This window comes from Rhodopseudomonas palustris (assembly GCF_003226555.1).
Lineage (GTDB): Bacteria > Pseudomonadota > Alphaproteobacteria > Rhizobiales > Xanthobacteraceae > Rhodopseudomonas > Rhodopseudomonas palustris_I.
On record NZ_QKQS01000006.1, the window covers coordinates 525100 to 582770 of the forward strand.

At 65.4% G+C, this 57671-nt stretch carries 45 protein-coding genes (2 of these 45 only partly in view); 20 read left to right on the top strand and 25 right to left on the bottom strand.

Annotated elements, in window-relative coordinates:
* The 4 genes from DNX69_RS04335 to DNX69_RS04350 all read right to left on the bottom strand — a co-directional run.
* A protein-coding gene (locus DNX69_RS04335) for an ABC transporter ATP-binding protein (RefSeq protein WP_110784753.1) crosses the window boundary here: on the bottom strand, positions 1-310 show its beginning. Its footprint begins 395 nt before the window's first position; only the first 310 of its 705 coding nucleotides appear in the window; the start codon lies at positions 308-310; the stop codon falls past the left edge of the window.
* Positions 303-1022, bottom strand: a complete 720-nt coding sequence (locus DNX69_RS04340; protein WP_110784754.1) for an ABC transporter ATP-binding protein — start codon at positions 1020-1022, stop codon at positions 303-305. Before DNX69_RS04340 ends, DNX69_RS04335 begins: the two co-directional genes overlap by 8 nt.
* A gap of 7 nt (positions 1023-1029) precedes the next feature.
* Positions 1030-2274 (bottom strand): ABC transporter substrate-binding protein, encoded by a 1245-nt coding sequence (locus DNX69_RS04345; protein WP_110784755.1) that lies wholly within the window; start codon positions 2272-2274, stop codon positions 1030-1032.
* A 213-nt stretch (positions 2275-2487) separates the two neighbouring features.
* Complete coding sequence (locus DNX69_RS04350) at positions 2488-3348, bottom strand: MaoC/PaaZ C-terminal domain-containing protein (protein WP_110784756.1); 861 nt, start codon at positions 3346-3348, stop codon at positions 2488-2490.
* 114 nt (positions 3349-3462) lie between these two features.
* On the opposite strand from DNX69_RS04350, the gene DNX69_RS04355 reads away from it, so the two are divergent.
* A complete protein-coding gene (locus DNX69_RS04355; protein WP_110784757.1) occupies positions 3463-4401 on the top strand; it encodes an IclR family transcriptional regulator in 939 nt (312 codons plus the stop codon).
* Positions 4402-4562: 161 nt separating this feature from the next.
* Here the strand turns inward: DNX69_RS04355 and DNX69_RS04365 are convergent, their stop codons facing one another.
* Positions 4563-6122, bottom strand: coding sequence for a class I adenylate-forming enzyme family protein (locus DNX69_RS04365; protein ID WP_110784852.1), 1560 nt, complete (start codon positions 6120-6122; stop codon positions 4563-4565).
* 115 nt (positions 6123-6237) lie between these two features.
* On the opposite strand from DNX69_RS04365, the gene DNX69_RS04370 reads away from it, so the two are divergent.
* Together DNX69_RS04370 and DNX69_RS04375 are read left to right on the top strand one after the other, a co-directional pair.
* A complete protein-coding gene (locus DNX69_RS04370) occupies positions 6238-7029 on the top strand; it encodes an enoyl-CoA hydratase/isomerase family protein (protein WP_110784759.1) in 792 nt (263 codons plus the stop codon).
* 328 nt (positions 7030-7357) lie between these two features.
* Complete coding sequence (locus DNX69_RS04375) at positions 7358-9718, top strand: Wzz/FepE/Etk N-terminal domain-containing protein (RefSeq protein ID WP_207803109.1); 2361 nt, start codon at positions 7358-7360, stop codon at positions 9716-9718.
* A gap of 124 nt (positions 9719-9842) precedes the next feature.
* On the opposite strand, the gene DNX69_RS04380 is transcribed toward DNX69_RS04375, so the two are convergent.
* The 9 genes from DNX69_RS04380 to DNX69_RS04420 all read right to left on the bottom strand — a co-directional run bounded on the left by DNX69_RS04380 (position 9843) and on the right by DNX69_RS04420 (position 20440).
* Positions 9843-10226: a helix-turn-helix domain-containing protein gene (locus DNX69_RS04380; protein WP_234826840.1), complete on the bottom strand. Its 384-nt coding sequence runs from the start codon at positions 10224-10226 to the stop codon at positions 9843-9845.
* Positions 10227-10452: 226 nt separating this feature from the next.
* Complete coding sequence (locus tag DNX69_RS04385) at positions 10453-11928, bottom strand: undecaprenyl-phosphate glucose phosphotransferase (RefSeq protein ID WP_165825174.1); 1476 nt, start codon at positions 11926-11928, stop codon at positions 10453-10455.
* Positions 11929-12075: 147 nt separating this feature from the next.
* Positions 12076-13089 (bottom strand): peptidylprolyl isomerase, encoded by a 1014-nt coding sequence (locus DNX69_RS04390; protein WP_110784761.1) that lies wholly within the window; start codon positions 13087-13089, stop codon positions 12076-12078.
* On the bottom strand, positions 13086-13679 hold the full coding sequence (locus DNX69_RS04395) for a hypothetical protein (RefSeq protein WP_110784762.1): 594 nt from the start codon (positions 13677-13679) through the stop codon (positions 13086-13088). The genes DNX69_RS04390 and DNX69_RS04395 overlap by 4 nt, the downstream gene beginning before the upstream one ends.
* A 2-nt stretch (positions 13680-13681) precedes the next feature.
* A complete protein-coding gene (locus tag DNX69_RS04400) occupies positions 13682-15535 on the bottom strand; it encodes a putative porin (protein ID WP_110784763.1) in 1854 nt (617 codons plus the stop codon).
* Positions 15536-15612: 77 nt separating this feature from the next.
* Positions 15613-16341 (bottom strand): TonB C-terminal domain-containing protein, encoded by a 729-nt coding sequence (locus DNX69_RS04405; protein ID WP_110784764.1) that lies wholly within the window; start codon positions 16339-16341, stop codon positions 15613-15615.
* A 19-nt stretch (positions 16342-16360) separates the two neighbouring features.
* Entirely contained in the window at positions 16361-16765 is a 405-nt protein-coding gene (locus DNX69_RS04410) for an ExbD/TolR family protein (protein WP_110784765.1), read from the bottom strand.
* 4 nt (positions 16766-16769) lie between these two features.
* Complete coding sequence (locus DNX69_RS04415) at positions 16770-18800, bottom strand: DUF2341 domain-containing protein (protein ID WP_110784766.1); 2031 nt, start codon at positions 18798-18800, stop codon at positions 16770-16772.
* On the bottom strand, positions 18800-20440 hold the full coding sequence (locus DNX69_RS04420; protein ID WP_110784767.1) for a ShlB/FhaC/HecB family hemolysin secretion/activation protein: 1641 nt from the start codon (positions 20438-20440) through the stop codon (positions 18800-18802). Before DNX69_RS04420 ends, DNX69_RS04415 begins: the two co-directional genes overlap by 1 nt.
* Positions 20441-20843: 403 nt before the next feature.
* Between DNX69_RS04420 and DNX69_RS04425 the strand changes: the two genes are divergently transcribed.
* Entirely contained in the window at positions 20844-21497 is a 654-nt protein-coding gene (locus DNX69_RS04425; protein WP_110784768.1) for an RNA polymerase sigma factor, read from the top strand.
* Positions 21448-21741 (top strand): FecR/PupR family sigma factor regulator, encoded by a 294-nt coding sequence (locus DNX69_RS26880; RefSeq protein ID WP_110784769.1) that lies wholly within the window; start codon positions 21448-21450, stop codon positions 21739-21741. The genes DNX69_RS04425 and DNX69_RS26880 overlap by 50 nt, the downstream gene beginning before the upstream one ends.
* 163 nt (positions 21742-21904) lie before the next feature.
* Here DNX69_RS26880 and DNX69_RS04435 read toward each other — a convergent pair whose 3' ends face one another.
* The 3 genes from DNX69_RS04435 to DNX69_RS26535 form a co-directional block, all read right to left on the bottom strand.
* Positions 21905-22675: a Hint domain-containing protein gene (locus tag DNX69_RS04435; RefSeq protein WP_110784770.1), complete on the bottom strand. Its 771-nt coding sequence runs from the start codon at positions 22673-22675 to the stop codon at positions 21905-21907.
* A 228-nt stretch (positions 22676-22903) separates the two neighbouring features.
* Positions 22904-23719 (bottom strand): lytic transglycosylase domain-containing protein, encoded by an 816-nt coding sequence (locus DNX69_RS04440; protein ID WP_234826841.1) that lies wholly within the window; start codon positions 23717-23719, stop codon positions 22904-22906.
* Between the two features lie 65 nt (positions 23720-23784).
* On the bottom strand, positions 23785-24198 hold the full coding sequence (locus tag DNX69_RS26535) for a hypothetical protein (protein ID WP_234826842.1): 414 nt from the start codon (positions 24196-24198) through the stop codon (positions 23785-23787).
* Positions 24199-24470: 272 nt separating this feature from the next.
* Between DNX69_RS26535 and DNX69_RS04450 the strand changes: the two genes are divergently transcribed.
* On the top strand, positions 24471-24755 hold the full coding sequence (locus DNX69_RS04450) for a hypothetical protein (RefSeq protein ID WP_110784771.1): 285 nt from the start codon (positions 24471-24473) through the stop codon (positions 24753-24755).
* A gap of 27 nt (positions 24756-24782) precedes the next feature.
* Here DNX69_RS04450 and DNX69_RS04455 read toward each other — a convergent pair whose 3' ends face one another.
* A complete protein-coding gene (locus DNX69_RS04455; protein WP_349626949.1) occupies positions 24783-25970 on the bottom strand; it encodes a polysaccharide biosynthesis/export family protein in 1188 nt (395 codons plus the stop codon).
* Between the two features lie 639 nt (positions 25971-26609).
* Here DNX69_RS04455 and DNX69_RS04465 point away from each other — a divergent pair.
* Both DNX69_RS04465 and DNX69_RS04470 read left to right on the top strand, forming a co-directional pair.
* Positions 26610-26915, top strand: a complete 306-nt coding sequence (locus tag DNX69_RS04465) for a hypothetical protein (RefSeq protein ID WP_110784773.1) — start codon at positions 26610-26612, stop codon at positions 26913-26915.
* A gap of 252 nt (positions 26916-27167) precedes the next feature.
* Positions 27168-28349 carry an O-antigen ligase family protein gene (locus DNX69_RS04470; protein ID WP_133255964.1) on the top strand — a complete coding sequence of 394 codons (1182 nt, stop codon included), beginning with the start codon at positions 27168-27170 and terminating at the stop codon, positions 28347-28349.
* An 86-nt stretch (positions 28350-28435) separates the two neighbouring features.
* On the opposite strand, the gene DNX69_RS26230 is transcribed toward DNX69_RS04470, so the two are convergent.
* On the bottom strand, positions 28436-28687 hold the full coding sequence (locus tag DNX69_RS26230; protein ID WP_165825177.1) for a hypothetical protein: 252 nt from the start codon (positions 28685-28687) through the stop codon (positions 28436-28438).
* Here DNX69_RS26230 and DNX69_RS04475 point away from each other — a divergent pair.
* From DNX69_RS04475 to DNX69_RS04485, 3 genes are read left to right on the top strand one after another with little or no spacing between them, the layout of a single operon-like run.
* On the top strand, positions 28679-29599 hold the full coding sequence (locus DNX69_RS04475; protein WP_165825178.1) for a glycosyltransferase: 921 nt from the start codon (positions 28679-28681) through the stop codon (positions 29597-29599). The two genes, DNX69_RS26230 and DNX69_RS04475, sit on opposite strands and share 9 nt — an antisense overlap.
* A 5-nt stretch (positions 29600-29604) precedes the next feature.
* A complete protein-coding gene (locus DNX69_RS04480; RefSeq protein WP_110784776.1) occupies positions 29605-30522 on the top strand; it encodes a glycosyltransferase family 2 protein in 918 nt (305 codons plus the stop codon).
* A gap of 24 nt (positions 30523-30546) precedes the next feature.
* A complete protein-coding gene (locus tag DNX69_RS04485; RefSeq protein ID WP_133255965.1) occupies positions 30547-31404 on the top strand; it encodes a class I SAM-dependent methyltransferase in 858 nt (285 codons plus the stop codon).
* Between the two features lie 99 nt (positions 31405-31503).
* Here the strand turns inward: DNX69_RS04485 and DNX69_RS04490 are convergent, their stop codons facing one another.
* From DNX69_RS04490 to DNX69_RS04500, 3 genes are all read right to left on the bottom strand, one after another.
* On the bottom strand, positions 31504-32448 hold the full coding sequence (locus DNX69_RS04490) for a hypothetical protein (protein WP_110784778.1): 945 nt from the start codon (positions 32446-32448) through the stop codon (positions 31504-31506).
* A gap of 242 nt (positions 32449-32690) precedes the next feature.
* Entirely contained in the window at positions 32691-34259 is a 1569-nt protein-coding gene (locus DNX69_RS04495) for a substrate-binding domain-containing protein (protein WP_110784779.1), read from the bottom strand.
* Between the two features lie 343 nt (positions 34260-34602).
* Positions 34603-35535: a peptidylprolyl isomerase gene (locus tag DNX69_RS04500; RefSeq protein ID WP_133255966.1), complete on the bottom strand. Its 933-nt coding sequence runs from the start codon at positions 35533-35535 to the stop codon at positions 34603-34605.
* Positions 35536-35811: 276 nt separating this feature from the next.
* Here DNX69_RS04500 and DNX69_RS04505 point away from each other — a divergent pair, with 276 nt between their 5' ends.
* The 5 genes from DNX69_RS04505 to DNX69_RS04520 all read left to right on the top strand — a co-directional run bounded on the left by DNX69_RS04505 (position 35812) and on the right by DNX69_RS04520 (position 41691).
* Positions 35812-38016 (top strand): glycosyl hydrolase family 28-related protein, encoded by a 2205-nt coding sequence (locus DNX69_RS04505; protein ID WP_165825179.1) that lies wholly within the window; start codon positions 35812-35814, stop codon positions 38014-38016.
* A gap of 173 nt (positions 38017-38189) precedes the next feature.
* Entirely contained in the window at positions 38190-39245 is a 1056-nt protein-coding gene (locus tag DNX69_RS04510; RefSeq protein ID WP_133255967.1) for an SGNH/GDSL hydrolase family protein, read from the top strand.
* Entirely contained in the window at positions 39242-39676 is a 435-nt protein-coding gene (locus tag DNX69_RS04515; protein ID WP_110784783.1) for an SxtJ family membrane protein, read from the top strand. The genes DNX69_RS04510 and DNX69_RS04515 overlap by 4 nt, the downstream gene beginning before the upstream one ends.
* Before the next feature lie 7 nt (positions 39677-39683).
* Positions 39684-39836 (top strand): DUF5989 family protein, encoded by a 153-nt coding sequence (locus tag DNX69_RS26235; RefSeq protein ID WP_165825180.1) that lies wholly within the window; start codon positions 39684-39686, stop codon positions 39834-39836.
* Between the two features lie 13 nt (positions 39837-39849).
* Complete coding sequence (locus DNX69_RS04520; RefSeq protein WP_110784784.1) at positions 39850-41691, top strand: carbamoyltransferase family protein; 1842 nt, start codon at positions 39850-39852, stop codon at positions 41689-41691.
* A 219-nt stretch (positions 41692-41910) separates the two neighbouring features.
* On the opposite strand, the gene DNX69_RS04525 is transcribed toward DNX69_RS04520, so the two are convergent.
* Together DNX69_RS04525 and DNX69_RS04530 are read right to left on the bottom strand one after the other, a co-directional pair.
* Positions 41911-42666 carry a class I SAM-dependent methyltransferase gene (locus tag DNX69_RS04525; RefSeq protein WP_165825181.1) on the bottom strand — a complete coding sequence of 252 codons (756 nt, stop codon included), beginning with the start codon at positions 42664-42666 and terminating at the stop codon, positions 41911-41913.
* Positions 42667-42685: 19 nt separating this feature from the next.
* The gene (locus DNX69_RS04530) at positions 42686-44050 is read right to left on the bottom strand and encodes a hypothetical protein (RefSeq protein WP_133255968.1); all 1365 of its coding nucleotides are present in this window, start codon (positions 44048-44050) and stop codon (positions 42686-42688) included.
* Positions 44051-44348: 298 nt separating this feature from the next.
* Between DNX69_RS04530 and DNX69_RS04535 the strand changes: the two genes are divergently transcribed.
* From DNX69_RS04535 to DNX69_RS04550, 4 genes are all read left to right on the top strand, one after another.
* Positions 44349-45335, top strand: coding sequence for an NAD-dependent epimerase/dehydratase family protein (locus tag DNX69_RS04535; RefSeq protein WP_110784787.1), 987 nt, complete (start codon positions 44349-44351; stop codon positions 45333-45335).
* 44 nt (positions 45336-45379) lie between these two features.
* Positions 45380-46636: a glycosyltransferase family 4 protein gene (locus DNX69_RS04540; protein WP_110784788.1), complete on the top strand. Its 1257-nt coding sequence runs from the start codon at positions 45380-45382 to the stop codon at positions 46634-46636.
* 46 nt (positions 46637-46682) lie between these two features.
* Positions 46683-48002, top strand: coding sequence for an acyltransferase family protein (locus tag DNX69_RS04545; RefSeq protein WP_165825182.1), 1320 nt, complete (start codon positions 46683-46685; stop codon positions 48000-48002).
* 159 nt (positions 48003-48161) lie between these two features.
* Complete coding sequence (locus tag DNX69_RS04550; protein ID WP_110784790.1) at positions 48162-48863, top strand: FkbM family methyltransferase; 702 nt, start codon at positions 48162-48164, stop codon at positions 48861-48863.
* 176 nt (positions 48864-49039) lie between these two features.
* Here DNX69_RS04550 and DNX69_RS04555 read toward each other — a convergent pair whose 3' ends face one another.
* Positions 49040-57671: the 3' portion of a filamentous haemagglutinin family protein gene (locus DNX69_RS04555; RefSeq protein WP_133255969.1), read on the bottom strand. Its footprint extends 4802 nt past the window's final position; only the last 8632 of its 13434 coding nucleotides appear in the window; its start codon lies beyond the right edge, outside the window; it ends in the stop codon at positions 49040-49042.

Genomic DNA, 57671 nt, shown 5'->3' on the forward strand with positions numbered 1-57671 from the left:
CGCAGAAACCGCCGAGCAGCAGGTTCTCGCGGATGCTCATCTCCGGGAACACCAGCCGCCCTTCCGGCACCTGGATGATGCCGAGCTCGACGCGTTCGCGCGCGGTGGCGCGGGTGACGTCCTGGCCGTCGAACACGATGCGGCCGGACATCGGCTGCACGATCCCCGACAGGCAGTTGATCAGCGTGGTCTTGCCGGCATTGTTGGCGCCGAGCAGGCCGACGATCTCGCCGGCCGCGAGCCGCACCGAGACGTCGCGCAGCATCGGCGTGCCGCCATAGCCGGCGACCAGCCCTTCGACCTCAAGCATCGAGGTGCTCTCCGAAATACGCGTCGATGACTCTTTGGTCCTTGATGATCTCGTCCGGCGTGCCTTCGCCGATCTTCTCGCCGAAATTGATCACCACCATCCGGGTCGCCATCCGCATGATCACCGGCATGACGTGCTCGACCATCACGATGGTGACGCCGGATTGGTTGAGTTCGCGGATGATCTGCATCGGCGCTTCGGTCTCGGCCATGGTGAGGCCGGCCATCACCTCGTCGAGCAGGATGCACTGCGGATCGGTCGCGACGCATTTGGCGACTTCGAGCAGCTTCTTGTCCTGCAGCGACAGCGTCGCCGGCGTCTCGTCGAGCTTGCCGCCGAGCCCGACTCGGGTCAGCACGGCGGCCGCATAGTCGATCGCCTCGCGGATCGGCCGGCGCGTCAGTGCCGCGGTGGTGACGACCTCGAGCGTCGTCATGTCGGCGAAGGTCTGAACGAGCTGGAAGCTGCGCACCAGGCCGCGCCGCGTCAGCCGGTCCGGCGAAATGCCGGTGATGCGCTGGCCGTCGAACCGCACCTCGCCGCTCGACGGCGGCGCGAAGCCGGAAATCACGCTGAACAGCGTCGTCTTGCCGGCGCCGTTCGGCCCGATGATGCCCAGGATTTCGCCCTTCTCGACGCTGAACGACACGTCGTTCAGCGCGAGCAGGCCGCCGAAGCGCTTGCTGATATTGTCGACTTCGAGAAGGGCCACGGCCGGATCAGCTCTTGGGACGCGGAGCTGCCTGGGCGAACTCCTTCGGGAACACGACTTCCTGGCTCTGATCCGGCATCCACTGGATCATCATCGCCGAACCGTCGGTGAGCAGCCGATCGTCTGCGAACTGCAATCCCTTCGGCTTGGCGATGTAGAGATGCGGGTCGCCGAACGGAATCTTGAAGCTCTTGAAGGCTTCGAGCAGTGCGTCGGGTTCGAGCGACTTGGCGTTCTCCAGCACCTGCTGCAGCACGCGCGCGCCCTGGGCATACTGGATCGCGCCCTGACCAATGCGATCGAGCTTGGCGACATCGCGCAGCTCGGCGATGATCTTCTGCATCGACTCCATCTTGGCGCCGGGGCTGAAGCCGGTCATGCCGAATAGATTGCGCGTCAGCACCGCCTTGCCGATCTCGGGCCCGAGATCTTTCCACAGCGACAGGTCCGAATAGCCGCCGGTGCCGCCGACGAACAGGCTGCCCTGGTAGTTGAGGTTGTAGCGAGCCTGATGCATCAAAATGCCGTCGCGCGGCGTCACCAGCCCGGTGACGACGTCCGGCTTCAGCGAGCGGATGCGGATCATCGCCGAGGTCTGGTCCTGCGCCTTGGTGTCGAGCGGCGCTTCGCCGATCACCTCGATGCCGCTCGCCTTCAGCTTCTCGACCAGGAACTTGTTGACCTGCTGGCCGGCCTCGTAGTTTGAGTAGCACATCACCGCGGTCTTGATCGCGAACTTGTCGTTGTCGCGCAGCGACACGATGAAGTCGTGCATCGACTGGGCGTAGCCGCGATCATACGGATAGCCGAGCGAATACATGTAGGTCGACTTGGCGCCACCGGCCCAGATCGACAGCGTCGGAACCTTCAGTTCGTCGAGCACCGGCGTCAGCGCCAGCATCTGCGCGCTGAGGATGGTGCCGGTGAGCAGCGGCACCTTTTCTTCGGTGATCAGGCGGCGCGCCTCGGTCGCGGTCCGCGCCGGTTGGCTGGCGTCGTCGGCCTGCAGCAGCTGGATCTTGGCGCCGTCCTTGCTCTTGATGCCGCCGCTCTTGTTGATCTGATCGATGATGTAGTCGAACGCCGGCTTGCCTTCCTGCGCGTAGGCGGACAGGCCGCCGCTCATCGAGTTGATCACACCGATCTTGATCGGCGCCGGCTCGGCACTGGCATTGCGGACCCAAGGCGCTGCGACGGTTCCGAGCACCAGGCCGGTCGCACCGATTCCAAATGAACGTCGGGAAATGGACACGGGCGTTCCTCTTTGTTGTTCGTTTACTGCGGCGAAGTCGGCGGACTTATACGCAACGCCCGCCGAAAGTCATCCCTAAACTCCGGCGAACTACACATTCGGCAGAACTACTAGCCAGCGTTGTAGCGGCGCCGTTCTCGCGCGTTGGCGTGCGCGCGACGCCCGAAGACGAGCTCCGGCATTTTTCCTGAATACGGAATAATCCCGGCTGCATCACCGGATGGTTGCGAGGCCATTGTTGATGACGACGATATCGCGCTCGGCCACCTTGGCGCGAAACGACACTTGCGCCTCCGTCTCGCTCCAGACTTCGGTGATGATGGTCTCACCGGGATAGACCGGCGACGAAAACCGCGCCTGCATCTTGGTCAGACGCGTCGGATCGCCGTCGCAGCACAGCTCGACCAGCGCGCGACACACCACGCCGAAGCTGCACAGCCCATGCAAAATCGGCTTCTCGAAGCCGGCCTTGCGCGCCACCTCGGGGTCGGCGTGCAGCGGGTTGTAGTCGCCGGAAAGGCGATACAGCAGCGCGGCGCGCGGCGAGGTCGCAATCCGCAGCGATCGATCGGGCGCGCGTTCCGGCAGTGCGTGCGGCCCCGGCAGCGGTCCGGACGGACCACCGAATCCGCCATCGCCGCGCAGCATCGTGGTCGAGGTCAGGCGGCACAGCAGTTCACCAGTCGCCTTGTCGACGACATCGCGTTCCGACAGCAGCACAGCGCCTTTGCCGGCGCCCTTGTCGAACAGGCCGGTGACGCGCGAGCGGCCCACCACCGTCGCTTTCGGCGGCAGCGGCTTGAAGATCTCGAAGCCCTGTTCGCCGTGCAGCACCTTGCGCCAGTCGACGCCGGTGTCTTCACTGCCGAGCCAGAATCCCGGATAGCCCAGAACCACCGACATCGACGGCAGCACCTGCAGATCCTGCTCGTAGACGTAGCGAAGCTGGTTCGCATCGAGCGGCGCGTCGCCATAGCCGACGCCCAGCGCGTACAGCATGGTGTCGCGCTCGGTGTAGCTCTGCTCGATCTCGGGAATGGGCCAGTTGCGCAAGCGCGCGGGGTCGATGGGCATCCTTCCACTTCCTCTTGTTTTTGTGCAGCTTGCCACCCCGGCGACGGTCGCACAATATGCGAAATCGATTTTCGCACCGGCTACCCGCGGCCGCGCCGCACGGAACACACCATCATGGCGGCAAAGACAACCACGCACCGGACCACAACCGCCAAGCCACGCACCCCCGCGAAAGCCGCGAAACAGTCCGCGTCGGCCGGTGCTGAAGATCGCGCACAGCGCCGGGTGGAACGCCAATCGCTGCAGCGTGCCGCACGCAGGCCGCGCGCGGATGCCGCCGACCGCGGCGATGCCGGGGGCCGGCTGTTCGTTTTGGCGCTGGCGCGGGGCCTCGAAGTGCTCGGCGCTTTTCGCGCCGGCGACCGTGCGCTCGGCAATCAGGAACTCGCGGAGCGCACCGGCCTACCGAAGCCGACGATCTCGCGGATGACGCACACGCTGATCCAGCTCGGCTATCTCACCTACGAGGCGCGCTCGGCGACCTATCAGCTCGGCGCCCGGGCACTGGCGCTGAGCTACGCGGCGCTCGCCAATCTCGACGTCCGCAAGGCCGCATTGCCGATCATGACCAAGCTCGCCGAAGACAGCCAGCTGCACGTCGGCCTCGGCACCCGCGAACGGCTGATGATGCTGAACATCGAGAGCTGCGAGAGCGACGCGCTGATCGGCCTGCGGCTGCCGCCGGGGTCGCGCGTGCCGCTCGCCACGACGTCGCTCGGCAAGGCCTATCTGGCGACGATCGGCGAGGACGAACGCAGCGCTCTGCTCGCCGAATTGCGCGACCATCACGGCAACGACTGGCCCAAGATCGAAAAATCGATCACCAAATCGATGCGCGAGATGGCGCGGGGCGGATTCTGTCTTTCGACGGGCGAGTGGCGCAAGGACATCAACGCCGTCGGCGCCGCGATCGTGCCGCCGAATGGCGGCCCGGTGTATGCGCTGAGCTTCGGCGGCCCGGCCTATCTGGTGTCGCAGCAGCAACTCATCGAGCAGCACGGCCCGGCGCTCGCCCACGCAGCGAGGGCGATCAGCGCGGCGCTGGGTGGGTGATGTTGCGCTCAGTCATCCTCAGCAGGAGCTGGGGGCAAAGCCTTTCCTCGTCATTGCGAGCGAAGCGAAGCAATCCAGCTTCGTGCAGTGGCCTCTGGATTGCTTCGTCGCTGCGCTCCTCGCAATGACGGCTAAGGTGGTGCTGTGCCTTAGAAAGAACCTCAGTTCACCCGCCGGTCCTTGTCGTTCCAATACGGCGCGCGGAGCACGGACTTGTTGATCTTGTTGACGCTTGACAGCGGCAGCGGATCGTCGCGGAATTCGATGCTGCGTGGCGACTTGTAGTCGGCGATCAGCGAGCGGCAGAACGCGATCAATTCATCCTCGGTGACAGCAGCGTCAGGGCGACGCACCACCACCGCATGCACCGCCTCTCCCCATTTGGCATGGGGGATGCCGATCACTGCGCATTGCAGCACTTCGGGGTGCGCCGCAATCGCGTTCTCGACCTCGATCGAGTACACGTTTTCACCGCCGGTGATGATCATGTCCTTGATCCGATCGGAGATGTAGAGATAGCCATCGGCATCGAACCGGCCGGAATCGCCGGTGTGCATCCAGCCGCCGCGGAGCGCCTGCGCAGTCAGCTCCGGCTGCTTCCAATAGCCCGCCATCACCATCGGCCCGCGCACCACCACCTCGCCGACCTCACCGGGCTTCATGTCGCGATCGTCCGCATCGACGATCCGAACTTCGGCAGACACGATCGGCCGCCCCGCCGAGCGCAGCCGATGCCGCGGCGCGGAGGGCAGATGATCGGCGGGCGACAGGATCGTGGCGACCGGCGAGAGTTCTGTCATGCCGTAGGACTGGCCAAACTTGATCCCCGGAAGCCGCATCAGGCACTCCTGCAACACCGGCTCCGGCATCGGCGAAGCGCCGTAAGTGATCAGCTTCAGGCTGGACAGATCGTAGCTGTCGAGATCCGGCAACTGCAGGATCATGCCGAGCATCGTCGGCACGAAGGTCGCGACCGTCACCTTGTGCTGACTGATCGCGGCCAGCACGTCCTTGGGCGAGAACCGCGGGATCACCACATGGCGTCCGCCCATGATAGAGGTGGTGTAGACCCGCGCGCCAGCGCCGAGATGGAACAGCGGTCCGGCGTGCAGCGCCACCGTGGTCTCGTCGAAGCCGAAAGACAGCGACGTCACCACCGCGTTGACCCAAAGGTTGCGATGGTTGAGCATCACGCCCTTGGCGCGGCCGGTGGTGCCGCCCGTGTAGAACAGACAGGCGAGATCGTCGCCACCGCGACCGGCGTCGGCGCAAGGCTTCTCCTCCGCAAGCGTGGCTTCGTAGTCATACAGCTTTGACTGCCCTGCCGAGCCGGGCGCCGCCGCGATTACGGCGCTGATGCAGCGGCACGCTTCGGATAGCTGCAGGGCACTATCGAGAAAATTTCGGTCGCAAACCAGCACGGACGGCTCGGCGTCGGCCACCTGTTCGATCATCTCCGGCAGCGAGAACCGGGAATTCACCGGCACCACGACGCCGCCGGCCCACAGCACCGCGAAATAGCACTCGATATATTCGTTGCCGTTGGCCGCGAGGATCGCGACCCGTTCGCCGGCCTCGATGCCGAAGCGGCAGAACGCGCCTGCCAGCCGCGCGATCCGGTTCAACAACTCGCTATGACTGAAGCTGCGCTCGGGCGTGACGAGAGCAATCTCGTCGCCGCGGAACGATGCTGCCTTACGCAGGCCCGCCGTCAACTGCATGTCGCGCTCCACCCGTTCGTCTCTTCCTTGATACATTTTTAGCATTGCGAAAATCGTTTTCGCAAATTTCGAGGATTGGGCTATCTTCCCCGAAAACAACGCAAGGGGTGGAAATATGCCAGGAAACAGCGCAGTCGGCGGCGACGCCGTGGTGTTCGAACGACATGATGACGTGATGGTCGTTCGTCTCAACAGCCCGTCGACGCGCAATGCGCTGCAGCCGGCGGTGAAGCAGCATCTCGAACTCCGCATCCCGGAATTACTTACCGACCCGGCCGTCCGTTGTCTGGTCATCACCGGCAGCGATGGATCATTCTGCGCCGGCGGGGACATTAACAACATGGGCGAGCGCGCGGCGCCACAGGTCCGGCGGCGGATGCAGGTCACGCACGCCTGGGCCAAGATGCTACTCACCGCGGAGAAGCCAGTGATCGCGGCCGTCAATGGCTCGGCTGCCGGTGCCGGCTTCTCGCTGGCCCTGCTCTGCGACATCGTGCTGATGTCGGATCAGGCTTACTTCCGCGCAGCGTTTCCGGGACTCGGCGCGGCGCCGGATCTCGGCCTCGCACTGACGCTGCCACGCGCGATTGGCGCGATGCGCGCCAAGGACATCCTGCTCACCAACCGCCGCCTCGAAGCGGATGAAGCACTGGCGCTCGGCATCGCCAAACGGGTGGTGCCGACGGACATGCTGATGGAGGAGGCGCTGAAGCTCGCCGCCGAACTCGCCGCCGGCCCGACCATGTCGTTCGGCCTCACTAAGATGCTGGTCAACGGCGCGTTCGAGCCGATCGAACAGTTCTTCGCCCTCGAAGCATTCGCCCAAGGCGTCGCGTTCGGCAGCACCGAATTCGCCGAAGGCGTCGCCGCGTTCCAGCAGAAGCGCAGGCCGGACTTCAGGCGCTGAGGAGGACTCCGGGCCCGAAGCCTCGGACCGGCCAGCCGCGCCCTGATCGACCGCGGATCAGCGCGACGCCCTGTCCCGGCGCCTTCGAACACGGCTTCGGCCACATCGCTGCACCGAAGCGAGACCGGATGATATGGCGACGTTTTGCCATGTGCTGGATATCATCTGTTACAATTGTGTATTATTTCTTGGCTAGACACGAACGTGACCGATCGGCCGCACGCTGGCGACGTGAGGGTTTTGCGCGATCGACAGCTGCGCGATCGTCACGCCGCAGTCGTCGGCCTTGGGGCGGGTTGCGTACCGAATGCTCGGCCAGGATGCATCGATGGATATGCTGTCGCACCGATCATTCGATCCGGCTGATCACGAGATGTCTCGGGACGAGAGCCCCGCCGCACAGATGGCGGCTCTGATCGAGCACCTCGGCGGATTCCTCCGCCGCCAGATTGTGATTTTCATCGCGATTCCAGCGACGGCCCTCGCTGTCGGGATCGCCTATCTGGCCGCGACGCCACCGGAATACACCGCGACCGCGACGCTGCTGATCGACAGCAGCAAGCTGCGGATCTTCCAGAACCAGTTGCAGTCCTCGGTCGACATGCCGCTCGACACCATCCAGGTGGGCTCGCAAGTCGAGATTCTCGCGTCCGAACGGATCGCACGCGCCGTAGTGCGGCAGCTGCGGCTGGCCGAAGATCCGAACTTCGTCTCTTCGGGCGGCACGCTCGGCCGGATCAGGAACCTGGTGTCCTGGTCCGACAACGGCGCGGTCGACCAGGAGCGGCGAGCCGTCAACGAGTTGCTCGGTCGCCGCAGCATCGCCCGCGTCGAGCGGACCTATGCCCTGAACATTTCCTACACCGCGCGGAATCCCGAACTCGCCGCGCGGATCGCCAACGCCATCGCCGAGACCTATATCGACGACCAGCTCTACGCCAAGTTCGAGACGACCCGGCGCGCCAGCACTTGGCTGCAGGACCGCATCAACGAGCTGAGAGCGAAGGTCACCGCCGCCGACAAGGCTGTTCTCGAATACAAAGAGAGGAACAAGATCGTCGATTTCGGCGGCGGCCACGCCACGACGGCGGCGGGCGGTCAGAACCGGCTGATCGGGGAGCAGCAGCTGTTCGACCTCAACAGCCAGCTCTCCACCGCGCGCGGGGCCACAACGGAGGCGAAAGCGCGGCTCGACCGGATCGAACAGATCCGCAAGCTGGACATCGGGGAGGCAGCAGTATCCGATCTGCTCAAGAACGACGTTGTGACCCGGCTGCGCAATCAGTATCTCGACCTGTCGGGACGAGCCGCCAACCTGTCGGCGCGCTACGGGGCGGACCACAGCGCCGCGGTCAATCTGCGAGAGCAGATGCAGGAGCTCAGCCGAAACATCACCGCCGAGCTCGGGCGGATCGCGGCGAGCTATCAGAGCGACTATGAGATCGCGAGGACTCGAGAGCAAAATCTCGAGGCCGAGTTGGCCAATCTGGTGTCGGAAGGCCAGAGTACCAACAGGGACCGGATCGGTCTCGCCGAACTGGAAAGCTCGGCCAAGACCTATCACACGATCTATGAAAGCTTTCTCGGCCGCTATGCGGAAGTGATCCAGCAGGAGTCGTTTCCGATCACCGAAGCAAGGGTGATCAATTCTGCTTCGCCGCCGCTGCAAAAGAGCAAGCCGATCACCTCGCTGGTGCTGGCGATCTCCACAGCCTTCGGGATCATTCTCAGCTTCGGTGTGGCGGCGCTGCGTGAGGCGATCGACGGCACGTTCCGTACCCAGAAGCAGATCCAACAGGCGCTGCGAACGAAATGCCTGGCCGTCGTCCCGTCAATCGGCAATCGACTGGGGCGTGGCCCCGCCGCACGGCGAGACGGCCGCTGGGGCCGGAGGCGAGAGTCCGGCGACGAGCCACCTGCCGCGACCGAGGATTCCACCACCCCGCCGTGGGCGATCGCCGAGCCGCTGATGCGGCGGTCCGTCGACGAGCCGCTGTCGATCTTCACCGAAGCGTTCCGCGCCATCAAGGTGACCGCGGAGCTGCGCCCCGCGGTGCGCGACAACAAGGTGATCGGCGTCACTTCGACGCTGCCGAACGAGGGCAAGTCGACGATCGCCTGCAATCTCGCGATGCTGATGGCCGACGCCGGCAAGCGCGTGATCCTGCTGGACCTCGATCTGCGAAGTCCAACGCTCGCCAGCGTCCTGGTGCCGCGCCCCACCGCCGGATGGTTCGACGTGCTCGACGGCCGCGCGGCTCTCGACCGGGCGATCGGCTGCGAGCCTGACACCGGATTGGACTTGCTCCCGCTCCTGGGCACGGACCATCCCATGCACAGCGACGAAATCCTGTCGTCGCCGGCGTTCTCTGGCCTGATCGAGGACCTACGGCGACGCTACGACTATATCATCGTCGATCTGCCGCCGATCGCGCCGGTGGTCGATGTACGCGCCACGCTGCCCCTGATCGACTGGCTGGTGTTCGTGGTAGAATGGGGTAAGACCCCGATCCGGACGGTGCAGCATCACCTGAGGGCGCGCCCCGAACTTTACGATCGACTGCTCGGGGTCGTGCTGAACAAGGTGGATCTTCGTGCGCTGGAGCGGTTCGAACAGCCGGGGCTCTACCGCGGCGGTTATTATGCGTCGAACTGGCCGCAGTCCGCGCAGCAACGATCGGCTGCGTGACCGGGACCGCCATTCGGCCTGCTCGGAAGACGCCGCTTGCGCCGCTGTCCCCTGCGCCGATAAGCCGAATACCAAAAACATGCGACGGCCGATTGGACGCCGCGGCCGTGGCCTCCCAGGAGGACTACTTGGTTTTTTCGGAGCGCCGCTGCCGCGCCGCATGGCGGTCTCGCAGCTCTTCTTCCAGGCTGATCTTCTCGAGTAGAAGGTCGGTCACCAGCTTGCGCAGCCGGGAATTTTCGAGCTCGAGATGCTTGAGCGCATCATCGGACTCGAATCCGGCCTGCAGCGTATCGTCCTCTTGGGTGTCGCCTGTCGCACTCGAGCCTGCGGGTGAGATCGGCATCTTTTTCCAGCGGTGATAGGTCATAATGCTGACGCCGAGCGCCTTGGAGATCTCTCGCTGCGTCTTGCCTTTGGCTGCCAGTTCGTTGGCTTGGGCGAGCTTGGTCGCAATTTCCTCAGAGGGATGCCTCCTACCGACCATGTCGCTGTCTCCGAACCACATCTTGCACGACGAACCTGTGCAAGCGAATCTAGTAAGCGTGATTCCCCAAAGTTTTCAATAGGCCTCCCAACAAATTTGGTTGGCTGCAAACCCGGGCTGCCGTTCGGCGCGATCGCCGACGACAATCGATGTCGACTGGATCGACGAAGGAGCTCCGCTGGGCGGCAAGATCGCGGCGGGAAAGTATGACAGAGCGAAGACAGTATCCTAGTCTCATCGCGGCAGGTCAGTACGCATTTCGCCGCCTGAGCAACTCGAAACAGGTCTTGAGCATGATATGGATATCGAGCGCCAGACTCCAATTGTCGATATACCAAAGATCGAACGCGACCCGTCGTTCCATCAATTCGAGACGCGGAGTTCCGCCGCGCGCGCCTTGAACCTGCGCCCAGCCGGTGATGCCGGGCTTGACGTGATGCCGGAAGGCGTAGCTGTGGATCAGCTTGCTGTATTCGTGATCGTGCACCAGCGCGTGCGGACGGGGGCCGACGACCGACATGTGCCCTTGCAGCACATTCACCAGTTGCGGAAGTTCGTCGATGCTGGTCTCGCGCAGGATCCGCCCCACACGGGTCACGCGCGGGTCGCGCTTGGTGGCCTGGACCACCGCCGCCCCGTCTTCCTGGACCCGCATCGAACGGAGTTTGTAGATCATGAACGGCCTGCCGTTGAACCCGTGTCGACGCTGCCGGAAAATGGCCGGACCTCGGGATTCGAGTTTGATGGCGACCGCGGCCACCACCAGCAGCGGCGACAGCAGTACCAGCGCAGTCAGAGCGACCGTGACGTCCAGCAGCCGCTTGGCGCCGCGCTCCAGCGCAGTCAGCGGCGGCCGCTGCAGTTCGACCATGTACACGTGCGGGACCGACGCTCCCTGTCGATCCAGGATCGACGATACTGCGCAATCCGGCAGCAGACGGACAGGGAGGGGGAATATCCGGAGGCGATCGAGCAGCATCTCGAATTCGGCGTTGTTCGACCACGGCATCGCCAGCACGATTTCCTCGGCCGTCGAGGCTCGGATACGTTGGACTGCGACGCTGAGCCGTTGCGACGGCAGCTCGGCGCTCCGCTCGGCCGCCTCCGGGTGAGACACAATAACGCGATCGACTTCGTCCAGGCCGAAGTCGCGCAGCAACACGACTCGCGAGTAGCGCGTCAGCTCGGCCTGTGTCCCGATCACGACTGCGCGCCGGCCGGCGATCGCACCCGCCGCAAGCGCGGCACGCAGCCGCTGCTTGGCGAACCGTCGCCACCACAGCAATCCGCAGGCACCAAGTGCAAACATGCAGACGATCGCACCGCGCGACACCTCGCTGCCGGATTTGAGCATGAACAGGATCACCGCCAGCGCCAGCATCGCAAAGCACCAGCTCGCCACAACGCGGCCATGGCTGGGACGCGGCTCGATGACGCCATTGACCCGATGCAGACCGGCCCGATGCGCGGCGAGCACGTACAGTAAACTCGCCACCAGCCCCAGGCCGAAGTAGATGCTGACCTGAACGATACCTCCCAGAGCCTGTTGATAGAGAACTCCGCCGAGCGTCCCGGCAGCCACGATGATCAAGGCGTCGGCGAGCGCCAGCGCCGGTCCGATGACTGCGAAAGGAAGCGAAAAGCGCTGTTTGGCGGCATTTCGGAGGCTCGCGGCCTGATGGTCCGCGTCGAGAGCATCGACCGGGTTGATGGCGTCCGTCACGTCGCACCTGCACCGCAGCAATCCGATGCGGACGAAATATCATAAGAATGTGATAGTTTAACTAATTATTAACGGTATATGTTATATTATGATCTCTGGGGCGGATCGAGCTGGCATAGCCTTACGGACCGTGGCCCGATGCGCTCGCTATCGGGACTCCGATTTGGCCTCGATCAGTCGCGACAGCGCGATCTCGTTGAGCACCGGCGGCGACTGCTTCAACAATTCGTTGACATAGGCCCTTCGGTTGGCTTCGGCCTTCTCGGCCCGCAGCCGCTGCACCAGGCCGTCGCGCACTTCAGCCAGCGTTCGCTGCCGTGCCGCTTCGGTATCGAGCAGCTTGAGCACGTGCCAGCCGTCGTCGAGCCGAACCGGCTCCGACACGGCACCTTTCGCCAGGCCGGTCACCTGGCTGCGAATTTCCGGGCGCAAGTCCGGCTCACCGACCCACCCCAAATCGCCCTCCCGTTCTGCGGAGGCTGAATCCTCGGACAGCTCCCTGGCGAGCTTGCCGAAGTCGGCGCCGGGCGCCTTCAGCTTCTTCAGCGCCTCGGCGAGCTTCTTGCGCGCCGCCTCCTCGGCGTCTTTGTCGGCGTCCTTCGGCAGCGCGATCAGCACCTGGGCGAGCCGAAACCGCCGCGGGACCAGCAGCGCGCTGGCGTTCGCATCGTACACAGCCTTGAGCTCGGCCTCGCTCGGATAGGATTCAGGCGGCACCGTCACCGATTTGAGATAACCGTCCACGATCACGCTCTCGCGGACGCGGGCGATCTGAGCCTGCACCGCCGGCTGCTCTTCCCACTTTTTCGACAGCGCCTCCTTGTAAGCCAGGCGATTGGCCAGGATCGCGCGCACGGTCTGACTCAGCAGCGCCGGATCGCGCGCCAGCGCCGCCTGCTGCCGCGGATCGAGGAAGCTGATCGCAGATCGCACCTCGGCGGCGGTGACGTCGCTACCCCCGATCTTGGCGACGATATCGCTATCCTTCACGGCGGCCCCGGCGTCCGCCACCGGCTGCGCGCCGCGGACGGGCTGCGGCACCGCGGCCTGCCGCGGCTGGACGGGCTGTTGCGGCGCACGCTGCTGCGCCGACGCTTCCGCAGGCGCGAGCGCCAAGGTGATTGCAGCGAGCAGTCCGCTGGTGACGACGGCACGGGTCATGGCTTGGCTTTCTGATCGAGGATCTGGTCGCGGAAATCCTGAGCTTGGTTCTGGTGCTGGACACGCTGCATCCCGAACAGCGGATCGTGATCGAGCACCTTTTCGAGCGGATCCATCGCCTCGTATTTGGTGACGACGTCGTTGCTGATCTTGACGAGCTTGCCGTTCTTGGCTTCGCAGGATTTGGTGCTGGCCCGGAACGCCTTGGCCTCGCCTTCGAACTTGGCGCGCTCGGCGTCCTTGGCGCGAGCCACCGACGCCGCTTCGGCGTAGGCGCTCTTCCACTTCTCCAGCGTGTCGTCGCGTTCGGCGAGCCGGTCGTTGAAGTCCTTCACCGCCTGGCGATAGGCCTGGTTCACTTCTTTGACCTCGGCGCGCAGCGCGGTGTTCTGCTTCTTTGCGGTGTCGCGCTCCTGCTCAGTGGCCGTCAGCTTGGCCTGGAGCGCGGCGCGCTGGTCTTCGAGCGAGCGAACCTGTGCGGTGGCTGAGCGCAGCGCCTCGCGCAGGCGCGCGGTTTCATTTTCCGCCAGGGCGGGCCCGGCCCAGGCGAGGCAAAGGCCCAGGCCGGCGAGACTAAGGATCCCACGCATCGTCAGAACCTCGCGTTGAGATCGAGCTGGAAGATGTCGACGGCGTAGGGCGCGCCCGCGACCTGGTTGGCGCTCATCCAGCGCGCGGTGGCCCAGACGTTCGGACCGAGGCCGAGGCTACCGCCGACGAAGTATCCCTTGAGATTGGTGCCGCCGAGACCGAAATCGGAATCCGCGAAGGCGTCGAGCACGGCGTCGGACTCCAGATATTTGTAGCCGACGAACGCGCTCCAGTCCCACAATTGCCGGATCTCGCGGTGACCGACGGTCATCCGCCCGAGCCAGCCCTGATTGCCGCCGGCATAGACTTGTGTGCAGTTGGTGGCCGAGCTGCAGCCGGCGATCGGACCTGCCGGCAAGGGATTCGCCGCAACCTTGGCGGCGATGTCGGCAGCGTCCCAGGCGAGGTTGCGGACATACTCGCCGTCGATCACGATATGCAACGGATGGAACTGGCCGAGATCAAGCCGGGCGCTGACGACAAGCTCGCGGAAGTCGGACGCAAGCCCGAAATACTGGTACTGAGGAAGAAGATTAGTACCGTCATACTGGGGCACGATGTTGCGCAGTGCCATGTAGGTGTTGCCGCGCTGTGCGAATGACGGTCGTAGCAGGTCGGTACTGCAGAAGTCCGTTGCGGTGGCGACCAAACAGCTGCTCGACAGCTTGCCCTGGACGTTGGTGAAGTCGAAATAAGCGGTGCCGAATTTCAGGCTGACATCGGGGCTGAATTCGGCCCGCGCGCCGATCTGTCCACCGAACATCCATTTGTCGCGGCTCGGTGCCTTGCCGGGCAGCACGTTGGTGTTGGTGAAATCCAGACTCGAGCCGACGTTGAAATCGGTATTGAAGATCGGGAATGCACCGGCGACGAAGAAAGGCGTGAAACCGGGGCTGATCTCGTGCTGCACCTGAGCTGCGACACCATCGAAGCCGAGATCGCGGTGAAACACCAGATCCGTCGAAGCGAAAAACGGATTATCGAACCGACCGCCGCTCAGCGCGATGTCGTTCCATGGGCTGTAGCGCACGAAGGCGCGGTCGAGCCAGATGTTGTATTTGCTGAAGTTTCCTCCCGAGCCGCCAAGGGTCTGGTTGAACGACACCGGCGCATTGCTCTCGCCGGTCGCGATCCGCAGCCCTGCATAGAAGCCGTCGAACAGGTCCGCTTCCATGCCGAGCCGCGCCCTTAGCCGTTCGCGATGGCGGTCTTGGTCGACGTTGAAGGTGGGCCAGAAGTACGGATTGCCATATGTGCCGTCACTCAGCACGTTGTAGGGGCTGCCCGTGTTGATGGCATTATAGTTGACCGTGTAAGGGTAATTGCCCTTGGAGAAGAAGCTGCTGTCGTGACGGAGGCGGACGTCGCCGTAGAAGCGGATGCGCTGTGCCCATTCCGGATATTTGCCCGGCGATGCCCAGTTTTCCTTTTCGGCCTTTTCCATCACGTCCTTGCGGATCTCGTCGCGGAGCTGTTTCTTGACGATCTCCGGCACGTAGGTGACCCGCTTGGTGCCGCGAGGCGAAGTCGCCTCGACCGCGGTCGCCGCCGACTTCTCGGCACCCTCCGCCTTGGTGGCGGCGTCGCGCACGGCCTGGCGCGCCACATAGGCTTCGTCCTCGGCCTGCCTCACCAGCGCGCCGGCCTGTTCCTCCGTGAGTACGCCCTGCTTCACCAGCAAGTTGATCAGGTTCACGGTGGCGTTCGACGAAGGCGGGGCCGCTCGCGAGACCTTGGGCAGCTTCAGCGATGCGGCCGGATCGGCCTTGTCCTGCGCGGTCGCGGGAACGATGAGCGCCACGAGCGCCGCCGACACCGGCGCCAGCCTCCATCCCATCATCTCACATCGGCGCATCACGGAACTCCTTGTTACTTCACGCTTCGACCGCCGGCGCGAGGACCGGCAAGCTTTGGAACGGTTTTGCAGACCGATCACGACGGACTCCGTGCGGTCACCCGCGTGATGATCGGCATCGGCATGTCGCGCGGCGGCGGCTCGCGCAGCGTCAATCCGCCGAGCACCTGGTCCCGCAGGACCGAATCGAGTTCGCTGTTGCCGGTCGAAGACACCAGTTGCACGCGATTGACCCGGCCGGTTCCATCGGCCCACAGCCGGACCTGAATCCGCATCACGGCGTGGCGCGTCTTCTCGTTGGAGCGCAGCGCCGATTCGATCTGCGCCTGCACGATGCTGGCGTACCAGCCCCATCGCGTGCCGCCGCCGCCACCGTCGCCGCCGCCACTGCCGATAAGGCCGCGGCCGCCCTTCTTGCCGAGCAGTTCGCCCGGCCCGTTGCCGTCGGCGTCCAGTGCGGGCGGTCCGTCCGGCGGCGCATCGCTCGGGTCCGACGGCGCATCCTTCGGAGTTTCGACCGCCTTCTCCTCGATGATCTCCTGCTTCACCGGCGTCTGCTCCACGACCTGCTGCTCCGGCTCGCGCTCCGGTGGCGGCAGAGGCGGCGGTGGAGGCGGCGGTGGCGGCAGAATGGTGACGATGGTCGGCTCGTTGATCTTGCGCGGCGGCTCCTGGTCTCCGCTCAGCATGACCACCACCCCCGCGACCAATACGGCGAGCACGACCACGCCGCTGCCGATCGGCAGCGCCATGCGGCGCCACGACGGACGGTCCTCGTCGTCATCGCTGTCGTCGCGCAGGTCCATCCGCCATCCGCCTCCGCGCTCATCTCACCAGCGGCTTGGTCGCCATGCCGACCTGGGTGAAATTCAGTCGGCCGAGCAGGTCGAGCACGTCGACCACGTTCTGGTACTGGGTCTGGCTGTCGCCGCGCACCACGATGGGGAATTCCGGGGTCAGCGCGCGCTGCTGGATCAGGCGCTGCTCCAGCTCCGACAGCGTCACCGGGATGGTGTCGAGAAAGATCTTTCCCTCGTTGGTGACGGTAATCGCCTTGGTGGTCTGCTGCGCCAGACTCGGCGCGGTGCTCGCCTTGGGCAGATTGACCTTCATGCCCTGCACCGTCGCCGTGGTCATGATGATGAAGATCACCAGCAGCACGTAGGCTAGGTCGAGCATCGGGGTGATGTTGATGTCGTCGTAGGGTTTGCTGTCGGATTGGACCTGCATCGTCTCACTCCGCGGCCTGCCGGCGTGGCGCGCCGGGCTGCTGGTGGTAGGACTCGGCCATCTTGGTGACGAGCTCGTCGACGAAGACGTGCATGTCGTTGGTGGCGTCCTTGATGCGGATGGTCAGGTAGTTGTAGCCGAACAACGCCGGGATCGCGACAGCGAGACCTGCCACCGTTGCGACCAGCGCCGCAGCGATGCCGGGTGCGATCGCGTTGACGTTGACGTCGCCCGACGCCGCGATCGCCGCGAAGGTGATCATCACGCCGACCACGGTGCCGAGCAGGCCGAGAAACGGTCCGCCGGAAATCGCGATCGTCAGCATCACCATCATCTTGTTGAGGCGCTGCGCCTCGTGGATCAGGCCGCTGTCGAGCACCGCGCGGATCGACTGGATCGCCTGTGGCGACAGCGCGCGAGCGCCGCCGTTGCCGGAAAAGCGCAAGCGGATCTGCTGCGCGCCGAGATGCATCAGCCGGTACAGCGGCGACGCGTGAATGATCTTGTGATGCTTGACGTCGACGCCGCCGCCGAGGCTGGGATCGCTCTCCTCGCTGTCGAGCTGCAGCACACCTTCGAGATCGTTCGCCGCCTCGCGGAAATGCTTCAGGAAGACGGTGTTGCCCTTGGTCACCCGGTTCAGATACGAAACACGGTCGACCATCACGACCCAGCTGATCACCATCATGATGGCGAGGATGCCGATCACGATCCAGCCGTCGAGCGTGACCGATTTCAGGATCACGGCGAAATAGCCGCTGAGCCAACTCGCGGTTTCCTCGTCGACGCTGAAGGTGGTGAGCTTGGCCTGGTCCGGCCCTTGTCCGATCGCCGCGACCTTGATGAAGCCGGCAGGCCGCGCGACCTTGGCGATCTGAAATTCGTCGATATCACCGACGAAGCCGATGAGCGGCGCGGCGCCGGCCGCGTCCGGCGCGGCGGCCGCATCCGCGGGCACCGTCGGCGCGGCTGCGGCGTCGGGCGCTGCAGCAGGTGCTGCCGCGGCGTCGCCGGCAGCAGCCGGGGCCGCGGCGGCGTCGGCCGCGACCGGGGCCGCGGCGGCATCGGGCGCGACCGGAGCCGCGGCGGCCGCATCCTTGCCGACCGAGGCGATACCGGTCAGCACCGGTAGCGCCGCCGCGAGCGTCCCGGCTTGCGCGCCGTCGACATAGATCACGATCTGGCCGGCCTTGGCGGTGACGGCGAGATGATGCCAGGTGGCGGCGGGGATCGCCGCGCCGCCGAAGCCGCGCTGGGTCGCGCCGGCCGCCGTCACTTCAACGAACGGCACGCCGTTGTCGAGGCCGATGATCAGCGCGTTGGCGCCGTCGCGCCGCGCATACAGCACGGCGTGCGGCTGCGGAGCAGCGCTCTTCAGCCACAGCGACCACGTCATCTCGCCGCCCGCGGCGATGGCGAGTGGCGGGCCTGCCGGAATAGTCAGCGCGGACAGGCCGTCGAACCGGGCACCCTGGCCGATGATCGCGCCGTCGGCGGCGGCGACCGGCGTCGTGGCCGAATTGCCCCACGCGCTGATGTCCTGCGGCGGCGTGCCGCGTTCGGCGAAGTGATACACCAGCAGAGTGTTGGGATCGTAAGTGTTCTTGGCGTCGACCGCGGCCGGCACCTTGGCGTTGCCGTAGTACAACCAGATCTCGTTCTTGGTGCCCGGCTTCAGATCCGGAACCGCGACCCAGATCAGCGCCTCGCCGATCAGCGAGTCGTATTTCTCGACGTGATGCTTCAGCGGCGTCTTGTCGTCGCCGGCGACGAAGCGCAGGTCACCGCCGTCCTCCTTGGCCGAGCCGAAGCGGAAGTTGCCGACGTGCAGCCGGACCAGCATCGGCGTGGTGCCGATCGCGTCGCTGACGGCGGCGCCGGACGCGCCGGTGTCGAACACGATCTTCTTGCGCATGCTCCATTCGTCGTTCCACCACGCCGCGGCCTGCTGCGGCCACAGCGCGACGACGAGGATCAGCGCGGCAACGGCCTGCGCGATCCGCAACTGGATTCCCTTGCGGGTCCCGAGCGTCATCAGAATTCTCCCCAAACTCGAAAACTCACCCGCGGATGGTTCGAGACCGTGACTTGCTGCGTCGTCAGCGGCATGCCGACGAATACGATCGCATTGAGATGATCGAGCGTCTTCATCCGTATGCCGACGCCGTAGCTCGCCAGATCGAACTGATATTGCTGGTCCGGCAGCGGATCGTGGATCCGCGCGTAGCCGGCGTCGGCGAAAGCGAAGAACCGCCAATCGTTGAAGATGTTGAGCTTGACCGGCTGGCGGCCAGGAACGTCGTAGGTCTGCTCCATGTAGGGAGCGATGTTCGGTGAACGCAGCTCCAGGGTGCCGGCGACGCCGTAATCGCCGAGTACTTCTGACTCCAGATAGCCGCGAACGGTGTCCTGACCGCCGAGGCTGAGCTGCTCGCTGGATACCAGCGGCTGGTCGGCGGCCTGGCCTTGAACCTTGCCGAACACCTGCAGACCGCCGGGCAGATCGTGGGTGTGCGAAACGTCGCCGCGCAGCGAAATGAAGCTGGCGGTCGCCTTGTAGCGTTTGACGTCGAACTGGTTCGGATCGCTGCCAATGCCACGGAGACCAGTGGTGATCGTGGCGTTGAGCTGGGTCAGGCGCCCCTCGCCCTGGAAGCTCGCGGTGTAGGCGGCCACCAGCGGGACATAGCGGACCGGCGAGTCGAACGAGTTGGAGGCCAGCGACAGGGTCTGCTGGAAATCCTTGTAGTCGGCGCCGAACGACAGTGTGTGGAACAGCTCGCCCTTGGGCGGTAGCGTAATGACGTTGCGAAAACCGATCACGTGGCCGGGGCCGACCACATTGGCCCCGCCCACGGTCGCCACCGAACTGTCGGACTTCAGCCCGTAGATCAGCACGTTGAGCCAGTCGTAGTCGGTGCGGGCCATATAGGAGCCCGAGAACACCGTAGCATCCTTCGGATTGAGCGGCGCGGTCTGGAAGGTGAAGGTGGCCGAATGGCCGAGCTGCCACAGATTGTCGTAGCGCGCCGACAGGCTGAGGCGCTGCGGCGTGGTGCTCGGACTTTGCCGGTTGTTGAGCTCGACGCTGCCGTGCAGCGGATAGGTGTCCTCGACGTTGAGATCCACGTCGACGGTCCCCGGAGTCACACCGGCACGCAGCGCGGGCGTGACGCGACGGTCGGGCCAGCGGTTGAGCGCTACGATGTCCTTGGTGACTTCATTGAAGTTCGGCAGCGTCCCCTCTTTGAGCGAGGTGGCACTCCCCTTGATCTTGCCGAGATCGAAATAGCGGGAGCCCTTGACCCGCAGCCGGCCCACCTTGTTCTCGGTCACCTTCAGGACGATGAAGCCGCGTTGTGCGTCCTGCTGCGGCACGGCGACGCCGACCGTTTGCAAGCCCCTGTCGTGATAGGCCTTCTCCAGTGCGGCGCGCGCCTTCTCGACGTCGTCGGCAGTGCGGCCAGGCCCCATGAACGGGTAGACCGCCGCCTCGACTTCGATCTGCGGCAGATGATCAGCGCCTTCGACGCGGAATTCGTCGATGTCGAACCGGACCGCCGGGCCGGACGCCGCCGGCTTGGCGCCGTCCGCGGCGGCCGGTTTGGCCGGATCTGCGGCCCTCGATGTCGCCTTTGCCTCGGCAGCCGCGGACGAAACCCCGAGCAACAGCATCGCGGCGCCGCACACAACAGACGATACCAGTGCGGATGACGACGACCGCCCGGCCCCACCGGTCGCGGAGCAGGTCACATCCGCCGGCACCAGCCGCCACTGCGGCGGCCGGGCTCGGCGCTGAATACGATAACAAGTCACCCCGGCCCTCGATCACCCGCTGGTCGTCAGTATCATTTTACGGATGCTGCCGGCGGCGGTCGGCGCCGGCGTCACGTTCCTCATGTTAGACGTGACGATCACGGATACTGCGAAAACAAACTGGCGCGACATCTTTGATCGTGACTCGCGGCGCCGCGCACCACGACACCGCATGTTAAAATGATGTCACAATAACGTTGCCCCGGCTGAATATGGTCCCCCCGGAAATGTGGGACTCCCGATGAGGGAGTGGAGTAATGTTATGAGTACCACGACGGCAGAGGCGCTCCGCGCATTGCTGGTCGCCGATTACGGTGAGCTCGACCGGCGCCTGACGCGCCGGCTGGGTTCGGCGGATCTCGCTTCCGACGTGTTGCAGGAGACCTATCTGCGGCTGGAGCGGCTCCGCGATGTCGGCGCCGTGCGCAGCCCGCGGGCGTATTTGTTCAGGATCGCCCTGAACATCGCGCATGATCGCCGCCGCGCCGAGCAGCGGCGCCTCACCACCGCCGAGATCGATGCTCTGCTCGAGATTCCCGACGACCGGCCCAACGCGGCACGCGTGATCGAGGATCGCTCTGAGGTGGGCCTGCTGCGCGAGGCGATCGCCGAGCTTCCCGAGCGCCGCCGCCGCGTGCTGTTGCTGTCGCGGATCGACGGACGCCCTCATCGCGAGATCGCCGAGCATCTCGGCGTCACGGTGCGCACTGTCGAGACCGACCTCAAGCAGGCCGTGGAGCACTGCGCCGAACGTCTGAAGCGTCCGGTTCCCGGTAAATTCGGATTCCCCGCTCCTGGATCGTCTTACGATCAGAGACGCGGCGGCCGTCGTCTGACGACCGGCGTCCGAGGGAAAGCGCAGGAACGTGCCGAGACCAATTACCACCGCCGGATTCTTGGATCCTTCGATCCGTGAAGCGCTCGGCTGGATTCTCCGCCTGACCTCCGGCGACGCGACGCAGGGCGATTCGGATCGGCTGGCGGTCTGGCGAGCCAGCTCTCCTGAGCGGGAGCGGGCGTATCGCGAGGCAGTCAGATGCTGGCGGGCGCTGGCGCCCGCCCTGCGCGACGACTACCGAATACAATGCGAGATCGACAGTCGCTGCGCGGACGAAACCGAAGCCCGCGCCGAGTGCTGCCCTTCCGATTCAAAGCTCTAGCCTCTCGTCACGGGTGGTTTTTCAGGGCCGCCAACGCCCCCGCAGTCGAGACGTCGGCCTACGCGGACGGAGACGCTGTTGCAGCGCCGTCCAACCCGACCTCGAGGACACCACCCGGCTCCCGGAGCACCGGGAGCCGACGTGCGAGCCGGGAGAACCCAGATCAGAGCGCGACTGCGGCTTCAGCCAGACGGGCGCGGATCAGATCCAGCTTCTGCGGTCCCAGCATCGGCGAAAGCATGCTGCGGAGACGCGCACGGATCTCGCCGCTGGTCCCGGAATACAGGACCGGCGCGCAAGTCTCGTCCTGGCGCGGTGCAGCGCCGCTTCGCGCATTCGTATCGTAACCGGATGCCGGAGCCGGCAGTTGCCGCAGCGTCTCACACGCGGCACCTTCCGCGAACACCACGGCGTGGCCGGGAAGCTTGATATGGTAATATTCGAGTTCGGCGAAGTGCTCTCCGGCATCGAGAACGATCGATGTTCCGTTGATCAGGCTGCCGGCCGTAACCAGCACGCCGTCGATATACAGCGCGTGGCCCTGGGTCACGTAGAGATCGGCACTCGGCACGTTCGGACCGAGCGCCGATTTGGCGATCCGAACCGGCCGCGCCGAGTCCGGCCAGGACCGACCCGCGGACTTGCTGTGCCGCCAGCTCCCAATCCACTCGATCGGCTGCACGCCGGCCAGCGCGGTCGGCAGCAGATCGCCGACCGACAGTTCTTCGATCGCGCGGTCGCCGTCGACCGTCCTGATCCGGGTGCCTTTGAGGTAGCACGGCGGCCGCACCACTGCGTGCGCCGATGTCACTCGGGCCAAGCTGGCGGCCACCACACCGGCCGCGATCCCGACCATGGCTTTGGCGTGACTGGTTAGCAGCGTGCGCCGGGTGGTACCGGCTGGCGTATCCGTTTCGTCCCGGTTCTGGTCCATTATCAAGCCTCCAAATTGCAGCGATGAGTGCAACTCAATTTGTTACAGCTTAGGATAGCATAACATCATACGAAATGTTAATTAAATCTCGCGTGTCACGAAGGCGTGCCCCCGGGCGCTGCAATGGACGAGATCGGTCGCGTCCGGGCGAACGTGCAACGATTCCAGGCACCCGGCAGAACCGCCGCAATGCGGCGTGATCCGCTGGAGAGAAGCGAGCCGCCGAATCTATCGGACCGGCGCGGGCCGCGCGGCGAGTCCGCGCAGCAAGGTGTTGAGTTCGGCGAAATTCACCGAGCCGCCGAACATCGGCCGGCGTAGGGATCCCCGACCCGCCGTCGCGGCGCCGAACGTCGGCGTCGGGACCTGACCATGAACCGCAACGCCGCGCGCCGCCAATTGGCTGCGGACACGGATGCAGTATTCGACCGAAAGCACCGAGAACCTCGTCTCGCCATGGCCGGCGCGGTATTTCATCGCGGCCGTGCAGATGTCCTCGTTCGCCTTGCGCCAGGCACCCGCGAGGTATTTCGCCCCGTAGTGGATATTGACCTCCGGAACAGCGAGTTCTGCGATCGTGCCGGAGAATCCCAACATCCTTGCCGTCGTCGGCATCACCTGCATCAGCCCGATCTCGCCGTCCATTCCGACAGCGCCCGGATTGTAGCCGCTCTCGACCGCCAGAACCGAATCCAGCAGCGCGGCAGGCACTCCCCATGCAGCCGCCTCACGTTCGACGATCGGACGATACGTCTCGCGGCCGGCCTGCCAGTCGCGCCCGAAGACGGCCCTGACCTGTGGCGCAAGCGTTCGGCCGCCATGCAGAACGCTAGCAGGAGGCAGATCCGCGACCGTCAGCGGACGCGCGGCGACGCGATCGAACACCAGCGGCGGCAGTTCATCGTCATCGTCTTGGGGCGTCGAGGAAGGCGGTCCGGCCGACGCAGACGTCACGCCGGCCGGGGCCGCAGCATCAGCAACCGCCGCCCCCGTCATGGCGGCGAGCATCCCCAAGGCCGAAGCGAGCCGCAGAAAGGTCGGCACCCGGCGACGGCGCGCAGGGCCCGTCGCTTCCGTTCCGGCGAACACAACGCACCAACTCGCCGGCATCACCGGCCCGGCACAAAATAGACCGGCGCAGGCGGCCGATACGGAACGACAGACTGGCCATAATTGGCGCCATATTGCTGCCTGACCGCGGCTTCGTTGACGTTGCCGATGCGCACGTCGGCGGAGCGCGCGTCCAGCGGCGGAAGGTTGATGGTGGGATTGACCTTCGCCACCTCACGCTGCAGCTTCTGATTGAGGCAGCCGAGCGCATTGGCCCCGCCGATCTCCACTTCAACGCAACGTTCGATCCGTGGGGCGGGCGCAGACGCGCCGCCGATCATGATCGAAGCCGGCCGGTTTCCAGGCTCAGCGCCTCCGGGTGCCTGCGCGCCCGCAGGTCCGATCGCGAGACCGCAAGCCAGTCCAGCCCCCAGGATCAATTCGCATGCCGAGCGGTGCATTCCCGCGCTCATGAGAAGTCCTTTCCGAATCCGACGTCGCGCGAACCGGGCGACGGGCGATCATTCCCTTGTCGGGCCGAATGTCACGCCGGGCGGTTTGCCGAGCCCGTATCGTCCTGCGTCCAACAATCAGACATGTGACAAATAATGTGAAATCGTTCACGCGCCATCGCGAAGGCCGGATCAGCCGACCACGAACGATAATGTGAATCACATCGCCGAGCCGGTCAATCTCTTAACTCCGATGCAAGACTTGCGATGGATGTTGGCCGAAGGTGGAGTCCATGATGTCGGCAATCCTCGGCTTTCTGATCGGTGCGGTGCTCGGCACCCGATACAGGGTGTTCAGTTTGGTCCCGGTTGCGATCGGGTGTACAGGCGCCGTCGGCATCCATGCGGCGGCGACGCAAGTACAGTTCGGTGCGGCGTTGTTGGCAATGCTCGGCATCACGGTCGCGCTGCAGATCGGATATCTGTTCGGCCTCACAGTCCGCATCACGATGGTCTGCGCCCGGGTCCGGACCGCCGCAGAAAAAACGGTGCGACAACGGCCGGCGTTGCCGGTCTGACCTGTCTGCACCTTCGAAAGAGGCGCCTCAGCGGAGCCTGCTGTTCAAACGCGCGATATAGATATCGTTGACCAGCTTGACGCCACTGTCTGCGGTCCCCACCGCCGTGTTGATGAAGTTCAGCACCTTGGTGACATCGACCTGCGGCGCATTCGCGACATAGATGACGTCGAAGGGCCGCATGTCGACCTTGGTTGCCAGGAAGAAGCCCGCGGGGTCCTGAAAGCTCACGTTGTAGACGATTGGTATTAGCCCACCGGAGAAGCGTGAACAGTCGACGCCGAGCCGCTCTGCGACATCGCGTGGCTCACGGCGATACAGAAAGATCGAACCGGGGTCGGCCTGAAGGTCGAACAATCCGCCTGCCTTGGCGACGGCCTGCGCCAGATTAATCCGCCAGGCGTCGAAATTGAACTCGCCCTGCAGGCCGGTGGCGCCGAAGGCAAGGAACTTCATCGGCTCGCGATACACGTAGATCCGGTCACCAGGCTGCACATAGATGTTGTTGGACGGCATCGACACCAAGTTGGCGAACGGCACGGTCGCCCGCTTGCCGTTGCGTTCGAGCATTACCCAGGTTTCCCAGCCATTGGCGCTTATGCCTCCCGCCCGGGTGATCGCGTCGGTGATGCGGTCCTGCGCGCCGGTTGCCGGCATCGGAAGACGCACCGGGGTGCGGACATCGCCGAACACGCTGACCAGCGAGGTTCGCTGTTGGCTGAGCGTCACCACCACCTGCGGCTCGATCGCCCGATTCTTGATCCGCTCGACGATCGCGTTCTGGACTTCGACATTGGTTCGGCCGGCGGCGCGGATCAGCCCCGCATAGGGCACGCTGATGTTGCCGTTGTTGTCGACCGCCTGATCCGGCAGATTGACAAAATTTCCCGGACGGACGCCGGCCTCGGTGGGAATGAACAATCCGCCGGCGAACGCCTCGAAGATGGTGATCGCGAGCACGTCGCCGATGCCGAAGCGGATGTTGCTCGGAGGACGGCGATCGGTGAAGACGCCGCCCAGAACATTCGGCTCGTGCGCCTGCAGCACCTCGACCGCCCGCGCATCGAGCTTGACCACGGCGAACGGCAGCGTCGAAGCCTGGTCGCTGCGGATCTCCAGGCTGGACGGGCCCGACATCGGAATGAACCCACAGCCGCCGAGCGACGAGGCCCCGAGAACACCGAGACCGACCGCGACTACCAAGCGAATTCGCATCATGACAGGCCAGCACATTGCGAACTGCACCGGCTGTTCGCCGCCATCGCTGTGAGCGCCGGCGGTTCGAGCCCTTCGGCCGAGACGCTGTGCTTGTCCGTCGTCGGCTCCCCGATTCAATAGACGTCGCGGCCCCGGCAACAGCGAAATGCACAAGCCGGCGCGCCACCGGCCCGACCGGTCGGCCAGCGGGGCGGCCGCTAAGACAACCATCGCAACGGAATCCCGGATGTCATGTCGCCAGCGCACCGTCACGGCGAATGTCGACGAAGGAGCGCAAGCTCAGATTTCGGTCAGCAGCCGTCGCAGCTGGACGATTTCCAGCCGGGTTTCGGTCGCGATGCTGTCAAGAAGAGCATTCTCCTGGACCAGCTCCTCGAGGCGCGCCAGAACGGCTGACCTGGTGGGCCCGATCGAAAATTCGGAGACCGTCGTACTCCGACCGAGCGCCGAAGAGACGAGATAGTTGGACTTGAAACACCTGTCCGAACGCATATGACCCCCCGGCCATCGAGACTGAGCGAAAGCCGCACAAAAGGTGCTCTTCCGATCGTTCTTCCGGCCGGGACGCTAATTATGTTTCTTATCATTGCTGTGACTTCATTAAAATAAATTTAGGGACCGAACGTTATCGTAACAATGGGTCCGGAGATCAGAAGCGTGCCGCAGATTTGGGTTACTTACGACGAACTCGCTGAAATCATGGGATGCGATCACGCCGGTGCACGCGAGGCCGTCGCCGCGATCCCTCTTGACTGCCGCAAAAGCCGCGACGGTCACACCCGCGCCAAATTGTCGCCATGGTTGACCGAGCTATTCTTCGATCGGCTGGTCCAGAGGCGGCTCGACCGCGAGCTCGCAGCATGCGCGGGAAACCTGCGCGCGATGCGCGAGCGGATGGAGATCCGCAGTTCGGCCGCGCCCAAATATCAGGCAGCGAGCTGAGACCACGTCGCCCGCCGCGACGTATCACTCCTTCCTACCGACGCGTCGGCGTCGGCATTGCCGCAGTAAGCGCAGCCGTCACGCGCGCTTCATCCTCTTGCTACATCATGTCGTAGTGCACACGCGGTTTTCGCGCGCGTAGCAGCCCGTCGGTGAAACGTGTCGACCAGGCACCTTGCCCTGAGTTGTAACCGGAGCGCCCGACACCCTTTGTCTTGCCAGCCATCGAAGGCCGTGACTGCGACAGATCAAATGCGCACCGCGTTCTCGACAGCGAAGCCGCCGGGCCTACGACGTTCCACCGCGCTCTCGCTTTCGTTGTGGGCTTGGTGCGCCTGTCTGTTCTTCCCCCTGGCGTCCGTCGACGTTTGGGCCGCAGAAGGCGCCATCATTCCACTGTACCAAATGTATCAGGTGGCGGGCCTGTCGCAGTTCATCCTGGTATCGTTGGTCGCCGGTCCTGCACGCCCTGTCCGAGCGCTGGCGCTGTACAACCCGTTCCAGGCTGCGATCTTTGCGGTCATCCTGCTGTCGATCGGCCTGCAACTCCATGGCCGTGAAATCGCGGTGCTCGAGGGGATAACCTATACGCTCCTGCTGCTCGCAGTGATCGTGTGCTTTTCCGCGCTCTGGACCGTGCCAGACAATGAACTGGCCGACTGCTTCGGCGGAATCGCTGTCACAGTTCTGATCTTCTGCGCCTATGCGATCGCCGTCCACGGCTGGCCGGTGGAGCGCCGCCTCGGCGGCATTCATCCGAACATGCTGGGTTCAGTCATGCTCGCCGGGTTCGTGTTCTCCCAGTTCCGCCCCGGATATGTGATGGTTGCGGCGAGGCTGACATGTTTCGTGCTCGCAACCGCTGTGAGTTCCCGCTTCGCCATGGTCGGCTGCGCGCTGGCATTCCTGGTGTTCGAAGTGACGTCGAGACGGCTCGGCGGGCGGCTCGCACTGCTCGCGTTCGCAGCCGTCGCGGCGGCGCTGCTTTTCCCGGACATGCTGTTCGGGATGCTCGCCCTCGACGATCCCGAGCGCAACCTGAATTCCGGCTTCACCGGTCGCGACGAGCAATGGGCGCGCGCGATGGCCGCAATCGCCGAGTCCCCTTTCGGCCTCGGCTTCAAGCGGCCCGACACCGAGCAAGCCGGCCATAACGGATTTCTCCGGACCCTAATCGAATTCGGCGTTATCGGAGGCAGCCTGATTGTCGCCGCGCTGGCGGCGATCGTGGCGAAGGCGTTGGCCAAACCGGCGACGAGCCGGGATCCGGAAGGCCGGCGCATCGCGGCGGCCCGCGCCGGCGGCCTCACGGCACTGACGTTCGCCTCGTTCTTCCAGCCCCAATTGTTCAATCTCGGCGACATCCACGGCCTTACCATGATGCTGCTGCTGTTCGGAGTCCGGCCTTGCCGTTCAAATCGAATGTTAGATTGATAACGTCTAGCGGATCGATATCATTAAACCATCACATAGCTTGACTACATCCGTCTCCGGCAGGACAGGGGCGGCGGATGCGTGTTCTAAGAGTTCTGGGCAGCCTCGACCCGGCGACGGGTGGCCCTCCCAGCGTCTTCAGCGCCGCGGTGATCGCCACCGCGGCGGCGGATACCTCGATCGAATGCCTCACTCTGCGCACGCGCGGCCGTGACATCGCCGGATTCCCCGATCATCGGCGCCTGGTGGCCCGCGGCATCGCGGTTCACGCCACGGGCGGCCTGTTCGGTGCCGGATTGTTTCTGCTGCGGCACGTCCGCCGGTTCGACGTGATCCACGTCGACGGGTGCTGGGTGCCGATCAGCATTCTTGCCGTCGCGCTCGCCAGGCTGTCCGGTCGTCGCAGCGCCGTGACACCGCACGAGACGCTGACCTACGAGGAGCGGCGACGGACCCGATCACGGGTACGAAAACAGATCAAGCGGCTGATCGTCTGGTTCTACGTCAAGCTGTGCGACTGCGTGATCTATTCATCAGCGCTCGAAGCGCGGGATTCGCCCGGCCACCGGATGGCGGTGGTGATCCCCCATCCGGTCTACGACGATCTGGAATCGGCGCCGCCTCGTGGCGTGCGCAACGGTTTCGCCACGGCCGGACAGATCCGGTTCGGCTATCTCGGCCGCTTTCACCCCAAAAAGCATCTCGAACACATTATTTCCGCGGCGGTGCGCGCCAAGCGAAGCCAGCTTGTGCTCGCCGGCAGTGGCGACAGAGATTATGAGAGCGAGCTTCGCGCCCTGGACGACGGCAGCGGCCGGATCAGCTGGATCGGCTTCGTGACCGGCCAGCGCCGTGAGCAGTTCTTTCGCGAAGTGGATTTCGTGGTGCTGGCATCCGAGTACGAGTGCTTCGGCATGGCGGCGGCCGAGGCATTGGTTCGCGGCATTCCCGCGATCGTTACGAAACGGGTCGGCGTTGCGGACGATGTCGCCGAAACCGGCAGCGGCATCGTGATTTCAACCGGCGCCGATGCGCTGCTCGATGCATTCGAGATGTGCTGCATCCTCGCCCCCGAGCGCTATGTGGAGCTGCAGCGCAACGCGCTGAGAGCCGCAGCGAGATACGGCTATTCGTCGCACGGGTTTGCGCAGGCCTCGCTCTATCGCCGGTTGCTGGAGCTCCCCGAGCCGGATGGCACATCGCTCTCCCGCAGCCGCAACGCGGCGGCCGAGCATATCCGATCGAGGTAGCCGACATGTCCCTCGCCGTGATCGTGCTGACCTTCAACGAGGAACGCCACATTGCGCGGGCATTGCGATCCGTCGCACCGATCGCGTCCGAGATTTTCGTCGTCGATAGTTATTCGACCGACCGCACCGCCGAGTTGGCCAAAAGCCACGGCGCGACTGTGCTCGAGCACGAATTCATCAACTACGCCAAACAGTTTCAGTGGGCGCTCGACAATCTGCCGATCACCGCCTCGTGGATCATGCGGCTCGACGCCGACGAGATCATCGAGCCCGACCTGGCGGTGCGAATTCGCAGTGAGCTTCCTGCGCTGCCCGCCGATGTCGCCGGCGTCACGCTGAAGCGCAAGACGATGTTTCTCGGCAAGTGGGTCCGACACGGCGGCCGATATCCCATGCTGCTGCTGCGGATCTGGCGGCGCGGCCAGGGACGCATCGAGAGCCGCTGGATGGACGAGCACATGGTGGTTTGGGGAGGCAAGACGGTCGTGTTCGATGGCGGCTTCGCCGACGACAACCTCAACGACCTGACGTTCTTCATCGACAAGCACAACAAATATGCCACGCGCGAGGCGATCGACATCATCAACCAGCGTCGGCGCTTCCTGCCCCGGGACGGCGACGGCGCCGGCTCGGAAAAGAGTTCGTTGCAGGCCGATTTCAAGCGCTTCGTCAAAGAGAAGATCTACAACCGGACGCCGTATCTGATCAGCGCTTCCGGTTACTTCCTGTACAGGGTGGTGTTTCGTTTCGGCTTTCTCGACGGCAAGCGAGGCCTGCTCTACCACGCATTGCAGGGGCTTTGGTACCGGCTGCTGGTCGGCGCCAAGGTCGACGAGCTCGAGACTGCGCTCGCCGGTCTGGACGACCCCGCGGCAATTCGCGCCGAGATCCGCCGACGCACCGGATTTCGCCTCGACCTCTAGCGCGTTCAATTGGAGCGACCGACAGTGTCCAACGAATCAGGCCAGGCCAGCCTTCGCACGACCGCCGCCCGGCCCTCCGTCGACGCCGCGCCAGGGCCCCACCTCGCGGCGTCTGCGCAGGCGCTGGACAGGGTTCAGGCCGGGACGGCCACGGCGGTGATCGTCAACCTCGGTTGCGGCACCAAAACTTCGGAGCGGTGCATCAACGTCGACTTTTCGATGTACGCGTTGCTGCGCAGGAATTCCTGGCTCCTGCCGCTGGCGACGCCGGTGATCGGGCGCGAACGTGCCGACCGCGTCCGCGCGATGCGCGGCCCGGTGATCCGGCACAATCTCGCCCGTGGAATTCCGTTCGCGGACCGCTACGCCGATGCGGTTTATCATTCGCACGTGATGGAGCATATTCCACGCCAAGCGGTGGTCAGCTTCCAGAGGGAGGTACTGCGAGTTCTCAAGCCGGGCGGGGTCCAGCGGATCTGCCTGCCCGACCTCGAGCATCTCGTGCGCGACTATGAACGGTCACTCGCCGCAGACGATCTCACCGACACGGCGGCACAGCGGCACGACGCCTCGGTGGCCGCGATGTTCGAGCAGTGTGTCCGGCAGGAGCCGGCAGGTGTGGGTCGCAAGCCCGGCTTTGGTCCTCGGCTGCAGAAGCTGGTGTTGGGCGATGCGCGCGCCCGCGGCGAGATCCACCGCTGGATGTGGGACCGGGTGAACATCCGAACGGTGCTGCGCGAAGCCGGGTTCACCGAGATCACGGTTCGAAGCTGGAACGACAGCGCGATCGAGAGCTGGGCCGCCACCGGGCTGGAAGTCGACGGCAGCGGAGGCGAGTACAAGCCGAATTCGCTGTACATCGAATGCCGCCGGCCAGTGTGAGGCGGCGAACAGTCCGCTCGTTCTGCACCGGCGCGGTTTCCGGACGAGCGACTGCGGAATAGCCCTCCCGGCGACCAGCGTCGCTGGACTCCGCGCTGATCAGCGCTTCTTGAGCACGAACCGGACCTTGTTGGCGAACAGATCCTCGTCGGAGTAGCCGGCAAGCTCGGCGCGGCGCTGAGGCGTCAGATAGTGCGCGCCGAGTCGATGATATGAATCGACCTCTTCAAGGATCTCGAAGCACCGCTCGAACATGCGTCGATAATCGCTTCGGCGCAGCTCGTTCAGATAGGTGTCGGCCGGCCGCGCCTGCCCGACGAGATGCCCCCAGGGTGGCGTACGGCCGTCGAGCGGCTCGTTGACGCGGTGCGGATACCAGTCGAGATCGTGACCGCCGGAGATGCCGGTGAAAATCATCGGCGCGATGATCGCCAGCGAGTCCCTGCGCATGCGCTCGGCCATCATGTCGAGCAGCGGCGGAATCCGATCCGGCGGAATGTGTTCGAAGACGTCTTCGGACAGCACCAGATCGAGCTCGCGCGGGATCGCTGACCAGGCGGCAGCAGCGGAGGCGTCGCCGCTCAGGAGCCGACGCGCGTCGAATGGGCGCCCCTCGCCGTACCGTGACCGCAGGACCGACGACAGCTTGCGATACTCCGACGGATCGAAGATCACCCGCCTGACCAGCGACTTCGCGGTGCGAACCATTCCGTTGGCCCGCAGCAACCTCACGATCCGCGGCAAATCGAGACGGTAGACCGGCTCGTCCAGATCGATCCCGACGGCGTCGGTGCCGATAAAGCTCAGCGCGATCAGCCGGAACGGGCGCTGACCGTAGCCGATCTCGAGCGCGGTGGCGGTGGCGAGCCGTTTGCCGCCATTTCGGAGCAGCACGTCTTCGTACAATGCGAGGTCGTCGAGAATGACGTCGAAGTTGTCGGCCGCGCGCAGCCGGGCGACGTGCATGCCGAGCACCCCGGCCAGATACAGCATGCGTCCGATCGGTCCGATCCGGTCGTCCTGCGAATTCGATTGTTGGCTCATCTTGGATCAACTCGTTGGCGCGGCAGCGGCGTCGCGCCGCAGGTGCTTTCGGCCATCGCCGTCCGCAGCCGCCGTCACGATGGAAGCGTCGTGCCCCACCACACTAGCATTTGCATTGCGACGTTCTCGTTGCCCTGAGAAGTTCGCGCAGACCAGCCGAGGCGCTGAAAATGGAACGTGCACCCGGCGAGCCGGGTGCACGCGATCATTGTAAGCGGCCGTTTTTGGCCGTGCGGCCGAGATCAGGTCGCGCCGACCTTGCCGACGCACTGATTACCCGGGTTGTTTTCCCAGGTGTTCTGCGGGCGGTAGTTGTCGTTCCCGAGCAGGTTATAGATCTCGGTCAGCCAGACGTTCGGGACCTTGACCAAGCCGTTGGAGTTGATGATCGCTTCCACGGCCGAGCTGCCGTACAGACCGAACAGGACGTCGGCGATCTGGACCGGCATGTTGGCGCCCGAGTTGTAGCACTGATACAGCTCGAGCCACGAGAAGCCGGCGATCGGATACGCGGCCTGCAGGGTCGGGTTCGGCATCACGCCCTGGAGGCTCCAGGCCAGCGGATTGCCGATGCTGGTGCTGTCGAACACGGGGGTGACCGAGCTCAGCGCCGCAGCGGTCGCGGCGAGGGTCGGCGCCACGAAGCTCGGCGTGCCCGACGAGTTAGTGCTGACGTCCCATTCGTTCTGCAGGTTGGCGGTGATCGGCCCGGTCGGCACCGCCGGCTGGGTGAAGTCAGGCGAGACGTAACCGATCGCGCCGTTGGTGTTGACCACTTGATTGGTCAGCGCCTGGCTGCCGTTCACGCCGGGGTTGGTGAACGCGGCACCGGTCGGCACCGGGTTGGAGCTGCCGCAGACCGTCGCGAACTGATCCGGCCAGTTGACGCGGTTGGCACCGCGCGGCAGCGCCGGACACACCGACTGGTCACCCCACGGGAAAGCGTAGGACACGGTCGGGGTGCCGGAGACGTTGTAGTCCGGACCGGTGACCGTCGCGCACTGCGCGACCAGCGCCTGCGTGAACAGGAAGTTGGTGCCGGAGCCGTCGAAGCGGTGCACGACGGTGATCTGGCCCGACCCCATCGCCACGCCGCCGTTCGACGCCGTCAGCAGCGGGTTGTCCCAGGTGGTGATCTTGCCGGCGAAAATGCCGCACATCGCCTGCCGGGTGATGTTGATCGAGCTGGTCGAACCCGACACGGCCGCGCCGTTCTGGTTCAGCGGGCTGCCCGCGCCGTCCTTGCCGTTGAGCACGATGGTGACCGCACCGCCGACGCCCGGCAGCTGGATCATGTTGCCGTACTTGCTCTTCGGACCGTTCGGAGCTTCCCAGGCAATCTGGTCGGCGAGGTTCCAGACGTCGTCGCTGCCCGAGAAGTGATAGCCGGCCGACTGGGGATAGGGGTAGTCCGGAATCTGGCCCGAGGTGTACGGGATGGTGGTGCTGATCGGATTGGTCAGCGTGTTGTTGTTGTTGGCCTTCAGCGCGGACTTGCCGTTACCGGAACCGGTCGGCGCGTAGTAAACGAAGATGTAGCCCTTGCCGGTCGCGGTGCCGTAAGGCGCCGAGGGGCAGTTCGAGTTGATCGTCCGCGGGCCGGGCCCCTTCACGTTATCGTACCCGAGCGGATGATACTGACAGTCGAACACTTCGCGATAGGCGATCGACGGGAAGCTGGCGCCGCCGCCGATGATGTTGATGTAGAAGCCCGGATCCGGATACGGATCGGCGGGACCCGCAGCTTGGGCGGGAGCGGCACCCAGGCCGACGATGGCCGAGGTGATGAGTAAATAGCCGAGACGGCGCATGGAAAAACCTCCAGGTTATCTGATCTCTTTGAAGATGACTGATGTCGCCCCCGCCCCGGGGTTTGAAGCCGGCTAGGGTGAACACATCGTAGCTGGCAATTATGATATTCACGTCTTCGATTTGTGACTTATGTTATCACGAACACCGCATCGTCTCATATGACGTGGACGAAACGGTCAAACGATCGCTACGCCGCATAGCGGCCCGCAACCGTTGGTGGCGGTCAGGAACCGGAACCCGTGCATGCGCAATGGCAACGGGGGTTCGTTCGCGGCGAACGTCGCGGAATCAGCCGACGACGGCGCGGAACGACGCGCCCGATCCGCGGACTCGACGCCGGTGCTAAGGCTTCGGCGCAGCGTCGGCCTGAGTGGGCTTGACGTCCAGCCGTTCGATCCTGGCGTTGGCACGCAGCCGTTCGATCAGCGCCGTCTGCGCCTGCTTGGCCAAGTTCATCTCGATCCGCTCGCGCACCTTCTGGAACTCCGGCTTGGGGAGTTCGTGCTCGCCGTCGACCATGATGAGATGCCAGCCCGCGGCGGTCCTGATCGGACGCGACACCTTGCCTCGCTCCAGCGTGTAAGCGACGTCGGCGATGTCCTTGCCCATCATCGCGCGCGTGACGAAGCCGCGGTAGCCGCCGTTTTTCTTTGTGGTGGGATCCTCCGACAGCTCCCGCGCGACGACGTCGAACGCTTCGCCTTTGGCGATCCGCGCATAGGCGGCTTCGGCCTTCTGCGCGGCAGCTTCGACAGCGCCCTGATCCGACTTCGCTGCGAACGGCGGGATGATGAAGTCGAGCATGTGGAGCTTCAACTGCGGCTCCTTCGTCATCGACGCGATCAGGTTATCGTAGGTCTTGCGCACCGCGGCTTCGTTCACCGCGTCGTCGCCCGCGGCCTTGAGCATCTGCTCCATGACGATGCGATTGCGCGCGATCGTCACGCGGCGCTCGATCTCCGCCTGCTCCGACGCCGATCGGGCGGGCGCCGCCTTCGCGAACAGGACGGTGTCGATCATGAAGTTGATCACATCGTCGCGACGGCCTTCGGGTTGCATCGACAGATTGCGGCCCATCGCGCGATCGGCGGCCTGCAGGTCGCTCTCCCGGATCTCGACGCCGTCCACCCGGGCCACGACGGGATCGTCCGCCTGGCCCTGAGGCGCCGGCGCCGCCGCGCGGGCGTTGCGGAGATCGGCGGTGAAGACAGCCGTCAGCGCCACCGCCATGGCGGTTCCGCGAAGGAAGATACCGAGCAGGGTGCGCATGCGCATGGCGAAAGTCCTCTCCGACATCACTGACCAGACCATTTCCACGGGCGCCACGGCGATCGCGCGGCCGGGTCACACAACTCACGCCTCGGGCTGATAGACCCCGATCGATAGGGGATCGCCGAGATGATGCCGGACGTTAAACTCGATAATTATAACATCCAAATGATCGCCACAGTATGGTCTGACGATACGGACCGGACGACGAAAGTCGCGCGGCAGGCACGACGCCATGCCCACAGGGGCACGGTGTCCCGACCGTTACGTCGAGAGCCGGTGTTGTGGTGGGTCCTCCGGCGAGCGTTGCCGCTGCTCGTCGCCATTCTGGCCTGCAACGAGGTGGCGGCGGCAACGGCGATCTTTTGGTTCAACGATCCGGTCGGTCCCGATCAGACGGTCCTGGTCACCGGCGCCGATCTCGACCAGGTCAGCAAGGTCACGGTCGGCCGTATCCCGGACTCCGGCGGCTCGCCGCCGGAGAACAAGACGGTCGAAATCCTGCAGCAGGATGCGCAATCGTTGAAGGTCGTGGTGCCGGCGGAGTTTGCGCCCGGAATCTTCGCTCTCGAACTGTCGTCACCGGACGGCCGGATCGGCATCCGGGCCAACCTGCCGACGGTGTATTGGATTCAGGGCGATCTCGGCACGGCGGCGTCGCCGGGCGGCTGGCTGCGGGCGTTCGGGCGCAACATCCTGCGGAGCAGGGATCGCGCGCGGCTCGACCTGATCGACGACCGCAGCCCCGGCAACACGGTGATATCGCTGCGGCCCAGCGACGGCGATCTCTGGCAGTCCCATGTCGCGATCCCAAGCGATCTCGCGCCGGGCCGTTACCGATTGCGGCTGTCCAATGGTGACGGTGGCGACAGCGCCACGATCGACGCCGGGACGCTCGAGATCCAGCCGCGCCGGGCTTTCACCGCAACGTCGTTCGACATTCGCGCCTATGGCGGCAACGGCGACGGCCGGAGCGACAACACCATGGCGATGGGCCGCGCACTGGCGGCAGCGGCGCAGGCCGGCGGCGGCACCGTCTATCTTCCGCGTGGTCGCTATCTCGTTCGCGGCGCGATCGACGTTCCGCCGAACGTCACGCTCAAGGGCGAGGCCACCCATTTGGTGAACCTGGCGTGGCCGGACCTCGCCGACCCGCCCGAAGCGCTGATCAGCGGAACGACGCATTTCGCGATCGAAGATCTGACCATCTACGCCTCCAACCACAGGCACGTCATCGTTGGCGGATTCTCCGGGGGGAAAGCTGTACAAGAGGCGGCCGACATCGCGATCCGCCGGGTCCGCATTCGCGCATCGGCGTATCGCGGCCTGATGGATCCGGAGGCGACCTATCGCCGGATGCAGGACATCGAGCGGCAGTTTCCCAGCACGGGTCCCCACACCATCCGTCTCAGCGGGCGCCGACTCACCGTGACCGACAACGATGTTCTTGGATCGGGCAGCGCCCTGCTGCTGCTCGACGCCAGCGACGCGGTAATCGCGAGTAACATCATCGCCAACGGACGGTATGGTTGGTACTCGATCACGGGATCCAACCGGGTGATCTTCGAGAACAACACTGTCCGCGCAGCCGATCTGCAGGGCACAGGCGGCGGGATCAACACGCTGTTCAGCACGTTGAACGGCTCCGAAAACGTGTTCATCGGGCGCAACCGGTTCGAAGGCTTGTACGGCGCCGACCGCGAGGCAGTGACCGCGGACGGACCCGGCGGATTGTATCTCGGGCCCGCCAGGTCGATCGATCCGCAGCAATTGTCGCTGCAAAACATCCCCGTGCCGATGCCTGCCAGACCCGATTGGGCCGGCGCCGCGGTCATGGTGGTCGGGGGACACGGCGTCGGTCAAACCGCCCGCGTCGTGGGAACCGCGCGATCGGCGGACGCGACGGAGCGCCGGCTACGGCTCGACCGGCCGCTGCAAGTGCCGCTGGACCAGACCTCGATCGTCGACGTCACGCTGGCGCGCGAAAACTTCCTCATCGTCGGCAACCGCTTCGAGGATTGCGGTGTCGCCGCTCAGAGCTACGGCACCGGCCTCAACCATGTCATCGCCGACAACATTTCGATCCGCACCGGCGGCTTCTTCGCGATCGGTCTCGTGTATTCCCACGTCCAGCCGGGATGGCAGATCCAGCTGCTCGACAATCACATCGTCGAGGGCAACATCTATCGCGCCGGAACCAGCCGCGCGGTGCTGTCGGAAGAATCCGCGATCGGCGTACACGCTTATCGCATCGGAGCCGCGTCGAGCGAGACGGTACTGACACGGGCGGTGATCGTGCGCGGCAACCGGCTCGACGAAGACGCGCATCTCGAAATCAAGTCGGCGCCGTCGATCCACCCTGCGGTTCGCGACGTGGTGATCGAGGACAACGTCGTCGGCGCGTCGCGCATTGGAATCTATATCGACCGCGGCGTGACCGCGATCCTTCAACGTAACAATCTGATTGAGCGCAGGATTGGGAAATGACGTGAGACTGCGACGGCCCGTGTGATCGGTCGTCGTGACGTCCAGCGCCGAGCGATCACATCGCTGTAACATTACAACGATATTGACCCTACTTGCGGTGCATCATATCGCCCGCGCCCGAGGCGCCCGATCGCAGCTCGCCTCGTCACGCCCTGACTGGACGGCTTGTTCGGATGACGTTGGCGCAAACGATACCGACCACGACTTCCCGCCGGGTGAAGATCATCGGCGCGGTCGCTATGCTGATCGTGCTGCTCGTCTCCGCGGAGATCGCCGCGTCGGCGTTCTACTATCTGGTCGTGAAGCCGCAGCTCGACGCCACCAAGGCCGAGCCGGGCCATTACTACCGGGCGTCCGACAACCCCCGCCTGGTCTACGAACTGATCCCGGGCTATCGGGGCAGTCACGACGGCCGCGATCTGCACATCAATTCGCTGGGGTTGCGCGGGCCGGAATTGTCTGCGGTCAAGGATCGCCCTCGGATCGCGATCCTGGGCGATTCCGTGACCTTCGGCATCTGGCACGCCGATGCCGAAGCGCTGCCGCATCTCACCGGCGTCGAACTGCAGAACGGCTGTGGCCGCGGCGCCGAGGTGCTGAATCTCGGCGTTCCAGGCTACGGCGCGCAGGAGATCCGCGAGCAGTTCCAGGTCAAGTCGGCAGCCACCTCGCCCGACGCTGCGGTGTATCTACTCAACCTCAACGACTTCGCACGCCGCGAGACGCCGTATGAGGGCGCCGACGCCGGTCTGTACCGGATGTATCATCCGCCGCTGCTCAAGCTGCCGTTCTTCATCCGCAAGGTTGCTTACCGGTTCGAGAAGGGCACCCTGCTCGGCGGCATGAATCCGACGTTGCAATGGTATCGCTGGCTGATCGGGGGCACCAGCCAGCAGACCTTCGATGACATTGCAGCGATGGCCGCTTTCGCCAAGAGCCGTGGCATCAGCTTCGCGGTGTTCGTACTGCCGTCGGGCCTCGCGCTGGAAGGGGGCACCAACGCCTTGGCCGACGAACACAAGGCGATCGCCGAAGCATTGCAGGCGCGCGGCATCACCGTGGCCAGCGACGCCAGCGGCTTCATCAGCACGCCAAGCCTATTCGATCCCACCGATCATCTGACCGGGCCCGGCAATCACCTCGCCGCGGCCGAGCTGGCGATGTTCATCCGCCGCTCGTTCCCCGGCGTCGCCGCGAGAATGAACTGCCAAGCCGCCGGTGTGCAATGAGCAGCAATCGCTTCCACGAGACCCTGAAGCGGGCGGACGATGTCCGCATCGGCTCGAACCGCAGCTTCGGCTTCGTGTTCACCGCGGTGTTCTTGATCCTCGCGCTGCTGCGCTTCCGCCACGGCCTCGACCTGTGGATGTCGGTCTGGCTCGGTGCCTCGGCCGCAACTCTGGCAGTCACGCTGATCGCGCCGCGGCTGCTCGGCCCGTTCAACCGGCTCTGGTTCAGGTTCGGCCTGCTGCTGCACAGAATCGTCAGTCCCCTGGTGATGGGGCTGATCTTCTTCGGCGTCGTGACGCCGACGGCGATGGTGATGCGGCTGCGCGGCAAGCGGCCGCTGAACCTCGCTTTCGACCCCGAAGCGACCACCTACTGGATCGCTCGCGATCCGCCCGGGCCGCAACCAGCCACTTTCCAAAACCAGTTCTGAGGCAGTCATGGCGAGCTTGATCGGCGAATTGTGGGCCTTCATGAAAGTCCGGCGCAAGTTCTTCCTGGCACCGATCGTCGTGATGGCCATCGTGTTCGGCGGCCTGCTGATCCTGACTCAGGGTTCGGCGATCGCGCCCTTCATCTACACGCTCTTCTGAGGGCGATGATCTCATGCGCGTGCTCGGCATTTCCGCCTACTATCACGACTCCGCCGCCGCCCTGGTGGTCGACGGACACATCGTGGCAGCGGCACAGGAGGAACGTTTCACGCGCAAGAAGCACGATTCCGGCTTCCCCGACCATGCCGTCGCCTATTGCCTCGATGCGGCCGGCCTGTCGCTGGCCGATGTCGACTACGTCGCGTTCTACGAGAAGCCGTTCCTGAAATTCGAGCGCCTGCTCGAGACCTACGTCGCCTTCGCGCCGCGCGGCTTCGAGTCGTTCCGGATGGCGATGCCGCTGTGGATGAAGGAAAAGCTGATGCAGAAGCGGCTGCTCAGCGAGCAGCTCCGCAAGCGCGACGCGCTTCCCGCCGACGTCCTGGACGGCAAGCTGCTGTTCTCCGAGCATCATCTCAGCCACGCCGCGAGCGCATTCTATCCCTCGCCGTTCCGCGAGGCGCTGATCCTGACCATGGACGGCGTCGGCGAGTGGCCGACCACGTCGGTTGCGATCGGTCGCGACCACCGGATCGAAGTCACCAAGGAAATTCATTTCCCACATTCGCTCGGGCTGCTGTATTCGGCCTTCACCTACTACACCGGCTTCAAGGTCAACTCCGGCGAGTACAAGGTGATGGGCCTCGCACCCTATGGCGAGCCGCGCTTCGTCGACACCATCATGTCGAACGTCGTCGACGTGAAGGACGACGGCTCGTTCAGGTTGAACCAGGACTATTTCAACTACTGCACCGGCCTGACGATGTCGAACGACCGTTTCGCGGCGCTGTTCGGCGCGCCGGTGCGTTCGGCGGACCAGCCGCTGACGCAATTCCACATGGACGTGGCGGCGTCGGTGCAGGCGGTCACCGAGGAGATCGTGCTGCGGCTGTGCCGCTCGCTGCGCCGGGAATACGGCCTGTCGAAGCTGTGCCTCGCTGGCGGCGTCGCGCTCAACTGCGTCGCGAACGGCAAGGTCTGGCGCGAAGGCATCTTTTCGGACATCTGGGTGCAGCCGGCGGCGGGTGACGCCGGCGGCGCGCTCGGCGCTGCGCTCGCTGCCTATCACGGCAATTTCGAGAAGCCGCGGGTCGTCACGAACGAGCTCGACGCAATGTCCGGAAGTTATCTCGGCCCCGGGTTCAGCCAACCCGAGATCGAAACGCGGCTCGGCAGCGTCGGCGGACGTTTCACCGTGCTGGACGACGACGCCCTGATCGACGAAACGGTTCAGGCGCTGATCGACGAGAAGGCGGTCGGCTGGATGCAAGGGCGCATGGAGTTCGGCCCGCGCGCGCTCGGCGGTCGCTCCATCCTCGGCGATCCGCGCAGCCCCACGATGCAGAAGACCCTGAACCTGAAAGTGAAGTACCGCGAGTCGTTTCGCCCGTTCGCGCCTTCGGTGCTGCGCGAGGACGTCCAGGACTGGTTCGACTACGACGACGACAGCCCGTACATGCTGATGGTCGCCGACGTCGCCGCGCGCCATCGCAAGACCATGAGCGAGGAGGAGAAGGCGCTGTTCGGCATCGACAAGCTCAACGTGCCCCGCTCGACCATTCCGGCCGTCACGCATGTCGATTATTCGGCGCGAATTCAGACGGTGCACAAGGAAACCAATCCCCGTTATCACCGGTTGATCTCGCGCTTCAAGGAGCGCACCGGGTGCCCGGTGCTCGTCAACACCAGCTTCAACGTACGCGGCGAGCCTATCGTGTGCTCGCCCGAGGATGCGTTTCGCTGCTTCATGGGCAGCGAGATCGAACTGCTGGTGGTCGGAAATTGCATTCTGCGCAAGCCGGATCAGGATCCGAAACTGAAGCTGAATTACGAGACCGCGTTCGAACTGGACTAGCCGCCCTCCCATCGATCGACCGCACAGAGATCGCTACCAGGTTCTCCTGATGCGCGTCCCCCAAGCATCGTTCCCGATTCCGTCGAACGCAGAACGGCCCCGATTCGCACCGGCTCTGATCGTTTCGACCGATAGCCGGGTGCGCGGGTCGACGGACACCGTCGGATGCCGCAGGTTTCCGACCGAACCACCCGGTTTGACGAAAGTCGCCGACGCGGCTCAGCGCCCGCAGGCCGGCAGTCGATCGAACGACCAGACCGCCAGCCGTCGACCGGGGATCTGTGCGGAATCGTCGAGCCAATGGTCCGGTTCGGGAAACCGGAACGGCGCCAGCCGCAGGTTGAGCACGCGGTAATCGCCGCAGCGGATGTCGGCGTTGAACAGTGTCGAGGCGTCGGTCGTGGCGATCAGCCAACGTCGTCGCTTCGCCCCAACGTTTCGCAGCACGGCCGCAATCTCGGCGAAGCCGAGGTGAAACAACACCTCGCGGCACAGCACGGTGTCGGCGTCGGGCAAATCCCCGATCATGGCATCGCGGCAGTAGAAGCGCCGCCGCGCCGAGCCATGCATTTCGATGTTGCGCCTGACCACGCTCTCGACCACGTCGACGCCGATGTAGTCGATGCCGAGGTCGATCGCGCTCATCCAGGTCAGGTCGCCGCAGCCGACATCGAGCAGGGTCTCCGCTCCGATGGCTCGGAGCAGCGAAGGCAGTCCTTCGCGCACGCTCCTGGTCGCGGCGAGCGTCGAGCCGGTGCCGGACAGCGGCACGTCTCCGGTGCCGCCGGTCCACAGCCCGACGTCGTAGATTTCGCCGAACCGCGCGGCCAGCGTTCCATTGCGGAAGTGCCCGACCGAGAAGCCCTTGGCGCTCCGGACACTGTCGACCAGCCGGTGCATGGCGAGACGGGTCAGCGCATGTCGGACGACTTCCTTGGCGGTGCGATGGATCAGATGTCTGGCGGTGACCTGCATCGTCATTCTCTTCGAGGCCTCAGGCGGAGTGGTGCACCGGCTTCGCGGCCGCCGCGAACGCCCGGCGGCGCAGATGGAGATACATCAGAGCGGAACCGAGCAGATGGAAGCTCATTTCGCCGATCACGAAGGCGTAGATGCCGCAGGGTCCGATCATCGCGTAGCTGACGGCGATTCCGACCAGCGTGCTGACAGCGACGATCTTGGCGCTGGCGGCGTAGTCCGCCATCGCCGCCATCCCCTGGATCATGATCAGCAACGCCGAGATCGTCACGATCGACGGTGAATAGGCCGCCAGCAGATACGCGGCGTTGCTGAAGCCGTATCGCGGAACGGTCAGTGCCACCACGCAGGCCAGCAGCGTTCCCAGCGCCAGTGTCATCGCCGAAACGATCGACGTGACCTGCGAGCGAAGAATGGCGGACAGACCGAGATGCTCGCACGCTGCGGCACGCTCGACCAGTGCCGGAAAGTCCACGCGAGTGACGAATCCGACCAGCATCGTCATCGCGACCACGATCTGCTTGGCGTAGATGAACAGCGCCGTCGCTTCGGTGCCGAGAAACGCGGCGCTCAGCAGCAGCTGGGCGCGCAGGATGAGCTGGCCGGGGATGAATTGCAGCAGCAGCGCGAACCCGTCCTTCGCGGCTCGGACCACACCCTCGCGGCGGGGCCGGCTCCAGCGGGGACCACGGCCGAGGCGTATCAGCACGATCCATTGGGCAAGCACGGTCACCGCGTAGCCGAGCGAGAACGCAGCGCCGAGAACGAAGCCCGCCGTCTCCGGCGACGCATCCGCCATCAAGGCGAGCGCCAACGCCGAGGTCGCGAAGGCGATCGCCCCGGTCAGACCGCTCAGCCCGCTGAGCTTCAAGCCGTCGAGGATGCCGACCGCGTTCGCCGACCAGATCAGCAGGCCCGGGACGCTCGCCAGCAGATAGGTCCTGGAAAGCGGATCCGAGATCGGCAGCAGCGCCGTCACCAATGCGCCGGCAGCCACGACGACCGCTGTCGACAGCCGAACCACCGCGGTGTCCCAAAACAACCGCCAAATTGCGGTGCGCGATCCCTCGGCGGGCAATCTCGCGACCTGCCGCGCGAGCGTGGTGGTCGAACCCGCGTCGATTACGAAGATGCCGAGCATCAGGAACGAGAAATGCGTGCCGAATGCCGACAGCAGATCGAACTTGCCCTGCGCGAACAGCCATGTCTGCACCGCGAAGATCGCGCCCTGGCCGATGCCGTAGCCGCCGACCAGCAGTCCGACATTGGCGACGCGGCGCCATGGCTTCCGAGCCGGTTCCGGCGCTCGGACATGCGCCTTCACCGTCTCGTTGCTGTTGCCGAGGCGAAGGCCGCGCGCGCCCATCGAACCATCTCGCATGTTGTGATCCGACTCCGCCTGCTGCCGGGCAGGCGCCACGCCACAGTCGTCGCCCGCGGGTTCGGGTCGGCGCGGCCCTCCGTTTGACGATATCATCACGACAAACGAATGATACGTAAAAGACAGTTCGGTGATACAATAGACAATGAGCAACAGCTCAAACAACCGATACCCAACTGGTCTTTCTTGCATTCGGAATGAGCTTGCACCGAATTATAATAACCAGTATATCGCATCATATGATAACGTGATGTTCACTAGTTGATGGTGTCGCGTTCGAATGGTGAGGGGTGGTTCAATGAAGCGAGCTCTTGTTTGCGGCGCCGGCGGCTTTATCGGCAACCACCTCGTCACGGAACTCAAACGTGAAGGGTTCTGGGTTCGCGGCGCGGACCTGAAATATCCCGAGTACAACACCACCGATGCCGACGATTTCGCCATCGCCGATCTGCGGGACCCTGCCAATTGCCGCGCCATCATCGACGGCAGGTTCGACGAGATCTACCAGCTCGCCGCCGACATGGGCGGAGCTGGCTACATCTTCACCGGAGAGAACGACGCCCACGTTCTGCACAATTCGGCGATGATCAACCTGAACATCCTCGACGCCGCCAGCAAGCGCAATTGCCGGCGGATCTTCTACTCGTCGTCGGCCTGCATCTATCCGGATCACAATCAGCGCGATCCGCTGGCCCCGATCACCGCCGAGTCCAGCGCCTATCCGGCCAACCCCGACAGCGAATACGGCTGGGAAAAGCTGTTCAGCGAGCGGCTGTATCTCGCCTATCATCGCAACCTCGGTCTCGAGGTGCGGATCGCACGCTTCCACAACATCTTCGGACCGCTCGGTACCTGGACCGGCGGCCGCGAGAAAGCGCCGGCGGCGATCTGTCGCAAGGTCGCCGCCGCCCGCGACGGCGACGAGATCGAGATCTGGGGCGACGGCGAGCAGACCCGCTCGTTCCTCTATATCGACGAATGCCTGGCCGGCGTGCTCAAGCTGACCCGTTCGAACTATCTCGGGCCCGTCAATATCGGATCCGAGGAAATGGTCAGCATCAATCAGCTCGCCGACATGGCGATGGCGATCGCGGGCAAGACCCTGCACAAGCGCCACATTCCGGGTCCGACCGGGGTGCGCGGCCGCAACTCCGACAACCAACTGATCCGGCGTGTGCTCGATTGGGAGCCGTCGGCGCCGCTGATCGTCGGACTGGAGAAGACCTACCAGTGGATCGAGGCGCAGGTGCATGCGACCTCGAACGTCGACAGCATCGCGGCCTGACCGCCGCGACATCCTTCAAGCCGGCCGGTGGACGGGGCAAGTGCATGCGTATTTACGTCTGTGATTATTCCGGTCATCCGTTTCAGGTCCAGCTCAGCCGCGAGTTGGCGCGGCGCGGCAACCGCGTGGTGCACGCGTATTTTTCCGACTTTCAGACCCCGAAGGGGAGCCTGCAGCTCGGCCCCGGCGATCCCCCGACGCTGGAGATCACGCCGCTCAGCCTGGGCAGGCCGTTCTCGAAATACGGTCTGGTGAAGCGGCGCTTTCAGGAGATCCGCGTCGGGCGGCTGATCGCGCAGCGCATCGGCGAGTTCGAGCCGGACATCGTGATCGGCTGCAATCTGCCGATCGACGCCCTCGACGCGGTGGTGGCGCTCTGCGACCGGCAGCGGCGACCGTTCGTGTTCTGGCAGCAGGACATCTACAGCAAAGCGATCGGCGATCTGCTCGGCGAGCGTCTCGGCGTGGCAGGCCGGCTGATCGGGCGTTACTATCAAATGCTGGAGCGCAAGGCCGCGGCGCGCAGCTCCGCGATCGTGGTGATCGCCGACGATTTTCGGCACACGCTCGAAACCGAGTTCGGCGTCGACGGCCGCCGCATTCACACCGTCGAGAACTGGGCGCCTCTCGACGAGATATCGCCGCGGCCGAAGAGCAACGACTGGTCCCGTCGTCACGGCCTGGATGATTGTGACGTCGTGCTGTATACCGGCACGATCGGATTGAAGCACGATCCGGCGCTGATCCTCGAGGTGGCGAAATCGGTCGCGTTGCGCCCGCACACGCGGATGGTCGTGACCTCGGAGGGACGACACGCCGACTGGCTGACGCAGCAAGCCGCCGAGCTGCCGGGCGCGCCGCTGCTGGTCCTGCCGTTCCAGGATTTCAAATCGTACTCCGACGTGCTCGGCAGCGCCGACGTGCTGATCGCGATCCTGGAGAGCGACGCCGGGACGTTCTCCGTCCCGTCCAAGGTCCTCAGCTATCTGTGCTCCGGACGACCGATCGTACTGAGCGCGCCGCCCGCGAATCTCGCCTCGCGCACCATTCAGCGCGCCAATGCCGGTTACGCGGTGCCCGTCGGAGACGTTACCGGCTTCGTCGGCGCGATCGACGCCCTGCTCGACGATCCCGACCGCCGCAGCGCCTTCGGCGCCAATGGCCGCGCCTACGCCGAGCGCAGCTTCGACATCGGCAAGATCGCCGACCGGTTCGATGCGATCATCGGCTCGGTGCGCGCGGATCAGCGCAGGGACGCGCGGCGCGGCCGGGTCGATCTTCCCGCGCTCAGCCCGCGCTGAGCGGCTCGCTCTCGGAACGGCACGAATACAGCAAGCGGACGGCCTCATGAGCATATTGTCGGAGCTGCCCCAGCGACTGCGACGCGTGACGTCCGGCGGCGCCTACGTTCCCCAGATCGATGGGCTTCGATTTCTCTCAGTGATGCCGATCCTGTTCTTCCACTCCGGCCTGCGCGCCGGACGGATGATGCCGGATCCAGTCGCCGGCGAGGCGACGATCACGGCGTGGTTTCCGTTCGCCGGCTTCGCCGTGACGCTGTTCTTCTTCATCAGCGGCTACATCATCGCCTATCCGTTCCTCGCAGGACGACCGCCGAAGCTGTCGCACTTCTACAAGCGCCGCCTGCTGCGGCTCGAGCCGCCGTACTTCGTGGTGATGATCGGCTGCTTCGTCATCCTCAGCCTTTATACCCCGGTCAGCGCGCCGAACTTCACCTTCACCGAGGCTCCGCTGTGGCAGAGCCTGGCCGCGAGCCTGACCTACTCGCACGGACTCATTTTCGGCCAGAGCCCGCGGCTCAATCCGCCGGCCTGGACGCTGGAACGCGAGGTGCAGTTCTATCTGCTCGCTCCGTTTCTGATCATGGCGTATCTGTCGATCAAGAACCGCGCCCTGCGGCTTTGGTTCGGCGGCTTCGCGCTGCTGGCGCTGATCGTGCTCGGCGAGACGCTGCGGCACCAGCTTCCGTTCGAGCATCCGCTTCGGCATACCCTGTTCGGCGAGAGCTACGGCTTCATCCTCGGCGTCATGGTCTGCGACTATTCGGTCGCCGTCCGACCGTTCGAGCAGCCGCCGCGGCGACGCTACGACGTCCTGCTCGTGGTCGGATACATCGGCATGATGCTCACCGGCACCGCCGAACTCAGGAACATCCAGTTCGGCTATTCCGAACCCACCCTCGCAATCGCAACAGGCAGCCTCAACGCCTTCGCGCGGGCGAGTTGCATCTTCCTGGTGTTTCTCGGTGCCGCACGGGGCACAACTGGTCGCGTGCTGCTGGCATCGCCCTGGGTCGCGCTGATCGGCGGCGCCTGCTATTCGATCTATCTGCTGCATCTTCCGCTGATGCATGCGATGGCGGCGGCGCTGGAGCGCCAATTTCAGCCGGACTCCTTGATCGTCGCAACGGCGCTGTGCTGGGCGATCCTCGTCCCTGCCTGCATTGCCGTCGGCCTGATGTTCTACGCATTGATCGAGCGCCCGTGCATGCGCCCCAAATGGCCCTCCGAACTGGCGATGGCCGCTCGTCGCGTCCTGGCCAGCGTCCGCCGTCTCGGGCGACGTCAGGCGACGACGCCGAACGCCGCCGATGCGCAGCCGGTCGCGCTGGCTGTCACCGAACGATTGCACGAACGTGTCAATTAGATCCGGTCGTCGACCCGGACGCGCAGACGGTGGCCGCACGTTAGCCCCGGCATCCGCAGGGGCGATCGTCGATGCGGGAGCGGACCCATTCACAACTATCTGAAATACGCCCTCGCCGCCTGTCAGCCGGCGTTCTGGCCGGCGCTGCGGCGTCGGGTGATGCCGGCGCTGGAGCACGGCCGGCTGTTCGACGATATCGGGGTCGGCACGTTGATCGACGTCGGAGCCAACCGCGGGCAGTTTTCGCTGCTGGTGCGCCACCGCTTTCCGAACGCGCAGATCCACGCCTTCGAGCCGCTCGAGCCGGAACGCGAGCGGCTGCAGGCGGTGGTCTCCGCGCCGCTGACCTGTCATCCGGTCGCGCTCGGCGCGACCCGACGTCAGGCGACGTTTCACGTCACCTCCAAGCGTGACAGCTCGTCGCTGCTGCTCCCCGGCGCGGCTCAGCAGGCCGCCAGCGGCGTGACGCGGACCGGCTCGATCACCGTGCAGGTCGAACGGCTACCCGATGTGCTCGACGTCGCGGCGCTGCCGCGGCCGATCCTGATGAAACTCGACGTGCAGGGCGGCGAGCTCGACGTCATCGCGGGTTCAGCCAGCGTCCTGCCGCTGATCGACGCGATCTATACCGAAGTCTCGTTCGTCACGTTGTACGAACAGCAGCCGCTCGCCACCGAGATCACTACGTTTCTGGATCAGCACGGCTTCGCGCTACGCGGCGTCTACAATCACTTCTTCTCGCCGAGAATCGGGCCGACCCAAGCCGACTTCCTCTACGTCCGCTCGGCGCGGGCGCCGCGGGCAACGACTGGGGACGCCAACCGCGAAGTCGCCGCGAGCCTGGGCCACGAGCACGCCTGACGGCGCGGCCGGACGGATCGCCGACATCGGCCTGCCCCAGCCGATCCGCTCCGGAGCGTCCTCGCCTCGTTATCCGGGCTGATGTGGCGGGGTGACCTGCACCCGGGTCGACCGCACCTGCCAGCGTCACCGACCGACACCACCGCATCGGACACCACCGCATTGGTGTCGCCGCCCTACCGCCGTTCTTCTTCGTCCTGGTCCCGGCCGTTGCCGGAACGCGAGGATGGCGCACCCGTCGCCGGCGGCGTCGAGGAGGAAGGCGTCTCGGCGGAGGGCACCGCGCCGGTCGCACCACCATCGCCGCCGCCGTAACCGACGACCTCGACGATGAAGATCGAAGCCTGACCGCGGCTACCGCCGGCGGTCGGCTGCTCGGTCCGCGCCGCGGCGCCGGCGGCGTTCGAGGAGGTCGCGAGCGAACCGCTGAGGCTCGGCAGCGACACCGAGGGCACGCCGGTGACCGGACCGGCGGCCGAGATGTTGCTGACGTTCAGCACCACCGGCGCCACCACGAAGACTTCACCCGACGAGCGAACACCGGCGGTGCCGAAGTCGATCCGACCGCGCGGGGCCAGCAGATACAGGTTCGAGCTGCGCGCCACCTTCGAGCTCTTCAGCACGCCGATGCCGGCGCCGCTGACGAAGCCGCCGAGATCGATCGACTGGTAGTCGTTGGCGTCGAACAACACTTCCAGCGGCGGCTGCGACAACGTCGTCTTGGAGCCGCGGCCGGCGTCGAGATCGCCGTTGGAGCTCCACATCAGGATGTCGCCGCCCTGGGTGGTGAAGACGCGGCTGGAATTGACCAATACGCTGCCGTCGGTGAAGGTGCTGATATTGCCGCCGCCCAGCGTCAGGATGCCGAGATCGCTGAGCTTGAGCAGCGGATTCGGCTCCGGTACCAGGGAGCCGACGATGATGTCGCCCTGCGGACCGAAGATCGAAATGTCGCCGCCGAGCTTGGTCTGGATAGTGGCGTGCAGCAGGTCGAGATTGTTCTTCACCGCGCGGTCGCCGTAGCCATAGCTGGACGGGAACATGGTCTCGATCGCCCGGTAACCACGCGCAACCTGATCGGCGTCGCCGCTCGCGGCGACGGCCTTCAGCTCGGCGAGATAGACCTGGCCCAGGAACACCTGCTGCAGGCTCTGCGGCAGCGCCCTGAAAGTCGCCACCGGATCGTCGCCGGGCTCCTGGCCGACGCGGCCGAGGAACGCCACCATCTCGGCGAAGTAGTTGTGCGCGACCAGCGACGCGCCCGCCGGATCGACGTAGGTGGCGAACACGCCGTCGTAGTTGATGCCGTTCTTGACGCCGAACCGGACGATGAGATCGGCCCCTTCCGACCCGAGTAGAGCGTTGCGACGCGGCTTCGCGGCGGGGCCGAGCAAGGCGGCGTTGTAGATTCCGGTCGGTCCGCCGTTCGCATTGGTCAGGCGATCGGCGTTGCCGACCGGACTGGCGCTGGCATTGCCGAGCGAGACGATACCCTGTTGCGCGATCACCTTCGACTGGACGTTGTCCGCGGCGGGTAGGAACGGGCCGAGATCGCCGCCGGCCTCGACGACGAAATAGCCGGGTCCCGCGATCTGCAGTCCGCCGCCGATATTGTCGCCGGTGTAGTAAAGGTCGTCGCCGGCGATGACGCTGCTGACGTCGCTGCGGCGGATGTTCTGCGCCAGCAGGTTGAGATCGACGATGTCGCCGCCGGCCCTAACCTGCGCGGGCCGGTTGATCTCGATCCGGTTGGTGGCGCCGGTTGTCACATTGGTGTAGGCGGCAGCCTTGATGTCGCCGGTCAGCGCGTAGATGCGGGCGATCGCGTCGTCGTCGGCATGGGCCAGCACCGCCTCGCTGTAGGTTCCGCCATAGCTGCGGTCGCCGGAATGCGTGCCGAACCACTCTGCCGGCCGGAACGGGTTGAAGGCTTTGTCGAGCAGCGACGGGCCGGCGGAAATAACCGGAGCACGCGACGCGATGGTGACGCCGAAGGTCAGGTCGATGCTGCCCTGCGCCAGAAGCTCGAATTCGCCATGCTCGGAGCCGCTCAGAATCATGCCGGCGAGGCCGAACTGGACGCCGCTTGCTGTCACCTCCAGGCCGCGCGTGACGATGTCGCCGCTGGCGGCGATGGCCTCGAAGCTGGCGGGATACGCGCCCGAGGCGTTGGCCGTGACGCCGGTGGTAGTAATGGTGGGCAAGGCGATTCCGATCGACACGTCTCCGCTCGCCGACATCAGCGCCACCGCGCTGTCGGGACCATAGGTGTCCATATAGATCGCCGAGTTGGTGCTGGCATAACTGCTGTGCTGGCGGTGCAGCGCGGCGGGATTGACCACGCCGCCCATCGACAGCGTGCCGGCAGCGATCATCTGGATCCGGCCGAGATCGACCGCCAGCAGCGGAACGTTGTCGAGCGCCAGGTTGCCCCGGGCCAGCTTGGTGGCGGCGGCGCCGATCGAGCGGCCGGCCTTGATCACGGCGTGACCAGAGCCTTGGTAGAACGAGCCGCCGAGAATGTCGCGGCCGGCGCTGACGCTCATATTGCCGCTGTCGTAGATATGGGTGATCGGCGTCGAGGTCGCGGTCAGGCCGCCGGAGACGCGGCCCGTAGTGGGCAGCGACACCGAGACGTCGTTGAGGTCCCGCCCGGCCTGCACCGTGACGTTGCCGCCGGCGCTCAGGATCCCCTGCTGGAAGCTGGCGTATTGGATCCACCACGCCGTCTGCGAGGCGATGCTGGTCCCGATTGGCTGGAACACGCCCTGGCCGCGGAGGTCGATCGCCGCAGCGGCCGAAGCGCTTCCGGCCGGCGTCAATTCGATGTCGGCGACCAGCCAGGGTTTGTAGTACTGATAGTTCGATCGGGTCCCGGTGCCGCTGTAGCCGATGATGTCCCATTGCGCCTCGACCACGACGTCGCCGCCCTTGTGCGGGAACGCGGCCGCGGTCGGCGGACCATAGGCGACCGAGACGGCGGCGCTCGACGAACCGTTCAGCAGCAACTGCGGCTCGAAGAACAGCAGATCCGGGTTGCTCGCGGTGTTGCCGACCACAACCGCGCCGTTGACGGTTCGGTACTGCGGATCGATCAGCCGCGGGGTGTTGACGCCCGCGGCGTAGATGACGCCGGGCGCAGCGGTGTCGGCCATCACGACGCTGTTGCCGGCGGCGACGGTGATGTTGCCGGTGCCGGTGCGCACCATGGTCGACAGATCGACCGTCGCGGTCGTCAGTCCCGAGCCGGTATAGAGCGTCTGCGTATACGAGGTGTGCTTGTCGACGATCACGCTGCGGACCGAGTTCGACTGCGCCGCGTTCGGCGCGTAGATCGAGCTCGACAGCGGCTGCACCGCATCCGGATTGGCGCTGGCGAGATCGGCACCGGCGACCAGCCGGTAGCTCCACGAGCCCGGATCGGTGACGGTGACGATCTCGGCGTTCGCCGGCGCGGTACCGACGCTGTTGGGGCTGCCGCAATTCGACACGCAGACCCGAAGCTGATTGGGGAACAGGTCGGCTGCGGCGAGGTCGACCGAGCCGGGGCTGACGCCGTTGGCCTGAGCACGATACGGCGCGATCGGCACCGCGCCGTAGGAGTTCAGCCAGAACAGATAGCCGGGAGAACTCCAGTCGGCGAGGGTCTGGTCGGTGCCGCGCTTGTAGGTCGCCAGATAGCTGGCGAGCGCGGCGACGTAGGTGCCGTCCTGATAGTTGCGGAACTGGAAGAAGCCGTCGGAGATCGAGGCGTCGACCCGGACGTCGTTGACCGCCCGCAGCGTCAGCGCGCCGGCCTCGATCGATTTGCCGCCGGTGCCGTAATCGGCGACCAGACGATAGTCGAAGGTGACGTAGCTCTGCTGCGCCACATTGGCGTTGTCGTAGGTGTGGACGTATTTGCTGCCGTTGCTGCCGTTGGTCTGCAGATTGTAGGCCGCGCCGGAGGCCAGATTCCAGTTCTGCTTGACGGTGATGTCGCCGGCATTCTTCGACGTGCTGGAATTGACCAGTTCGACGCCCGGCCGGACATGGACCACGCCGGCGCCGAGATCCTGCGCCAGCGGCGACAGCCGGCTGATCAGACCGTCGAAGCCGTAGTTCTGCCCGTTGAGGATCAGGTCGCCCTGGGCGAATTGCACCAGAGTTTTGCCGAAGAACTGACCGTGCAGGCCATCGGCTTGGAACACCGCTGTCTGGGTGGTGCCGTTCGGGTCGTAAGTGGCGGAATTATAGGTTCCGACCGGGACGTAGTTGCCGATCGGGGTGAAGACACCGGCCGCGTTCGATGTGCCGGTGTAATTGTTGCGTGTCTGCACCTCGATCCGGGCGGTGCCGGAAACGAAATTGACAGTGTTCGGAGTCGTCCCCGTGGGAACCGGGGTTGTGCCGACCACCTGCATGCCGCCGGCGCTGACGGTTGCGGTCACGGTGACGCCGGGCGCGACGGTGATCGTCGCCGTCGCCGGCCGGCTGAGATAACCGCTGCCCGGATTGGTGATGGTGAGCGTCGGCGTTCCGCTCGCGTCGGTGCTCACGACGCCCTGGGCCGCGACACGCGTGACGCCGGCGGCAGTGTCGGTCGGAGCAGCGAAGGTCACCGGCGCATTCGACAGATTGGCGGGAAGACCGGCCGCGTTCAGCCTGATGTTGTTGTCCAGCCCCATGATCGCCACGATCACGAACGGCGTGCCGTTCAGCAGGATCACCGGCTTGCTGGTATAGCCGCTGCCGGGATTGGTGATCACCACGGCGCGTCCGGTGACCCCGGTCCAGGTGCCGCTCAGCACGCGGTTGCCGTTGCCGTCGTACAGGCCCGCCGGATCGATCACGCCGTCCCAGCCCAGCGTCGAGCCGTCGATGCCGTATCTGCTGCCGACAGTGTCGAAGGAGATGAAGCCCTCGACGGTGACCGCGCGCGCGCCGCGGATGCTGACGTCGCTGCCGCTGATGGTCGGCCGTTCGTTGCCGGTGGCGTCGATGGCGACGATCTTGGCGTCGCCGTTGCCGTCCACGGGCGCGCGGAACGTGACGGTGCCGCCGCTGAGGCCGCCCTTGGTGCCGCCGGAGACGTCGATCCGCATCCCGGATTGCAGCCGGATCTTGCCCGCCGCCGCCCACGGAATCCCGATGGTGACGTCGCCGCCGCGTTCGTCGGCATGCTGCGTCGAGGCGAGGATAAAGGAGGTGCCGCCGAGCGTCACCTGATTTGCGGCATAGAGGCCGACCTGGCCGCCGGCCTGACCGGTGCCGTCCGGGGTGACACCGGCATAGCCGCTGGCGTCGATGGTGCCGAAGATGTTGAGCTGACCGAACTGCCGGGATGGGTTGGCACTGTCCCACGTGCTGTCGTCGGCAGTGAGCGTGACCGCATGGGCCTTCAACGTAGAGCCGGCCGACAGCGTCAGATTGCCGGTGCGAGTGTGAATGTCGATCGCGCCGGTGAGGCCGCCGTCCAGCAGTCTGGCCGCCAGATCATCGAGCACGACATCGTCGGTATAGCCCGCGCCGAGCTGGAGCGACTTGGCGTCGACTTGGAAACGGCCGCCGAAGCCGGGCCCGCCCTGCCCTTGCAGATCGCCGAGCAACACCGCGCGGCCAGCGACCGCCGAGATCTCGATCTCGCCGCCATAGCCGATGCCGTCCGCCGGCTGCGCGACGTCGATCGTGCTGGTGGCGGCGGTGCGCACGCTGCCGGCGCCGCCGCTGTCGGCCTGCAGCAGCACCTTGCCGCCGGCCACATAGACGTCGGAGTCGAACAGCACCCGCTTGTAGCCGCCGGCCGCCAGATAGGCGCCGTCGAGCAGCCGCACCGCCTCGGTGGTGCTGCCGTCGGAATTCTGCCGGTCGGTCCCGGTGGCTTCCAGCACGATAGTGCCGGCCTGCGCCTGGATCGTCGTGCCCACGGCGACGCGGTTGCCAATGACGACGAGCTTGCCGCCGAGCTGGTCGCTGTCCTCCGGACGCGCAGCCGCGCCGCTGCGCGCACCGACATCGAGCAGCGCGGCGCTGCCGGTAGCCGAGATGGTGAAACCGTCGGCGGCGGCGCTGCCGACCCGCACGATCGGGGTGTACATTGACAGGTCGACCTGATCGAGCCCGGTTCCGAGCGTCAGGCTGCCGCTACCGGCGATCGTGACGCCGTCACGTGCCACGAAATCGACGCTGGAATAGCCGGCGATGCGCTGCGAGCCGGCGCCGAACACGATATCGTCGGCAGCCAGGGTCAGGCTGGCGCCGCCTGCCGAGGGCAGCTTTGCCGGTGGCCCGCCGGCGCCGAGATTCGACAAGGTGATCGATCCGGCGTCGAGCGAGATCAGCGCGTTGCCGCCGGACGCCGCGACGATCGCGGCGGTGTCCATCGTCAGGCTGGTGACGCGGCCGCCCGGAGCGAAGTCGCCGTAGACGCCGATCGAGCCGCCCAGCAGCGTCTTCAGCGTCAGCGACTGGACGTCGAACTGCGCGCCGCTGGGCAGCGCTACGGCGACCGCGGCCGAATTCGTGCCGAGCCCGATGGTGCGCGCTGCCAGCGTCAGACGCTCGGCATGCAGATCGCTCGGCGCGAACTGGATCGCCCTGCTCGACCTCGTCGCCTGCATCGTCACGGTGCCGGCCGACACCCGAGCGCCCGCCTCGATGGTGACGCTGCCGGCGTCGCCGGCCGGCAGCACGACCTGACCGACACCGCCGCTGGTCGAATTCACCGTACCCGACACCGGCACGCCGGCGATGGCGCCGGATAGAACGTCGGCGAAGCGGATGGTCAGTTCCGGCGTGGTGACGCCGGTCGGGCCCGAGATATTCAGTGCGCCGTCGGTGGTGGCGGCGAACAGCGCGCCGAGCCCGGGGACGTAGGACCCGACGAAGCCGCTCTGCGCCTTCGAGCTCTGGAAGTTATTCCAGTACCAGGTCGAGTTCAGCTTGGTGAGGTCGGCGCCGGTGATGACGGTGCCGGTCGAGTCGAGCGTGCCGCCGACCGCCGCCGCGATCTGCTCCGCGAGCAGATAAGCGCCGTCCGGCTTCGCGAAGTAGTAGTTGCGCCCGGCGCCGCCCTCGAAGGCGCCAACGTTCTCGACGATACTGCCCGACCTGATCGTGACCTCGCCCTCGCCGGGCGCCGGCCCGAAGACCGCGAGTGGCACGTTGACGTAGCCGTTACCGACCGCCAGCAGCGTGTTGAGGGTCTGCCATTGCCCGGCCCCGGCGACGAGCAGGATTTCCGGCGCAGCGAACGACTCGCCGCGGGTATCGACCAGCACGTTGGTCGCCGTCGGGGTGATCAGCGTGCCGAGCGCCGGATCGACGTCGCTGCGCAGGCCGCCGATCAGGATGCTGCCGAAGCCGAAATTGTTGAGCTGGGTGGCGTCGAGCGCGACGTAGCCGGCCGGCACGCTCGCAGGATTGGCCCGGTCGAGATACTGGCTGTGCCCGACCACGGCGAGCTTGGTGGCCGAAATGTCGAGTTCGCCGCCGCGCCCGCCGGCAGCCGGCCGGGTCAGCGCCATGCCGGCGAGCAGGATCTCCTGCTGCGCCAGCACAGCCATACGGCCGGCGTCGATCGGAAGCCGCGGCACGTTGGTGCCGTCGCTGTTCGCGCGCTGGGTGAAATAGGCGTTGGCGCCGTTGAACGCATACTCGCTGTAACGCTGCCAGACGGAATTGCTGCGGATCGCGAACAGCGCCTCGCCGGACGATTGCTTCTGCGACGATGTCGACTGGGTGTAATGCCCGCTGACCAGCACCGTGCCGTCCGGCAGCGTGGTGCCCGACGGAACGCTGCGGCCGAGATTATCACCGAAATAGGTTACCCGCATCGCGCCCGGCAGAGTGGCGTAGTGCGCCGGATAGAGCGTGTAGGTGCCGGCCGGAATGCCATCGCCGCCGGCGATGGTGATCTGCGTACCGGCCAGCGGATAGATGTCGCCCGACTGCAGATACAACACCTGCCCGCTCGGCAGCGTGAACTTGGCGCCGGACTGGCCCGCGGCATCGAGGCTTCTGGCGGTGGTGAAGTGAATGTCGAACGCGGCGACCGAGTCGCTGCTGCTCGGCACCAGGGCGTAAACCACCGGCCCGGCTCCGGTCGCGTTCTTCAGACCGCCATTGATCGTGGCCAGCGTATCGTACGAGCCGCCCTTGCCCTGGATCCACTCGGTCGCCTGCAGATCGCCGCCGCCCCGGACGTCGATCACCGCGCCTTCCGCCACCGCGACGCTGGCGCCGCCGAGCGTCAGGCCCTTGGCCGGCGGCGCCGTCAGCGGGCTGAGACTTGCATTGTAGTACCACCCCTTGCCGTCCAGGGTAGCGCCATAGGGCACGGTGGTGTCGGCCAGCGTCACCGAAGTCAGACTGCCCGGCTGCAGGACAACGCCCTGACGGCTGCCGTCGGCGTTGGTGCCGGTGCTGCCGGTCAGGGTGATCTGTCCGAGCGGTGCGAACAGATTGCCGCCCTGCCGGATGTTCGCGGCCGTCACCGTGACGCTGCCGCCGGCGGACAGCGGAATGTCGGTCTGGCTGCCGGCGGGCGCTGCGAAGGCGACATCGCCGGCGGTGCTCTTGATGGTGAAGTCCACTGCCGAGACCGGATAGACGCGCTGCGCCGAGAGCAGCAGGTCGCCATGGGTCGCGAGCGTGCCGGCGAATTCGGACGGACCGCTGATCAGCCCCGTGGTGGTGTCGAGCTTGTTGGCGACCTTCGGCGTGCTGAGACGCAGATCGCCGGAGCTCAGCAGATCGACCTGACGGAAGCCGGCGAAGGTGGCGCCCTCGACGTCCAGGGTCCGCGCGGCGACCGTGATTGTATTGGTC

Excerpts from the sequence above, each read along its gene's own strand:
- DNX69_RS04350 (WP_110784756.1), bottom strand. The coding sequence starts at position 3,348 with ATGCCCATCGACCCCGCGCGCTTGCGCAACTGGCCCATTCCCGAGATC.
- DNX69_RS04465 (WP_110784773.1), top strand. The coding sequence starts at position 26,610 with ATGGGTCCGGAGATCAGAAGCGTGCCGCAGATTTGGGTTACTTACGAC.
- DNX69_RS04375 (WP_207803109.1), top strand. The coding sequence starts at position 7,358 with ATGGATATGCTGTCGCACCGATCATTCGATCCGGCTGATCACGAGATG.
- DNX69_RS04530 (WP_133255968.1), bottom strand. The coding sequence starts at position 44,050 with ATGCGAGATGGTTCGATGGGCGCGCGCGGCCTTCGCCTCGGCAACAGC.
- DNX69_RS04495 (WP_110784779.1), bottom strand. The coding sequence starts at position 34,259 with ATGCGCCGTCTCGGCTATTTACTCATCACCTCGGCCATCGTCGGCCTG.
- DNX69_RS04420 (WP_110784767.1), bottom strand. The coding sequence starts at position 20,440 with ATGCTGTTGCTCGGGGTTTCGTCCGCGGCTGCCGAGGCAAAGGCGACA.
- DNX69_RS04535 (WP_110784787.1), top strand. The coding sequence starts at position 44,349 with ATGAAGCGAGCTCTTGTTTGCGGCGCCGGCGGCTTTATCGGCAACCAC.
- DNX69_RS04435 (WP_110784770.1), bottom strand. The coding sequence starts at position 22,675 with ATGGACCAGAACCGGGACGAAACGGATACGCCAGCCGGTACCACCCGG.
- DNX69_RS04480 (WP_110784776.1), top strand. The coding sequence starts at position 29,605 with ATGTCCCTCGCCGTGATCGTGCTGACCTTCAACGAGGAACGCCACATT.
- DNX69_RS04515 (WP_110784783.1), top strand. The coding sequence starts at position 39,242 with ATGAGCAGCAATCGCTTCCACGAGACCCTGAAGCGGGCGGACGATGTC.
- DNX69_RS04380 (WP_234826840.1), bottom strand. The coding sequence starts at position 10,226 with ATGTGGTTCGGAGACAGCGACATGGTCGGTAGGAGGCATCCCTCTGAG.
- DNX69_RS04405 (WP_110784764.1), bottom strand. The coding sequence starts at position 16,341 with ATGGACCTGCGCGACGACAGCGATGACGACGAGGACCGTCCGTCGTGG.
- DNX69_RS04500 (WP_133255966.1), bottom strand. The coding sequence starts at position 35,535 with ATGCGCATGCGCACCCTGCTCGGTATCTTCCTTCGCGGAACCGCCATG.
- DNX69_RS04540 (WP_110784788.1), top strand. The coding sequence starts at position 45,380 with ATGCGTATTTACGTCTGTGATTATTCCGGTCATCCGTTTCAGGTCCAG.
- DNX69_RS04510 (WP_133255967.1), top strand. The coding sequence starts at position 38,190 with ATGACGTTGGCGCAAACGATACCGACCACGACTTCCCGCCGGGTGAAG.
- DNX69_RS04525 (WP_165825181.1), bottom strand. The coding sequence starts at position 42,666 with ATGCAGGTCACCGCCAGACATCTGATCCATCGCACCGCCAAGGAAGTC.
- DNX69_RS04470 (WP_133255964.1), top strand. The coding sequence starts at position 27,168 with ATGCGCACCGCGTTCTCGACAGCGAAGCCGCCGGGCCTACGACGTTCC.
- DNX69_RS04355 (WP_110784757.1), top strand. The coding sequence starts at position 3,463 with ATGGCGGCAAAGACAACCACGCACCGGACCACAACCGCCAAGCCACGC.
- DNX69_RS04365 (WP_110784852.1), bottom strand. The coding sequence starts at position 6,122 with ATGCAGTTGACGGCGGGCCTGCGTAAGGCAGCATCGTTCCGCGGCGAC.
- DNX69_RS04550 (WP_110784790.1), top strand. The coding sequence starts at position 48,162 with ATGCCGGCGCTGGAGCACGGCCGGCTGTTCGACGATATCGGGGTCGGC.
- DNX69_RS04425 (WP_110784768.1), top strand. The coding sequence starts at position 20,844 with ATGAGTACCACGACGGCAGAGGCGCTCCGCGCATTGCTGGTCGCCGAT.
- DNX69_RS04415 (WP_110784766.1), bottom strand. The coding sequence starts at position 18,800 with ATGACGCTCGGGACCCGCAAGGGAATCCAGTTGCGGATCGCGCAGGCC.
- DNX69_RS04520 (WP_110784784.1), top strand. The coding sequence starts at position 39,850 with ATGCGCGTGCTCGGCATTTCCGCCTACTATCACGACTCCGCCGCCGCC.
- DNX69_RS26535 (WP_234826842.1), bottom strand. The coding sequence starts at position 24,198 with ATGAGCGCGGGAATGCACCGCTCGGCATGCGAATTGATCCTGGGGGCT.
- DNX69_RS26235 (WP_165825180.1), top strand. The coding sequence starts at position 39,684 with ATGGCGAGCTTGATCGGCGAATTGTGGGCCTTCATGAAAGTCCGGCGC.
- DNX69_RS04395 (WP_110784762.1), bottom strand. The coding sequence starts at position 13,679 with ATGCGTGGGATCCTTAGTCTCGCCGGCCTGGGCCTTTGCCTCGCCTGG.
- DNX69_RS04390 (WP_110784761.1), bottom strand. The coding sequence starts at position 13,089 with ATGACCCGTGCCGTCGTCACCAGCGGACTGCTCGCTGCAATCACCTTG.
- DNX69_RS04545 (WP_165825182.1), top strand. The coding sequence starts at position 46,683 with ATGAGCATATTGTCGGAGCTGCCCCAGCGACTGCGACGCGTGACGTCC.
- DNX69_RS04450 (WP_110784771.1), top strand. The coding sequence starts at position 24,471 with ATGATGTCGGCAATCCTCGGCTTTCTGATCGGTGCGGTGCTCGGCACC.
- DNX69_RS04400 (WP_110784763.1), bottom strand. The coding sequence starts at position 15,535 with ATGCGCCGATGTGAGATGATGGGATGGAGGCTGGCGCCGGTGTCGGCG.
- DNX69_RS04490 (WP_110784778.1), bottom strand. The coding sequence starts at position 32,448 with ATGAGCCAACAATCGAATTCGCAGGACGACCGGATCGGACCGATCGGA.
- DNX69_RS04410 (WP_110784765.1), bottom strand. The coding sequence starts at position 16,765 with ATGCAGGTCCAATCCGACAGCAAACCCTACGACGACATCAACATCACC.
- DNX69_RS04370 (WP_110784759.1), top strand. The coding sequence starts at position 6,238 with ATGCCAGGAAACAGCGCAGTCGGCGGCGACGCCGTGGTGTTCGAACGA.
- DNX69_RS04455 (WP_349626949.1), bottom strand. The coding sequence starts at position 25,970 with ATGCGAATTCGCTTGGTAGTCGCGGTCGGTCTCGGTGTTCTCGGGGCC.